The sequence below is a fragment of the Microbispora sp. H10830 genome (assembly GCF_014161375.1).
Classification (GTDB): Bacteria; Actinomycetota; Actinomycetes; order Streptosporangiales; family Streptosporangiaceae; genus Microbispora; species Microbispora catharanthi.
On sequence record NZ_JABBWX010000015.1, the window covers coordinates 172,445 to 230,115 of the forward strand.

Genomic DNA, 57,671 nt, shown 5'->3' on the forward strand with positions numbered 1-57,671 from the left:
GGGGCGGCTATCCGAGATAGGCCGCGATGGCGTCCTCCCAGGAGCGCAGGAACGCCGGGTAGCCGGCGGCGAAGGCGGCCAAATCGGCCTCGGCCGCGGCGGTGAGCGGGGTGAGGTCGTAGGTGACCGTCACGTCGCTGTGCCCGCGCTCCGCCCGGGCGAGCGTGACACCGACGGTGCCGGCGTGCACCCCCTCGCGCACACGGGCGTAGGAGACCGACCGGCCGGGCTCGCGGTGCAGGACGATCCACGTGGTGGTCGCGCCGTCGGCATGGGTCTGGAAGACCGTGCCGGGCGCCGTGTCGTCCGTGCCCCGTTCCGGGAACCGCGGCTCCCATCCCTCCACCCAGTCCCGTTCGCCGTACGGAGTGAACAGCCGGAACGCCTCGGCGGGCGCGAGCGCGACCCGGAGACTGCCGGTGAGGCGGCGGCGCCGCGGCCCGGCGCTCACCTCTCCTCCAGCCGGTGGGCGTCGGCGGCCGTGAGCGTCAGGCCGTAGACCTCCTTGAGCTGCCCGATCTTCGCGAGGGTCTCCGGCCCGAACGGCGCCTTGCCCTCGAAGGCGTGCAGGACGATTCCCTCCACGAGGTCACCGAGGGACACGTCCAGGTATTCGGCCAGGCCCTTGAGGACCTTCAACGTGTTGCGCTCGACACGAAGGCCGGTCTGCGCCCGCTGCACTGTTACCATGGTAACAAGTTACCACGCTTTTGTGGACAGGCCGGCCGCGTCGAAGACGAAGGCGCCGCCGACGACCGTGGCGAGCACGGCGACGTCCTTGATCCGCTCGGGGGCGACCGCGAACAGGTCGTCGCCCAGGACGACGAAGTCGGCCAGCTTGCCGCGCGACAGCGTGCCCTTGTGCCGCTCCTCCCCCGCGGCGTACGCCGAGCCGATCGTGTACGCGCGCAGCGCCTGCTCCACGGTGAGGGACTCGGCGGGGGTGAACGGCACGCCGCTCGCCGTACGGCGGTTGACCAGGTCGTGGATGCCGAGCAGCGGGGCGCCGTCGGCCACCGGGCAGTCGGAGCTGCCCGGGACCACGATGCCGGCCTCCAGGAACGACCTCTGCCGGTAGCAGCCGAGGGAGCGCTCGGGGCCGAGGGCGGCGAGCATGCCGTCGCCGAGCTCGGAGACGAACCGGCCCTGCGGCACCGGGATGACGCCGAGCCTGGCGATCCTCGCCACCTGGGCGTCGCTGGTCACCGCGCAGTGCTCGATGCGGTGGCGGGCGCCGGGCCGGGGATCGCGCGCCTGCGCCTCCTCGTAGGCGTCGAGGACCACGTCGACCGCGTGGTCTCCGATGGCGTGGGTGGCGATCTGCCAGCCCGCGGCGTGCGCCCGCAGGATGAAGGCACGCAGCGCCTCGGCGTCCTGCTGCAGCAGCCCCCGGTTGCCCGGCTCCCCCTCGTAGTCGCAGCACATGGCGGCGGTGCGGCCGATGAGCGAACCGTCGGAGAACAGCTTGACCGGCCCGATCCGCAGCCGCTCGTCGCCGATGCCGGTGCGGAACCCGAGGTCGAGCCCGAACCAGCCGTCGCCGATGTCGTGCAGGTTGGGCGAGCCGGGCATCAGCGTGGCGCGTTGCGGCAGCACGCCCCGCCGCACGGCCTCCTGGAAGGCCGCGAGGTCCCAGGCGCCGTTGCCGGCCAGACCGCGTCCGATGCCCGGCTCGGTGAAGCTGGTCAGGCCCTCACCGGCCGCCACCCGGCCGGCCAGCGCGATGCCCTCGACGAAGTCCTCGAACGGCACCGGGCGCAGCACGGCGTCCGCCAGGCCCTGGGCCTGCTCCGCCAGCAGCCCGTCGGGCCGGCCGTCGGCGTCCCGCCCGACGGTGCCGCCGGCGACGTCCGGCACGTCCTCGACGCGGTCGAAGCCCATGCGGGCGAACGCCGCCGTGTTCGCGACGCCCATGTGGCCGGAGACGTGCTGGAGCCAGACGGGCCGGCCCCCGGCCGCCCGGTCGAGCGCCTCGCGGCTCGGGTGCAGGCCGCCCAGCTTGTTCTGGTCGTAGCCCGCTCCCTTGACCCACGCGTCCTGCGGCAGGCCCGCGGCGCGCTCGGCGACCTTCGCGTACAGCTCCTCGATCGTCCGCACCCGGCCGTCGCGCAGGTTCAGCTCGCGCAGCCTCTGGCCCCGCATGCTCAGGTGATGGTGGGCGTCGTTGAACCCCGGCACCACCGGCGCCCCGCCCAGGTCGACGACGGCCTCGGCGGTGAGCCCGTCCAGGTCCTCGTCCAGCCCTGCGATCCGGCCGGCGAACACGCCGAGCCGGGTCGCGGCGGGCCGAGCGGGGTCCAGGGTGGCGAACCGGCCGTTGACGAACAGGACGTCCAGACGCATGGTGCTTCCCTTCGAGGTTGCTCAGGCGGCCGTGGTGACGGGCCGGGCCTTCGCCGCGACGGCGGAGCGATACCGCAGGCCGGCGACGCACGCCATCGTCAGCAGGATGATCACGATGTACTGCGCCACGACGAGCCAGATCGTCCCCGACCAGGTCAGCAGCGCCTGCGCGACGAGCGGGGTGGTGCCGCCGATCAGCGCGCCGCACAACTGGTAGGACAGCGAGATGCCGGTGTAGCGCACCCTGGCCGGGAACACCTCCGCGAGGAAGCCCGCCAGCGCCGCGTACGACGCGCCGCCGAACACGATGCTCAGGGCGAGGCCCAGCGTGGCCAGCGGCGCGGAACCGGTGCCGACCAGCAGGAACGTCACCGGCGTCATGACGATCAGCACCGTGAACGCCGCCAGCATGAACTTCGCGGCTCCCCAGCGCTGGCCGAGCACGGCCCCCACGGGCTGCGTGACGAACTGCACGACCGACACGACGAGCAGCACGTTCAGCATCGTGCCCTTCGTGATGCCGAGGTCGGTGGTGGCCCACGACAGGATGAAGGTGTTGGTGAAGTAGGCCGACGCGATGCCGACGCCGCTCGCGCCGATGCCGAGCAGCACCAGCGGCCAGGCCGTGCGGAAGACCTCGGCGACGGGGAGCTTGGCGACCTCCCGCTGCTCGCGCATCCGCACGAACTCCGGCGACTCCTCCACCCGCAGCCGGATGACCAGCCCGATCACGAGCAGGACGGCGGAGGCGAGGAACGGGATGCGCCAGCCGTACGACAGGAACGCGTCGTCGGGCAGCAGGTTGACCAGCGCGAACATGCCGGTGGCGAGGATCGAGCCCGCGGGCGAGCCCTGCTGGGCGAACGCCGCGTAGAAGACGCGCTTGGGCCCGGCGTGCTCGGCGGCGATCAGCACGGCGCCGCCCCACTCGCCGCCCACCGCGATGCCCTGCACCAGCCGGAGCACGGCCAGCAGCACGGGCGCGGCCATGCCGACGGACGCGTACGTGGGCAGCACGCCCACCAGGGTCGTCGCGCCGCCCATGAGGAGCAGCGTGGTGATGAGTGTGCCCTTGCGGCCGATGCGGTCGCCGAGGTGGCCGAAGATCACACCGCCGAGAGGACGGGCCAGAAACCCGACCCAGAACGTGGCGAAGGACGCCATGACGCCCGCCGTGGGGCTGGCCTCGGGGAAGAACAGCTTGCCGAACACCAGCGCCGAGGCGGTTCCGTAGATGTAGAAGTCGTACCACTCGATGGAGGTGCCGACGAAGGAGGCGATGCCCGCGCCGCGGGCCTTGCTCGTACTCAATTGCGTATCACCAGGGGGACTAGGCGAAGTGATGCAGTCGGGACAGGGGCACCTCGGTGGCGGGGTCCACGTGGACCTCGGCCCCGTCCACCAGGACGGGACCGGGCTCCCCGGAGACCTCGACCCGCGGGGTCGCCGTGTTGCGGCACATGTCGGCCCTGGTCAGGCCACGCGCGCGGCGGATGGCCGCGTAACGCAGGCCCGCGGGCAGGGCCTCACGGGCGTCCGCGGAGTCCAGTGCCTCGTGGGCGACGAAGATCCGCGACAGGCGGGCCGGCGCGTCGCCGAGCCCGCCGAAGTACGGGCGGTAGATGCGGGGCTGGGTCAGCCGGGTCGAGCCCGAGCCGCTGCCGGACACACCCCAGGCGACGAAGCCGGCTTTGATCACGAGTTCGGGCTTGGTGCCGAACCACGCCGGGTTCCACAGCACGATGTCGGCCAGCCGCCCCGGCTGGAGGGTGCCGACCTCGTGCGCGATCCCGTGGGCGACGGCGGGGTTGAGTGTGAGCTTGGCCAGGTAGCGCAGCACCCGGGCGTTGTCGGGCCGCGCGGTGTCCGGTCGGCCGGCCCCCGCCCGCAGTGCCTGCAGGTGGGCGAGCTGCCAGGTCCTGCGGATCGTCTCGGCGATCCGTCCCATGCCCATCGAGTCGGAGTTGACGATGCTGATGGCGCCGAGGTCGTGCAGCGCGTTCTCGGCCGCGATGGCGTGCGCCCTGATCCGGCTGCGGGTCACCTCGACGTCGCTGCCAATGTGGTGGTTCTGCCGGTGGACGGTCATCGTCATCGGGAACAGCTCGCCGACCGTGTTGGTGGTGTAGGGGATGGTCGGCGTCGTGGACGACGGCAGGATGTTCGGCTCGGAGAGGATCTGGAGCAGGTCGGGGTGGCCGCCGCCGCCCTCCACGTGGTAGGCGTGCACCGTGCGGCCCCGGGTGGCGGCGATCGTGTCGGCCAGGTAGCCCGACTCGTTCATCGAGTCGGTGTGCAGCGCCACCGGCAGATCCGCCTGCTCGGCGACCCCGAGGCAGGTGTCCACGATCCGGGGGGTCGCGCCGAAGTCCTCATGGATCTTGAAACCCCCGGCGCCGGCGAGCACGGCCTCCTCCAGCAGCCTCGTCGAGCTGGAGGAGCCGCGGGCGAGGAAGGCGACGTTCATCGGGGTGCCCCGCCACGCGCTCATCAGCGTGTGCAGGTTGTGCGCGGGGTTGCAGCCCACGTCCCAGACGCCGCCGAGGCCCATGCCCACGACGGTCGTCACGCCGGAGGCGAGCGCCGCCGGGGCGATCTCGGGCGAGGACAGGTGCACGTGGGAGTCGATGACGCCCGGCGTCGCGATGAGGCCCTCGCCGGTGACGATCGCGGTGTGCGAGTCGATCGCGAAGTCCCCGCCGCCGATGCTGACGACCCGGCCGTCCTTGACGCCGATGGCCGTCTTGCGCACACCGAGAACGGCGTCGAGCAGCACGACGTTGGTGACGACCAGGTCGAGTGCCGACTCCCGGTCGGCGCGCGGGGAGGCCAGCAGCCCGTCCCTCAGCGTCTTGCCGCATCCGCCCAGCAACTCGTCGCCGTACGGCGTGTCGTCGTGCTCGACCTCGATCCACAGGCAGGTGTCGCCGAGCCGTACGCGGTCGCCCGTGGTCGGGCCGTAGATCCTCGCGTAGGTCTCCCTCGGGATGGTCGTCACGCCTTCACCACCTCCACGGGCCGCTCCACTCCGGGAGGGAAGGCGAGCGCCGTGCCCGCCGGGATGTCCAGGCGCATGCCCTCCGCCCGCGCCCGGTCGAAGGACAGGGCGGGGTTGACCTGGTCGAGCGGGAAGTGCGAGGAGACGTAGACGGTCTGCTCGCCCTCGTTGCGCACGGTGATCCGCCCTCGGTCGCGCCCCGCGTTGAGGCGCAGCTCCCCTTCGGCGGTCTCCACCGCGCCGGGGCCGTGCCCGTCCCCCAGGCCGAAGGGGGTGTCGACGCAGACCAGGGCCGTGCCGTTGGGGAACAGCGCCTCGACCTGCACCTGCGGCACCAGGTCGGGCACGCCCTCCATCACGTCGTCCGCGGTGAGCAGCGACCGCGCCGCCGCCACGACCTCCTCCAGGGACGCGCCGTCCCAGGCCTGTTCGAGGATCTCGTCGCAGAGCAGGGCGATGGCCTCGGGGGCGTTGAGCCGCCGGCCCCGGGCCCGGCGCCGCCGCGCCAGTTCCGCGACCGTGAAGAGGGTGAGGCGCTCCTGCTCGCGAGGCGTCAGGTGCACAGTCCGCCCTCGCTTTCGTCTCCGCTCAATGACCCGTCCTTACGGGCGAGTCAACCGTAGGCGCAGGCCAGGGGCCTTCCCAACGGCATTCCGTCGCGGAAATCGGCGGCTAAATTGTGCAGATGAACACTCCCCCTCCAGCCCCGGTGACCGAGCTCGCGTTGCGCTGCCTCGACGACATCGACGAGATCGTCGAGGGGTGGCTGGCCCAGGTCGAGCTCGTCGACCCGTACGGGTCACCCGACCCGCCCGTCTGCCGGGACGAACTGCGGGGCACGGCGCTGACCGGGCTGGACATGCTGCTGCGGCACATCGCCACGGGATCGGTCTCCTCCGGCATGGCCGGGCTGTCCGAGCGCGTCGGGGAGCGCAGGGCCGGGCAGGGGGTGCCGCTCGAGTCGCTGCTGGCCGCCGCGCGGCTGGACGCCCGGGTGCTCTGGCAGGCCATGAACGCGCGGGTGACACCGGAGGCGCTGCCCGGCCTGATCGCCGGGGCCCACCTGGTATGGGAGGCGGTGGAGCAGCACGTGACCGGGCTGATGACGGGCTACCAGCGGGCGGTGCTGGAGATGGGACGGCAGCGGGAGGACCAGCGCAGGGCCTGGTTCACCCGGCTCATGGACAACCAGGGCCGCAATCCCGACGTGGTGCGCGACGCCGGCCGGGTCCTCGGGCTCGACCCGTCGCAGCCGCTCCTCGCCGTGGTCGCCCATCCCGGGGAGGGGGCGGCGCTGCGCGCGGCGGAGGCCGCGATGGCCGCGAGCACAGCCGGGAGCACGGCCGGGAGCGGGGCGGTGCACTGCTATCGGCACGAGTCGCCGACCGGCGACGTGCTGATCGTGCAGCCGCCGGCCCGGACCGCCGATCCGCCGCGGTCGGTCCTCGCCGCGCTCGCCGGGGTGCGCTGCGGCGTCTCCCCCGTCGTCAGCGGACTGTCGGAGGTTTCCCGTGCCGTACGGCTGGCCTCGGCGGCCGCGGGGGCGTCGCGGGCCGGTGCGGGGCCGCGGCGGCTGGAGGACGCCTGGCTGGACGTCTTCGTCGGCGGCAGCGGGGAGCTGGCGGCCGAGCTCGCGCACCAGGTGCTCGGCCCGCTGTCCGCCCTGAGCGGGTCGGAGGGCGAGCGGCTGCTGGAGACCGTACGGATCCACCTGAGCGGCTCGGGCTCGGTCGCCGACACGGCCGCGGCCCTGTACTGCCATCGCAACACCGTGCAGCACCGCTTCGCGCGCTTCCGCGAGCTCACCGGCCGGGACGTGCGCGTCCCCGAGGACGCCGCCGTCGTCGCCCTCGCGCTGCGCGCCGCCGGCGCCCTCCCCTAGACGCGCCGTCCTAGAGCCTGCGGTCTTCCATCTCCCAGATGTGGTCGACCACGTGCCAGATGATGCGGCGGGCGGCGTACCGGACGGGCCAGCCCTCACCACCGGGAGGAAAGGCATCCGCGGGCCGCTCGAGCACCCGCGCGATGTCCTCGCGCATGGCGGTCAGGCCGGCCTCGTCCTTGAAGGGCTTGTGCCGCACGCCGATCTTCCGGGCGTACGAGCGCTCGGCCTCCACGACGTGGGCGACCATCTTGTCCCTGTCCCTGCCACCGCCCCTGGGACCCTTGCGCAGTTCCTCCGGGGAGGCCGCGGCCGCCTCGGCGAACACCGCCCAGGCCGCCCGGGCGAGGGCGGCCGCCCGCGCGGCCTCCGGCGCCTCCACCGGCTCCCGGTCGAAGTCCGGAATGGCGGAGATCGCGCCGAAGTCCGTCGTGCTGTCGCCCTTGACCCGCTCGACGACCGCCGGGTCCCCCGGCGCGAACTCCAGCCCCGCCCGCTCGGCGATCGTCCGGAAGCGCGGCGTGTAGTCCACGAGCGTGTCGAGCGCGGCCTCCTCCGTCCTGCCGATGCGGCACCAGCCCGGCCAGTCGATCGAGCAGGCGAAGACCTTCTTCGGGCCGATTTCCAGGTAGACGCGATGGTTCATGCCGGTCAGCATGTCACCTGTACGTGACAGAACACGTCAGGTTCAGACCAGCTCGATGAGGTCGGCAACGGAGTTGACCACCTGCGTGGGCCGGAACGGATACCGGTCGATCTGGTCCTTCTGGGTGACGCCGGTGAGCACCAGGATCGCGTGCAGGCCGGCCTCGATGCCGCAGACGACGTCGGTGTCCATACGGTCGCCGATCATCGCGGTGGTCTCGCTGTGCGCGTCGATCCGGTTGAGCGCGCTGCGCATCATCATCGGGTTGGGCTTGCCGACGAAGTACGGCTCCACTCCGGTCGCCTTGGTGATCATCGCGGCCACCGCGCCACAGGCCGGCAGCGAGCCCTCGGTCGAGGGGCCGATGGGGTCGGGATTGGTCGCGATGAAGCGGGCGCCGTTGTCGATCAGCCGGATCGCCCGTGTTATCGACGTGAAGCTGTAGGTGCGGGTCTCGCCCAGCACCACGTAGTCGGGGTCGAGGTCGGTCAGCACGTAGCCGACCTCGTGCAGGGCCGTGGTCAGCCCCGCCTCGCCGATCACGTACGCCGAGCCCTCGGGCCGCTGGTCGGCGAGGAACTTGGCGGTGGCCAGCGCGGAGGTCCAGATCGCCTCGGGCGGCACCTCCAGCCCGGCCGCGCGCAACCGTACGGACAGGTCGCGGGGGGTGTAGATCGAGTTGTTCGTCAGGACGAGGAACCGCTTCCCCGACTCCTTCAGCCGCTTGATGAACTCGTCGGCACCCGGCACCGGCTGCCCCTCGTGGACCAGCACCCCGTCCATGTCGGACAGCCACGACTCGATGGGCTTTCGCTCGCTCATGTGTCCAAGCATGGCAGGTGACGGTGCAGCGAAGCACATCCCTCACCGTGTCCGGAAATATCCTGATGCGACCTCAGGTTGGGCCGAACATGAGCGAGCGAAGCAATAGCCACAGCGCGATTTGCGACCGAGTTGCCTGCGCGCCTCCGGCACGACGAAACCCCGAGCCGCTAGGCGAGGGGGTGGCATGAGCGACGACGACATCCGGGGAGTGCCGCGCGGGACGGCCGAGGCGCCACTGTCGATCCTGGAGCTCGCGACCGTCGGCGAGGGCACCACACCCTTCGAGGCGCTGCGCGACGCCACCGAACTGGCCCGCCGGGCCGAGGAGTGGGGCTACCACCGCATCTGGGTCGCCGAGCACCACGGAATGCCCGGAGTGGCCAGCTCCTCTCCGGCCGTGCTCATCGCGCACCTCGCGGCGGCGACCAGGTCGATCCGGATCGGCTCGGGCGGCGTGATGCTGCCCAACCACGCCCCGCTGGTGATCGCCGAGCAGTTCGGCACGCTGCACGCGCTGCACCCCGGCCGCATCGACCTCGGCCTCGGCCGCGCCCCCGGCACCGACATGGCAACGGCGAACGCCCTGCGCCGCTCGGCCGAGGTGGACCCCGACGAGTTCCCCCAGCAGGTGGCCGAGCTGACCGGCTTCCTCGACGGCTCCTTCCCGCCCGGCCATCCGTACGAGAAGATCCGGGCCGTGCCGGGCGGCGCCGACTCGGCGACCACGGGCCGCCCGCCGATCTGGCTGCTCGGCTCCAGCGGGTTCAGCGCCAGGCTGGCCGGGCTGCTCGGGCTGCCGTTCGCCTTCGCCCACCACTTCAGCGCCGGCAACACCGAGCCCGCGCTCGACCTCTACCGCTCCTCGTTCCGGCCCTCGGAGGTGCTCGACCGGCCGTACGCGCTGATCGGGGTGGCGGCCGTCGCGGCCGACACCGACGAGGAGGCGCTGCGCCAGGTCATGCCGGGCGCGCTGTCGTGGCTGCGCCTGCGACATGGGCGGCCCGGCCGTACGCCCACTCCCGAGGAGGCGGAGGCGTACCCGTACACCCCGATGGAGCGGGAGTTCGTCCGCGAACGGCTGTCGACGGTGGTCCACGGCGACCCCCAGACCGTGCGGGACGGGCTGGAGGAGCTGCGCAAGCGCACCGGGGCCGACGAACTGATGATCACCACGCAGGTCCACGGCGGCGCGGCGCGCCTGCGCTCCTACGAGCTGATCGCCCGCGCGTACGGCATGATCCCCTGATCCCCGGTGGAAGCGGTCGCGGGGAAAATCGCGGAGACCGCGAACCTCGGCGGCCGGCCGGCCATCCAAAGAACCGGAGCCCGGAGGGGAGGGGCCTCTCCGGGACATTCGGCGAAAGGATGGACCATGATCCAACGGGGGATCCGCAACGGCGTCCTGACCCTGTCCGCGGCGGCGCTGCTGACCGTCGCCGCCGCCGCTCAGGCCGGCACCGCGTCCGCCGCCCCGGCGTCCGCGAGCGCCGCGAGCTGCGCGCGCGTCAACCACTCGTCCGGCTACGTCACCCAGACGGTGAAGGTGACCAACAACTGCGGCTACACCGTCTCCTTCTCGGTCCGGCGCGTGGGGCCCGACAGCCCCTGCTACATCGTCCGCCCTGGTCACTACCGGACGTACAAGTGGGGCAACGGGCTGAACTACCAGGGCATCAGGTGGAACTGCTCCTGAGGCTCGCTTCGCGGACGCCCGCCTGAGCGGGCGTCCGCCCAGGACGTCAGCACCGTATGAGGTGCCCGGCCCGCCTCAGTTCTCGGCGTCGGCGTGCGCGGCCAGCAGGCCGCGCACGATCGCCCGCACGCCCGTCTCGTAGGTGTCACGGGCGGTCAGCTCTTCCCAGCGCTCGCCCAGCGCCGCCAGATTCGGCAGCTTCGCCGGATCGAGGTTCGCAAACACCGTGGCGCGATAGGTCGGCCTGTCGTTCTCCCGCCGGCGCGCCGCGGCCGCCCGCGCGGTGATCTCTCCCGCCGTGTAGTGCCAGATGATCCGGTACATGTCCACGGCGGCCTCCCTCGGCACTCCCGAGCGCACCGCCGCGTCGATGATCGTCTCCGGATACCACAGCGCGTGGACGGACATCAGATCGTCGGCTCTCAGCACCTCGACGATCCACGGCACGCCGATCAGGGCGTCCCGCATCGCGACGGCGGCGGCCACCACGCGCTCGCCCGGATCGAGGTCGCCCGAGAGTTCGGGCCTCATCACGCCCGCCGCGTAGTCGTCCAGCAGCAGCTGCAGCAACTCATCCTTGTCGCGCACGTGACGGTACAGGGCCATCGCGGTTGTGCCCACCTCTCCGGCCAGCTTCCGCATGGTCAGGCCCTGCGTGCCCGCCTCCCGCATGATCCGGTGCGCCGCGGCCACGATGTCCGCTCTGGAGATCTTGGGGGGACGCCCCGTGCGCGTCGGCATTCCGCCATGTTACTTTGTTTACATGTATACAAAGTCCCGCCCTTGGGCAGCCGTCGGCGTGCTGGCGTTCGCCGTGGCCGTGGGCACGCTGCAGATGACCGCGGTCGTGCCAGTGCTTCCCGTCCTGCAGCGGCAGCTCGCCGTCTCGTTCTCCTCCGCCTCATGGATCCTCACCGCCTCACTGCTCTCCGGAGCGGTGTCCATCCCCCTGCTGGCGCGCCTCGGCGACCTTTACGGCAGGCGGCCGGTGACCACGGCGGCGCTCGGCCTGCTGGTGGCCGGATCGGTGCTCGCGGCGTCGGCCAACACGCTCGCCGCGGTCATCGCCGGCCGGGTTCTCCAGGGCACGGCGGCGGCCCTGCTGTCCCTGGCCATGGGGATCGCGAGAGAGGAGGTCACGCGGGAGAGCCTGCCGACGGCCATGGGCGTGCTGAGCGCCATGATCGGAGTCGGCAGCGGCGGCGGGATGATCCTGGCCGGTCTCGTCGGCGGCGGCTACCGGGCGTTGTTCTGGATCCTCGCCGGGCTCGGCGCGATAAGTCTCGTCCTGGTCGTCCTCGTCGTCCGCGAGCCGGTCCGGCCCCGGGCGGGCGGCCGCCCCGATCTCGCGGGCGCGGCACTGGTGGCCTCCTGGCTGGTCTGCCTGCTGCTGGCCGTCAGCAAGGGATCCGCGTGGGGCTGGACCTCGCCGCTCATCATGGGACTGGCGGCGGCGGCCGTCGGTCTGTGCGCCGTCTGGGTGCTGACGGCCCGCCGCACCGCGTCGCCCCTGATCGAGATCCCCATGCTGCTGGACCGCAGGACGGTGGGCGCGACGGTGGCCTCGCTGCTCCTGGGATTCGCGCTGTTCGGCATCATCACCACGCTCTCATCCGTCGCCCAGGCGTCCCTGAACGCCTCGGTGCTCCAGGTCGGCCTCTACCTGCTCCCGACTGCGGTGCTGATGCTCGCGGTCTCGCTGCTCGCCGGTCCCCTGATGCGCCGGTTCGCGGCGTCGTCCCTGGTCGGCACCGGGTCCTCGCTGGTCGCCGCAGCCGCGCTGTTGCTGGGCGTCAGTCACGAGAGCCCGGCGGTCCTGTACGGCGCCGGGGTCGTGCTGGGCGTGGGGATCGGCCTCAGTTACGCGGCCCTCGGAACGATGGCGGTACGGCACGTCGAGCCCGCCAGGACGTCGGCGGCCGGAGGCGTGAACGCGTTGGTCAGGGTCGTCGGCAGCAGCCTGGCCGGGGCCGTGTCCGCGGCCGTGATGTCCGGCGCGGGAGCCGGTTGGAGCTTCGGCGCCGCCGCGCTCGCGGCGGCGGCCTCGGCGATCTCCGGCTTCGGGCACGCCGCCGTCGTCCGGATCCCGCGACTGGCCGTGGAGGAGCCCGTATGACCCGGAAGGACAACGCCATGGACCCGCGGGTGATCGCGCTGGGCGACGAGCTGGTGAAGCTGCACGACAGCTTTCGCCGCAGGCTCGCGGAACTCCGGACGCCGGGTTCGCGACCCGATCTGCGCGAGCACTGCCTGACCTTCTGCGAGGCCCTGCACGTCCATCACGCCGGCGAGGACGACGTGCTCTTCCCACACCTGGACGGCCTGCACCCCGAGCTCGCCGGGGTGCTGGCCCGGCTCCGCCGCGAACACCGGGTCGTGGGGCGGATCCTGGCGCGGATCCGCGCCCTTCTGGACGGCGGCGACCCGGAGATCGCCGCCGAGCTCGACCGTCTCGCCGGAGAGCTCGAGGCCCATCTCGACTACGAGGAGGAGCAGCTCGTGCCCCTGCTCAACCAGATGGTCGAATTCCCCGAGGGACTCTAGGCCGTGAGGCTCACCGGGGGGCGAGGGCTTCGAGTGCCTCTTCGGCCCGGCGCATGGAGTCGCGGGGGTCGGCCTCGGGGTTGCCGATCTCCGGGTCGAAGTTGAGGTCGTGGAAGACCTCGGTCACGCCCTTGGCCTCGAGCGCCTCGACGTCCCGCCGGATCTTGTCGTACGACCCGGTCAGCGGGCCCTCGTCGGACGGGCGGACGCGGGTGACGCCGCGGACGACGAACCGCAGCGCGCCGGGGTCGCGGCCCGCCCTCCGGGCCGCCTCCTTCACGACGGCGATCTGCTGGTCGATCGTGTCCAGGTCGGCGCGGCTGGAGCTGATCCAGCCGTCGGCGATCCGCCCGGCCCGCTCCAGCGCCACCCGGGCCGTGCCGCCGAGCATCACCGGCGGCGGCGTGGCCGGCTTGGGGTCCTGGTGCGAGCGCGGCACCTCGTAGAACTCGCCCTTGTGCTCGACGACGTCCTCGGTCCACAGCCGCCGCAGCAGGCCGACGTACTCCTCGCCGCGCCTGCCCCGCCGCTCCATCGGCACGCCCGACGCCGCGAACTCCTCGGGCAGCCAGCCGAGCCCCAGGCCCACGTCGAGCCGGCCGCCGGACACCTCCTGCAGGGAGGCGAGCTGCTTGGCCATCAGGACCGGGGAGACGAAGGGCAGGTTGAGCACGGCCACTCCGAGCCGTACCCGCTCCGTGACGCCTGCCAGGTACGCGAGCGCGACGACGGGGTCGTGCACGCTCCGGTAGACCGGCCCCATCGGGTTGCCGACCGGATAGAGCAGGCGCTGGAACGTCCACACCCCGTGGTAGCCGAGTTCGTCCGCGCGGCGCGCGATCCGCCTCATGTTCTCCGGCGTCGCCCACGAGCCCGACACCGGCACGGAAAACCCAATCCTCATAAGGGCACTTTAGGGTGTCCCCGTGATCGAGGAACTGGCGCGGCTGGCGCGCCGCGACGGGCCGGTGACGGTGCTCAAGCAGACCCGCGTGCTCGTGGTCCGGGCCGGCGACGTCGTCGTCAAGGCGCATCCCCCGGACACCGACGAACGCGCCCTGCGTGCCCGCCTCGACGCCGCCGGGAACCTGCCCGGCGTCATGCTGGCCCCTCTCGGCCTCGAACGGCTGGACGGCAGGCTCGTCACGATCTGGCCCGCCGGCGAGGCGCTGACCATCGCCGACGTCGACGCGGGGACCACCCCGTGGGAGGAGGGCGGCCGGCTGCTCGCCCTGCTGCACTCCCGGCAGGCACCCCCGGAGCTGCCGCCCGCCGGGGGACCGTCACGGCTGCCCAGGGCCATGGCCGAGCTGGCGGCGGCCGGTGTCCCGGACCCGGTCGCCGCGCCCGTCCGGGCGGCGTACGCGACGCTGCCGCCGGTCCGTGAGGGCGGCGCGCTGACGCACGGCGACTGGCACCTCGGCCAGATCGTCCGGCACGACGGCGCGTGGCTGCTGATCGACCCCGACGACCTGGGCGCGGGCGACCCCGCGTGGGACCTGGCCCGCCCGGCCGCGTGGTACGCCGCCGGCCTGCTCGACCCGCGGGACTGGGAGCGCTTCCTGACCGCCTATCTCGCGGCGGGCGGGACCGCCGTCTCCGCGGACGACCCGTGGCGGGAACTCGACGCGCCGGCCCGGGCGTTGACCGTCCAACTGGCCGCGACGGCGGTGGCCGCGGCGGCGCGGGCGGGGGAACCGCCCGACGACGCCGCCGAGGCCCTGGTGTCCGCCTGTGGGAGGATCGTCGCGGCCACGGAGGCCGAGACCTGACCGAGGGAGAGTTCGTCACATGGAGTGCCCCAAGTGCCGTGGACGGATGCGGACGTTCGACCGCAACGGGGTCCACATCGAGCAGTGCGACAACTGCCGGGGGATCTTCCTTGACTACGGCGAGCTGGAGACGCTGACCCGCATGGAGTCACAGTGGGCCCAGCACCAGTACGCTCCGCCGCCGCCGGCGCACGGAGGGCCCGCCTGGGGCGGTCACCACGGCGGCCACCACGGCCACCACCATCGGGGGCACAACAGCTGGATCGGCATGCTGTTCTCCAGCTGACCCCCTACGAAGGCTTCGGACGGAGGCCGCGGTCCGGATCCGGGCCGCGGCCTCCGCGTGTCCGGTCATCCCGGGAACGCGTCCGGGTCCACCTCGCTCGTGGTGGCGTTCCCGCCGAACACGGCGTCGAGGGTGAGCGTCCAGTCGCTCCACCTCACGCTGTACCCGGCGTAGACGGTCTGGAATTTCAGCGCGTCGTCGAACTTGGAGAAGCCGCAGTTCCTGGTGAAGGCACGGGTGCCCCTGTCGTAGTCCACGCCGGTGGTGAAGTAGACGCGGTAGGTGCCGTCCTTGATGTTCGCGACCTTCGCGGTCGCCCCCTTGCGCACGTAGAAGCTGACCGCCTTGCGCCCTCCGCGCACGAGGGTCACCACGCCGTCCTGCGTGCCGCCGTTCTTCACGGTCAGGCTGCCCCGGCCGCCGCGGACCGCCGAGAGCAGCGTCGCGCCGTTGCCGAGGCGGCGGGCGCGCCGGGCCGGCGGCTTGATCTGGACCACCGGGTAGTCTCCGGCCTTCGCGAGGTCGCCCGCGGAAGCCCTGAGTTCTTTGAACTCGCCCGAACGGCCGAGCCCGGCCAGCACGGCCGTCCCGCTGCACAGGACGTGCGACGTCACGTCCTCGTCCAGCGCCCCGAGCCTGCCGTTCAGGCCGCGCAGCGCCGCGACGTAGTCGGCGTGCTCGGGGGCGACGTCCGCGGGAGGCCGCAGGCCGCCGAGCCGCTCCAGCGCGGACTCCAGGGCGCTTTCCGCCCGGTCGATGCGCTGGTGGAGCGACCGGAAGGTCCGCGCCTTGGCGATGGCGGCGAGCGCCGTGCGGGCCGGGCGGCCGGCGGCGTCGAGGGCGCTCCGGTACGCCTCCGGCGTCAACGCCGGCGGGCCGGAGGCGGCGGCGGACGGCGCCGCCTCCTCGCCGGAGGCGGCTTTTCCCGATCCGCCGGGCGATCCCGTGCAGGCCGCGAGCGTGACGGACGCGGCCAGCACGGCGACGGCGCCGGCCGGGACGGTACGTGAGAAGGTCCGGGGGGAGATCACGCGAAACACTGTCAGCCGGTGAGCGGACGCTGTCAACACGAGTTCACGCCGACGACGTCGCCCCCTCCGCGCCCAGGGTGAGCCACCGGGTGATGCCGATCGACTCCAGGAACGGCAGGTCGTGGGAGACCACCACGAGCGCGCCCCGGTAGGCCGACAGCGCCTGAGCGAGCTGGCGCACGCTGGCCAGGTCGAGGTTGTTGGTCGGCTCGTCCAGCAGCAGGAGCCGCGGCGCGGGCTCGGCCAGCAGCAGCGAGGCCAGCACGGCGCGGAAGCGCTCGCCTCCCGACAGCGTGCCCGCCGGCCGTTCGGCCCGTGCGCCCCGGAACAGGAACCGGGCGAGCCCGGCCCTGACGGCGTTGACCGACGCCGCGGGCGCGACCGCCCGCACGTTGTCGACCAGGCTGAGCGCGTCGTCGAGCACGTCGAGCCGCTGCGGCAGGTAGCGCACCGGGACGTCGAGCCGGACCGAGCCCTCACGCGGCGGGATCTCCCCCAGGATCGTGCGCAGCAGGGTCGTCTTGCCCGAGCCGTTCGGCCCCAGCAGGGCGACCCGCTCCGGGCCGCGGACGACCAGGTCGCCGATCGGCCCGGCGGCCGTGCGCAGGCCGTCCAGTTCGAGCACGGTGCGCCCGGCCGGGACCTCTGTGGCGGGCAGCTCCACCCGGATCTCGGCGTCGTCGCGCACCGCCTCCTCCGCCTCGGCCAGCCGCTCGCGGGCGGCCGCCACCTTCTCCTCGTGCATCGTGCGGTGCTTGCCCGCCGAGACCTGGGCCTGGCGCTTGCGCTCCTGCATGATGATCTTCGGCTCGCGCTTCTGCTCGTACATCTTGTTGCCGTAGCGCACCCGCCGCGCCAGCTTGGTGTGCGCCTCGATCAGCTCGCGCCGCTGGCGGCGCAGGTCGCCCTCGGCCGCGCGGACCATCCGCTCGGCGGCCTCCCGCTCGACCGCGAGCACCTCCTCGTACTCGCCGAGCGTGCCGCCGAAGGTGCGGCGGGCGGGCAGGTCGGCGATCTGGTCCACCAGGTCGAGCAGTACGCGGTCGTGGCTGACGACGACCAGCGTCCTCGTCCACGACGAGACGGCGTCGTACAGGCGCCGCCGCGCGTCGAGGTCGAGGTTGTTGGTCGGCTCGTCGAGCAGCAGCACGTCGGGCTCGGCGAGAAAGCGCGCGGCGAGCCCGACCATGACGGTCTCGCCGCCCGAGAGCGTCGCGACCGTCCGGTCGAGGTCCACCCCCGCGAGCCCGAGGCGGTCGAGCTCGGCGCGGGCGCGCTCCTCGACGTCCCAGACCACCGCGTCGTAGTTCGCCTCGCTCAGGTCGCCCCGCTCGATCGCGTGCAGCGCCTGCCTCGCGGGCGTGATCCCCAGCAGGTCGGACACCGTACGGCTCGCGCCGAGCGGGAGGTTCTGCGGCAGGTAGCCCAGCCGCCCCGTGACCGACACCGAGCCGCTCGCCGGGGTCAGCTCTCCGGCGATCAGCTTGAGCAGGGTGGACTTGCCGCTGCCGTTGACGCCGATGAGCCCGGTCCGGCCGGCGCCGAACGCGAAGTCGAGCTCCTCGAAGACGGACGTCCCGTCGGGCCAGGAGAACGACAGATCCGTACAGACAATGGAATGAGACATAAGGCGGCTCCGGGTATCCCCAAGGGCGAAATGGTGAACAAACCGTGGAGACACCGCGGGCACGGGCCGCGAGGCGAGGGTCTGCCTGAGGTCGCTGCGCCGGACCACCGATGGCGGCCGTGGGCGCGGTGTCGAGACCTCAGAGCTCCAAGTGACCCTCCAGGGTGCGGCGGCAGGACGTCCGTCACCATACGCGGGACGGGGAAGGGACGCCATCGAATTAAGCGGCCGGGCGCCGGGCCGACACCCGGCGTCCTCCTTGCCGGCGAGGGCGGGCCGTAGTCTCACCCGTCCCTGAAGGTGACAAAAGACCTACCCCGCTCCACGGGTTCGGGACCTTGTCGGTAAGGTGAACCTGCCCTAAGTTAGGTTAGGCTTACCGACCGTCCGGAGGACGATGTGTTCGCGAGTTACCTCATCGGCCTTCGAGAGGGCCTTGAGGCCTCTCTTGTGGTCTCCATCCTGGTGGCCTTCCTCGTCAAGAGCGACCGCCGCGAGCGGCTGCCCATGGTCTGGGCCGGCGTCGGCGTCGCCGTCCTCCTCTCCGTCGGATTCGGCGCGCTGCTGACCTTCACCGCGGCCCACCTCGCCACGCAGCAGCAGGAGATGTTCGACGCCGTGACATCCCTGGCGGCCACCGTCTTCGTCACCTTCATGATCTTCTGGATGCGCACGGCGGCCCGCAAGATGTCGGGCGAGTTGCGGGAGAAGATGGGCGCGGCCCTGGAACTCGGGGCCACCGCCGTGGTCGTGGTGGCGTTCCTGTCCGTCGCCCGCGAGGGACTGGAGACCGCGCTGCTGTGGTTCGCCGCCGTCCAGGGCGCGACCAGCAGCGCGAGCCCGCTGATCGGCATCACGCTCGGGTTGCTCACCGCCGTCGCGCTGGGCTGGGGGCTCTACCGCAGCGCCCTGCGGATCAACCTCACGAAGTTCTTCACCTGGACGGGCCTGCTGCTGGTCCTGGTGGCCGCCGGGATCTTCAAGTACGGCGTGCACGACCTGCAGGAGTCGGGACTGGTGCCCGGTCTGAACACCCACGCCTTCGACATCAGCGGGGTGCTCGACCCCACCGCCTGGTACTCGACGCTGCTGAGCGGGATGTTCAACATCACTCCGCAGCCCAGCGTGCTGGAGGCCGTCGCCTGGGTCGTCTACCTGGTTCCCGTCCTCATCCTGTTCCTGCGGCCCGCGGCCAAGACGCCGGCGAGCCCCGCCTCCAAGTCTCCCCAGCCCGCTTCCTGACCGGAGTCCACCGAAATGCGCACCCCCACCGTCCTGGCCGCCGCCGCGCTGACCCTCGCCGGTCTCACCGCATGCTCGTCCGCGGGCTCCGGCACCACGACCCAGGCGACCGCGGCCGGCGACGGGAAGATCACCGTGGCCGCGACCGACACCGAGTGCAAGGTGGCGAAGTCCGACCTGGCCGCCGGCACCTCGACCTTCTCGATCACCAACAACGGCACGAAGGTGACCGAGTTCTACGTCTATGCGACGGGCGACCGGGTCATGGGCGAGGTCGAGAACATCGTGCCCGGCCTGACCCGCGAGGTCGTGGTGGAACTTCCGCCGGGCGTGTACGAGACCGCCTGCAAGCCCGGGATGACCGGCAAGGGCATCCGCGGCCCCCTCAAGGTCAGCGGCGAGCACAAGCCGCTGACCGGCGACGCCAAGCTCGCCGAGGCCGTGGCCAGCTACAAGCGCTACATCAAGAGCCAGTCCGACACGCTGCTCGACAAGACCAAGGAGTTCACCGAGGCCGTCAAGGCCGGCGACGTGGCCAAGGCCAAGGAGCTCTACCCGGTCGCCCGCACCTACTGGGAGCGGATCGAGCCGGTCGCCGAGGTCTTCGGCGATCTCGACCCGGCCATCGACGCGCGGGAGAACGATGTGCCCGACGGCGAGGAGTGGACCGGCTTCCACCGCATCGAGAAGGACCTGTGGGTCAAGAAGGACGTCGGCGGCGACGGCCCGATCGCCGACAAGCTGATGACCGACGTGAACACGATCGTGACGAAGGCCGCGACGGTCGACCTGTCCCCCGTGCAGCTCGCCAACGGCGCCAAGGGGCTGCTCGACGAGGTCGCCACCGGCAAGATCACCGGCGAGGAGGACCGCTACTCGCACACGGACCTGTGGGACTTCGACGCCAACGTGCAGGGCTCGAAGGCCGCCGTCCAGGCGCTGCGCCCGGTGCTGGAGGAGCGCGACGCCGAGCTGGTGAAGACGCTCGACGCGAAGTTCGCCGACGCCGAGAACGCGCTCGCCGCCCACCGCAGCGGCGACGGCTGGAAGCTGCACACGGACCTGTCAAAGGACGACCTCAGGGCGCTGTCCGACGCGATCAACGCCCTGGCCGAGCCGATCAGCAAGGTAGCCTCGGTGGTGGCCCGGTGACCCGGAAGAGCACAGCAGGCAAGGGGATCAGCCGCAGGCGGCTGTTCGGCCTCGGCGCGGCGAGCGTGGCCGCCGTCGGGGCGGGCGCCGTCGTCACCCGGTCGTTCGCGGAGGAGCCGGTCGCCCACGCGGCCTCGGCCTCCGACCCCGTGCCCTTCTACGGCCCGCACCAGGCGGGCGTCACCACTCCTGCCCAGGACCGGCTGCACTTCGTGGCGTTCGACGTGATCACGAAGAACAAGGCCGACCTGGTGGAGCTGCTCCAGGAGTGGACCGCCGCCGCGGCCCGGATGACCCAGGGCAAGGACGCCGGCACGTTCGGCGCCGTGGGCGGGGCGCCCGAGGCGCCGCCGGACGACACCGGTGAGGCGCTCGGCCTGCCGGCCTCCGGCCTGACGCTGACCGTCGGCTTCGGCCCGTCGCTGTTCGACGAGCGGTTCGGCCTCGGCGACCGCAGGCCGCCCGCGCTGGCCGACCTGCCCGCCTTCCCCGGCGAGGACCTGCAGCCCGAGATCTCCGGCGGGGACATCTGCGTGCAGGCGTGCGCGCACGACCCGCAGGTGGCGGTGCATGCCATCCGCAACCTCGCCAGGATCGGCTTCGGCAAGGTCTCCGTCCGCTACTCGCAGCTCGGGTTCGGGCGCACCTCGTCCACCTCGCGGGCGCAGGCGACGCCGCGCAATCTCATGGGCTTCAAGGACGGCACCAACAACCTCAAGCTCGAAGACACCGCCATGCTGCGCGACCACCTGTGGGCCGCGCCCGGCGACGGCCCCGCCTGGATGGACGGCGGCACCTACCTGGTCACCCGCAAGATCCGGATGCACATCGAGACCTGGGACCGCGCCCCGCTGGCCGAGCAGGAGGCCATCTTCGGCCGCGACAAGGGCAAGGGCGCGCCGCTCACCGGGCACGGGGAGTTCGACGCGCCGGACTTCGCCAAGAAGGGCCCGGACGGCACGCCCGTGATCGCCGGCAACGCCCACGTACGGCTCGCGCACCCCGACGCCCACGGCGGCGCGCGGCTGCTGCGGCGCGGTTACAACTTCGTGGACGGATCCGACGGCCTCGGGCGGCTCGACGCCGGCCTGTTCTTCATGGCCTACCAGCGCGACCCTCGCAAGCAGTTCGTCCCCATCCAGCGGATGCTGTCCCAGAAGGACGCGCTGAACGAGTACATCAAGCACGTCTCCAGCGGCCTGTTCGCCTGCCCGCCGGGGGTGACCGACGGCGGCGACTACTGGGGCCGCACGCTGTTCGCCTGACATCTCCGCCGCCTCCGCGAGAACCGGGACGTGTATAGTCCCGGTTATGCGGATGGGCGAGGGCGTCGAGTGGGGGCTGCACTGCTGCGTGACGCTGGGCTGGCTCGACGACCAGGCCCCCGTGTCGATCCGCCGGCTGGCCGCCTGGTTCGACCTGCCGCAGGAGTACCTGAAGAAGCGACTGCAGCCACTCGCCCGCGCCGGGATCCTCACCTCCACTCCCGGCGTCCGGGGCGGCTGGTCGCTCGCCCGCCCACCCGATCGGATCACGGTGATGGACGTCGTCACCGCCGTGGAGGGGCCGCTCGAAGCGTTCCGTTGCACGGAGATCCGCAAGCGCGGAGCGAGCGGGCGTGACGCCGGCGCCGAGTTCGACCGGCCCTGCGGCATCTCCAGCCTCATGCGCCAGGCCGAGCTGGCGTGGCGGCGCGAACTGGCCGGCCGTACGATCGCCGACCTGATGGGGCAGGCCCCCGCGGGCGCGGCGCGCACCCGCCGCAACTACGGCCGCATGACCGACTGATTCCCACCTGGCACGGAGCATTCTCATGGACAAAACAGGGACCTTGAATGTCCCGATTAGCTCCCGCGAGGCCACGCTGCGAGGGCTCGGCTCGACCCTCGTTCTGGCCCTCGGGACGTTCGCCGTCGGGACCGACGCGTACGTGGTGGCCGGGTTCCTGCCCGCGATGGCGCACTCGCTGCGCGTGACGGAGAGCACCGCCGGGCAGTCGGCGACGGCGTTCGCCATCGCCTACGCCGTGCTGTCGCCCGTCCTGGCCACCGCGCTGGCCCGGATGCCGCGCCGGGCCCTGCTGGTCGGCGCCCTGGCCGTGCTCGCCCTGGCCAACCTCGCCTCGGCGCTCGCGCCGAACTTCGGCGCGCTGATGGTCACGCGGGTGCTTGCCGCGTCCGGCGCCGCCGCGTTCACCCCGAACGCGGGCGCGGTGGCCGCGTCGCTGGTCGCGCCCGCGCAGCGGGCCCGGGCGCTGGCCGTGGTGGTCGGCGGCCTGACCGTCGCCACCGCCCTCGGCGTGCCCCTGGGCAACCTGGCCGGGAAGATCCTCGACTGGCGCTCGGCGCTCGGCCTGGTCGCGGCGTTGTGCGCCGTCTGCGCGCTGGGCGTGTTCGCCGCGATGCCCGCGTTGCCCGGTAACCCGCGCATCCCGCTGCGGGAACGGCTGGCGGCGCTGCGGCAGCCGGGGGTGGTCGCGGTGCTGCCGCTGACCGTGCTCGGCCTGGCCGCCAGTTATGGGCTCTACGCCTTCGCCGTTCCCGTGATGCGCGCGCTCGGGGCCGGAGCGCGGGCGGAGACCTGGCTGCTGTTCCTGTACGGCGTCGGCGCGGTCGCGGGCAACCTGGTGGCGGGCGCCATGGTGGACCGGCGCGGGCCCATCCCCGTGCAGGCCGTGGGGTTCGCCGTGCTCACCGTGACGCTGGCCGTCTCCGCGTGGGCGGCCGGGGCGGGCACACACTGGCTGCCGCTGACCGCCGTGCTGATGGCGGCCTGGGGCGCGGCGACCTGGTTCCAGACCCCGGCGCAGCAGGTCCGGCTGATCAACGCGGCGCCCCGGGAGACCGCCGTGGTCGTCGGCCTGAACTCCTCGGCCCTCTACGCCGGGATCGGTCTCGGCACGGCGCTGGCCGGCGCTCTGCTTCCGGTCGGCCCGCCCGTGGCGCTCGCCGTCTGCGCGGGATTGGCCCTGGTGTGCCTGCCCTACCTGGGCGTCACCCGCCGGTACCGCTGACGCCGCCGGGGCGACAAAAGGTGATATAGCAGTATTCTCGGCATCAAATCGTCGCTACTCCCATTTATTACCCCACAATGAACATTTCCTGAATTCTCAGCCGCACCCTTCTCCTCTCGCTCGCCCATTCCCGCTATCTCCCATAATCCGGAATACGGGGATCAGGGCCACGGGGCGAAGGAAAGCATGAATGAAGCGTTGGATCGGGGTCGGGCTGGCGCTGGCGCTGGGCGCCGCCGTCGTCCTCGCCCTCCTGCTGGGCAACGGCGGGGACGGCGGCGGTGAGCAGCGGACGCTCACCACGGTCCGCGGTGTGATCGGTTCGGAGAAGAAGCCCTTCTTCGACGATCCCGCGGTCAGGGCGGCGTTCGCCAGGCACGGACTGCGGGTCGACGTCGACACCGCGGGATCCCGCGAAATCGCGACCACGGTGGACCTGCGCCCATACGACTTCGCCTTTCCCTCCAGCGTCCCGGCCGCCGAGAAGATCAGGCAGTCGCGCAGGATCGCGCGGACGTACTCGCCGTTCTACTCGCCGATGGCGATCGCGACGTTCCAGCCGATCGTGGACGTGCTCGCGAAGGCGGGCGTGGTCCACGACTCGGGCGCGGGCTACCAGGTCCTCGACCTGCGCAGGTTCCTCGGCCTCGTCGCGAAGGGCACCCGCTGGGACACGCTGCCGGGCAACGCCTCCTATCGTGCCCGCAAGCGGGTCCTGCTCACCACCACGGACGTCCGCACGTCGAACTCGGCCGCCATGTACCTCGCGGCGACCAGCTACGTGGCCAACGGCGACGACGTCGTGACCTCGCGGGCGCAGGTCGCCGAGGTGGCGCGGACGGTCGCCCCGCTGTTCCTCGACCAGGGCTACTCGGAGTCCTCCACCGAGGCGCCGTTCGAGGACTACCTCGCGCTGGGGATCGGCAAGACGCCGATGGTGGTGATCTACGAGGCGCAGTACGCGGCGCGGCTGTTCGCGGGCGGCGGGGCGATCCGGCCCGACATGCGGCTGATCTACCCCGCGCCGACCGTGCTCAGCAAGCACACACTCGTCCCGCTCACCGACCGGGCCGCGGAGGTCGGGCGGCTGCTGCAGGAGGATCCCGAGTTCGCCCGTCTCGCCGCGAGATACGGCTTCCGCACCGCCGATCCCAAGGTCTTCGCCAATCTGGTGACCAAGACGAAGGCCCCGATCGCCGGAAGCCTGGTCGACGTCGTCGAGCCGCCCGCCTACGACCGGCTGGAAGACCTCGTCTCGACCATCGAGCGGAGCTACCTGGCCGGCGCGAAGCCGTCGTCCTGACCCCGGTTATTCAGGAAGAGTCCCAGGAAGAGAGGACACCCGTGTCCGAAGATCTGGTGCTGACTCCGCCCACCCCGGTGGCGGCGGTGCCGGCCGACAAGGCGGCCGGCATGCTGCCGCTTCCCGGCGAGCGCGGCGCCGAACTCGCCCGTAAGGCGTCCGGCTTCGCCGAGGAGCTCACCACGCTCGACCACCGGTCGCCGGAGTTCACCAGGAAGGTGCACGACATCACCTCGATGGGCGACTCGGAGATCCGCGCCTCCTCCCAGGTGGCCAACCGGATGCTCAAGCGCCCGGTCGCGGCGCTGGCCTCGGCCAAGGGCGAGGGCGAGGGCGCCGACGGCCAGGCGCGGGTCGCCGGTCAGCTCGTCGCGCTGCGCCGCACGATCGTCGACCTCGACCCCAAGCAGGCGACCGCGGGCACCCGGCGGCTGCTCGGGATCATCCCGTTCGGCGACCGGCTGCGCGACTACTTCGCCAAGTACCGCAGCGCGCAAAAGCACATCGACGACATCATCCGGGCGCTCAGGTCCGGGCAGGACGAGCTGCGTAAGGACAACGCCGCCATCGAGGGCGAGAAGGCGAACCTCTGGGAGTCGATGACGAAGCTCCAGGAGTACGCCGTGCTGGCGGCGGCGCTCGACGCGGAGCTGCAGGGACGGATCGACCAGATCGAGCTCACGGACCCCGAGAAGGCGAACGCCCTGCGGTCGGACGCGCTGTTCGGCGTGCGCCAGAAGCACCAGGACCTGCTGACCCAGCTCGCCGTGTCGGCCCAGGGCTACCTCGCGCTGGATCTGGTGCGCAAGAACAACCTGGAGCTGATCAAGGGGGTGGAGCGGGCCACCACCACGACGATCGCGGCGCTGCGCACGGCCGTCACGGTGGCCCAGGCCCTCGCCGACCAGAAGCTGGTGCTCGACCAGATCACGGCGCTGAACACCACCACCTCCGACCTGATCCTCGCGACCAGCGAGATGCTGCGCACCCAGGCGGGAGACATCCAGACCCAGGCCGCCGCCACGACGGTGAGCATGGAGGCGCTGAGCAAGGCGTTCGACAATGTCTACTCGACGATGGACATGATCGACGGCTTCAAGGCCAAGGCCGTGGAGAGCATGGCCGTCACCGTCGACAACCTGACCGCGGAACTCGACCACGCCCGCGCCTATCTGGAGCGATCCCGCCGCGGCGACGAGGCGGGGTCATGAGGAGAGCGATCACGGCCGCCGCCCTGGCGCTGCCGCTGGCCCTGGCGCTCACCGTCACCGCCGCCTGCTCGGGCGCGGGCGGGGACACCCCTCCGGAAGACGGCCCTGACGTGCTGCGCGTCCTCGCGGGCAGCGAGATCAAGGACCTGGAGCCGCTGCTCGCCAAGGCGGCCGGCGCGGCGGGCGTGAAGGTGTCGCTCTCCTACACCGGCACGCTGGACGGCGCCGAGCAGGTGGCGAACGGCGGCGCGGACGGCCGCTACGACGCGGTCTGGTTCTCCTCCAACCGCTATCTGTCCCTGATCGACGGTGCGAGCGCGCGTCTGTCCACTCAGACCAAGATCATGGTCTCGCCCGTGGTGCTCGGCCTCAGTCGCGCCAAGGCCCGCGAACTCGGCTGGGACACCGGCCAGGCGACCTGGACGGACATCGGCGAGGCCGCGAGGAAACACCGCTTCACCTTCGGCATGACGAACCCCGCGTCGTCGAACTCGGGCTTCTCCGCCCTGGTCGGTGTGGCGGCGGCGCTGTCGGACGCGGGCGAGGCGCTCGACCAGGCCCAGGTCACGGCCGTCACCCCCCGGCTCACCGGGTTCTTCTCCGCGCAGACCCTCACCGCGGGCTCCTCCGGCTGGCTCGCCGACGCCTTCCGGCGGCGTACCGACGTGGACGGGCTGATCAACTACGAGTCCGTGCTGCTCGGCCTGCGCACCGCCTCCGGCGAGCCGCTCACGCTGGTCTATCCCGGCGACGGGGTCGTCACCGCCGACTACCCGCTGACGCTGCTCGCCTCCTCCGCCAAGAAGGAGCTGTACGGCAAGCTGGCGGCCTGGCTGCGCACACCCGGGGTGCAGCGCGAGATCATGACGACCACGGCGCGGCGGCCCATCGTGCCCGAGGTGCGGCCCGACGCCAGGTTCGGCACGGCCCCGCTGCTGGAACTGCCCTTCCCCAACCGCCGCAGCGCCGCCGACGCGCTGATCAACGCGTACCTCAACCAGGTGCGCCGCCCGTCGCGCACGGTGTTCGTGCTGGACACCTCCGGGTCGATGGAGGGCGACCGCATCGACGCGCTCAAGCAGGCGCTCACCGCGCTGACCGGCGCCGACGCCTCGGCCTCCGGCCAGTTCTCCCGGTTCCGCAACAGGGAGACGGTCACGCTGCTGCCGTTCAGCACCGTGGCCGGCCCGGCGAGCACGTTCACAGTGCCGGAACACGATCCCGCGGCCGTCCTGCGTCGGATCCGTGCGTACGGCGACGTCCTGACGGCGAGAGGCGGCACCGCGATCTACGACGGCCTGCACGACGCATACGAGACGGTCAGGGGCGGGCAGGGCGGCGGGCAGGGCGGCGAGGACTTCACCTCGGTCGTGCTCATGACGGACGGCGAGAACACCGACGGCTCCTCCTACGAGGACTTCGCCGGCTTCTACCGGACCCTGGGCACCCGGATCCCCACGTTCGTGGTGCTGTTCGGCGACAGCGACGTGGCCGAGATGCGCCAGGTCGCCACGCTCACCGGCGGCGCGGTGTTCGACGCCCGGCAGGCATCGCTCGCCTCGGCGTTCAAGGAGATCCGTGGCTACCAGTGACCGGATCCTGTCCTACCTCGGCTCGACGCGGAACATCGTCGGCTCCGCCCTCGCGCTCGGTGGCCTCGGGCTGCACTTCCTCGGCCTCGCCGGTTCGCTGTGGCCGGTGGTCGTCGCCGGGCTGTACGGCGTGGGCGCGCTGCTCACCCCGCCCGACCGGGTGCGGCTGACGATCTCCCACGCCGAGGTCGAGACGCGGGCGCTGCGGGACGACCTCGACGCCCTCGTGGCCAAGGTGTCGCCGCCCCGCTTCCCCGAGGACGTCGTGGCCAAGGTCGGCGACCTCGCCGCGATCCTCCGCGGCGTGCTGGCCAGGGCCGAGGCGCTCACCTCCGCCCCCGACCACCTGCACGTCGTCTCCCAGGCCGTCCGCGACTACCTGCCTACCAGTCTTGAGGCGTACGCCAACCTGCCGAGGTCGTACGCGCTGACCCGCCGGGGATCGCGCGAGCGCAGCGCGCACGAGGAGCTGATGGCCCAGCTCGGCCTGCTGGAGTCGGGGGTGTCGGCGATCGCGGAGGCCGTCTACCAGGGGGACGAGCAGGCGCTCAGGGATCAGGGCCGGTTCCTGCGGGACCGCTTCGGCGGCTCGTCGCTCGACCTGTAGTCACAAGCGGGCTTCGTACACCGCCCTGGCCTTCTCGATCAGGTCCAGGTGGTCGCGCAGCTGGGCCCGGGTCCGCAGGCGGGCCCTGGCCCTGACCAGCTCGTCGAGCAGGTCGAGCCACCGCAGGCACCAGCGCACGTCCTCCTCTCTTGCCACATGCCGCCCCCGCACGTCGAGGTAGACCGGGCTGGTGTGGGCGTACGCGCGGCCGCGCGGGGAGCGCGGATGAGGGCCGCCGCGGACCACGGCGACCACGTAGGTGGCGTCCGCCACGGACAGCGACGCGGTGATCTCGTGGCCCGGCCCCTCGGCGAGCACGCCGGCCGCGGTCCTGATCTCGATGCGCTCCACCTCCGGCCCGACGGCCCTGGCCCGGATCGCGACCGTCTCGCCGCCCTCCAGGGCGAGCGTGTCCCCCGGCCCCAGGCCGTTCACCGTCAGCTCCAGCCAGGGGCCGGTGGTGGCGAACGTGCGGCCCCGCCGTACGGCCTCGGCGTACGACTCGGCGCTGAGCGGCCCGTCCACGCGTGCGTAGACGCGCTCCCAGCCCGGCGGGCTGGAGACCGTGTCCTGGCGGGTGAACGACAGCATGGTGTCGGTTCCGGCGAGCGCGGCGAGGCGGTTGCCCGCGCCGACCAGCCTCCGGTAGACCTCGGCGGTTCCCGGCGCGGGCGACAGGTCGCCGAAGTGCAGCACCTCCACTCCGTCGACCAGGCCGAGGGCGGCGTCGACGACCAGGGCGCGGCCGCTGCAGTTCCTGGTCCCGTTCGCGGCCACGTCCTCCGGGGAGGAGACCGGGCCGTGAAAGGGGTGGGCGTACCCCAGGACCGCGCGCGGCTCCCGCAGGTCGCCGCAGACCGTGGCATTGGGCGGCCAGTCGGCGTCGGCGCCGAAGCCCGTGTGGTAGACGGCGGGCGGCGCGGCCACCCCGAAGACGTGGACGTGCCCGAACAGGTCGTTGCGATACTCCACACCCATCCGGGCCACGTGCCCGGCGTCCGACCACGGCAGGTCGCGCCCGGCCCAGTGCTGGAGCGCCTCCCGGTCGTAGACCCGGTCCCCCGCGACGTTCCCGGCGACGAGGTTGAGCACGTGCAGGTCCTCGCCGAGCTGCGCGGCGGCCGCCTCCGCCGGGACGGCGACCAGGTCGCCCGCCCAGTTCATGTGGACGTGCAGGTCGGCGCCGTACCAGCCGCGGGCGGCGGCGTCGTACAGCCGCTGCGGCGCGAGCCCGACCAGCGTCTCCTCCCCCGTCCTGGGGACGACCGTCGTCTCGGCGATGCCGTACTCCATGCCGCGCGTGACCCGGATCGTGACCGGCTCGCAGGGCACGGCGAGCACGATGTCGTCGCCGTGGAAGAACGGCCTGTCGTCGTTGTCGCGCCGTTCCGGCGCTCCCTCCGGATACCACCCCTGGCCGTCGGCCGACGTGACGCTCCACCGGCACGGGAATCCCGCGCGCAACCGCAGCCGCGCGGCCGGTGCGGGCCGGGTCAGCCCCGACAGGTCCACCTCCTCGCCGTCCACCGTGAGCATGGTCGCGGTCGTCACGTCGAGGAGCCTGGCCCCGCCCGCCGCGATCCCGTACGGCACGCCGTCGGCCATCACCTCCGCCGGGTGCGGCAGCGCGGAGTCGACCAGCAGGATGACGGGCACCGGCCCCGGCGACAGCAGCGGCCGGGCCGGGCCGTGCTCCAGGCGGTGCTTCAGCCGGTGGCCGTCCGCGGTCAGCCGCAGCGCCACCAGGCCCCGGGGGACCTCGCCGGCCAGAGTGTCGCGGAACTCCGCGTCGAGGTCGGGCCTGATGCTCATCCGGTCGGCCTCCTCGGGAAACCGCAGGAACGGCATCATCCGGACGTAGCCCAGCGGCGGCTCTCCCCAGGTCATCCCATGTGCGGACAGTAACGCCCGATACTCCCGCAGAGCGCGTTCCACCTGCGGCGGCATCATCGGATCGTGGTTCATCGCACCTCCCCGTAATCGAAAGCGGCCACATGGTGGCACGGTTTCGGCCGGGGAAAACGTGCAACAGTGCATTCCCGGTCACACGGGTAGCGATCTTTCTCACCCGGGAGGAAAGGTGATCCCCCGGGTGTCATGAGAGGCGTCCGTGGGCAGGAAGGCCGCCAGGATGCGGTCGGCCGCCAGCGCCGGGGTGAGGGTGCCGTCGAGGACCTGTCGTTCGATCTCCGGCGCGATCTCCGCGGTGGCGTCGCGGAGCATGGCCAAAAGCCGTTCCCTGACCAGCGCCCACGTCCACTCGACCTGCTGGCGGCTGCGCCTGGCGGCGAGGTCGGCGCCCTCCTGGTGGCGCACGACGTGCGCCCACAGCTCCTCCAGCCCGGCGCCGGTGAGGCCGCTGCAGGTCAGCACGGGCGTGGCCGAGCGCAGCAGCCGCAGCGCCCCGGACAGCTCACGCGCCGCCTTGCGCGCGGCCGTCTCGTGCTCCCCGTCGGCCTTGTTGACCGCGATGACGTCGGCCAGCTCCAGCACGCCCTTCTTGATCCCCTGGAGCTGGTCCCCGGTGCGGGCGAGGGTGAGCAGGAGGAAGGTGTCGACCATGTCGGCGACCGCGGTCTCCGACTGGCCGACCCCGACCGTCTCGACGAGCACGATGTCGTAGCCCGCCGCCTCCACGACGACGATGGCCTCGCGGGTGGCCTTCGCCACGCCGCCGAGCGTCCCGGCCGTGGGGGACGGCCGGATGAAGGCGTTCGGATCGGCCGACAGCCTGGCCATCCGGGTCTTGTCCCCCAGGATGCTGCCGCCCGAGCGCCGCGACGAGGGGTCCACGGCCAGGACGGCGACCCGGTGCCCCTGCCCGGTGAGATGGGTGCCGAGCGCCTCGATGAAGGTCGACTTGCCGACCCCTGGCACCCCGGACACGCCCACCCTGCGGGCCTTGCCCGCATGCGGGGTGAGCTCGACCAGCAGCCGCTGCGCCATCTCCCGGTGATCGGCTCTGGTCGACTCCACCAGCGTGATGGCCCGGGCGGTCCACCGCCGGTCGCCCGACAGCACGCCCTTGACGTAGTCCTCGATCACCGATGCGATCACCGATGACCCAGCCGGGCGGACAGCTCGCGCAGCAGCTCCAGGGCGGCGTCGGCGATCACCGTGCCGGGCAGGAAGATCGCCGAGGCGCCCGCGGTGCGCAGCTCCTCGACGTCGCCCGGGGGGATCACCCCGCCGACCACGATCATGATGTCCTCCGCGCCGAGGTCGCCGAGCGCCTGCCGCAGCGCGGGCACCAGCGTCATGTGCCCGGCCGCCAGCGAGGAGACCCCGACCACGTGCACGTCGGCCTCGACGGCCTGCCGGGCGACCTCCTCGGGCGTCTGGAACAGCGGACCGACGTCGACGTCGAAACCGAGGTCGGCGAAGCCGCTCGCGATCACCTTCTGGCCCCGGTCGTGACCGTCCTGGCCCATCTTCGCGACGAGGATCCGGGGCCGGCGGCCCTCCGCCTTCTCGAACTGCGCGCACGCCTCCCGGACCCGGTCCGCGGCGCCGCCCACCTCCGCGCGGTACACGCCCGATATCGTACGGATCTGCGCGGCGTGCCGTCCGAAGACCTTCTCCAGCGCGTCGGAGATCTCCCCGACCGTGGCCTTGGCCCTGGCGGCGTTCACCGCGAGCTCCAGCAGGTTGTCCCCGCCGGCCGCGCCCTTCGTCAGCGCCTCCAGCGCCTCGTTGACGGCGGCGGCCGAGCGCTCCTCGCGCAGCCTGCGGAGCTTGTCGATCTGCTGGTTGCGCACCGCCGTGTTGTCGACCTTGAGCACCTCGATCGGCTCGTCGGCCTCGGGGCGGTACTTGTTGACGCCGATCACCGGCTGCCTGCCGGAGTCGATGCGGGCCTGGGTGCGAGCCGCCGCCTCCTCGATGCGCATCTTGGGCAGCCCCTGGTCGATGGCCCTGGCCATGCCGCCGGCCCGCTCGACCTCCTGGATGTGGCCCCAGGCCGCCCGCGCCAGCTCCCGGGTCAGCCGCTCGACGTAGTAGGAGCCGCCCCACGGGTCGATCACCCGGCAGGTGCCCGACTCCTGCTGGAGCAGAAGCTGGGTGTTGCGGGCGATCCGCGCCGAGAAGTCGGTCGGCAGCGCGAGCGCCTCGTCCAGGGCGTTGGTGTGCAGCGACTGGGTGTGGCCCTGGGTGGCCGCCATCGCCTCGACGCAGGTCCGTACGACGTTGTTGAACACGTCCTGCGCGGTGAGCGACCATCCGGAGGTCTGGCTGTGCGTGCGCAGCGACAGCGACTTGGGGTTGCGCGGGCCGAAGCCCTTCACCAGGCGGGCCCACAGCAGCCGGGCGGCGCGGAGCTTGGCGACCTCCATGAAGAAGTTCATGCCGATGCACCAGAAGAACGAAAGGCGCGGCGCGAACGCGTCGATGTCCAGCCCCGCCTGGACCCCGGCTCGCAGATACTCCAGCCCGTCGGCCAGCGTGTAGGCGAGCTCCAGGTCGCAGGTCGCCCCGGCCTCCTGGATGTGGTAGCCGGAGATCGAGATGGAGTTGAACTTCGGCATCTTCTTGGAGGTGTACTCGAAGATGTCGGAGATGATCCGCATCGACGGGTCCGGCGGGTAGATGTAGGTGTTGCGGACCATGAACTCCTTGAGGATGTCGTTCTGGATGGTCCCCGCCAGCTTGTCGGGCGTGACGCCCTGCTCCTCGGCCGCGACGATGTAGAGCGCCAGGATCGGCAGCACCGCGCCGTTCATCGTCATCGACACGCTCATCCGGTCGAGCGGGATCCCGTCGAACAGCTGCCGCATGTCGTAGATCGAGTCGATCGCCACGCCCGCCATGCCGACGTCGCCCGCGACGCGGGGGTGGTCGGAGTCGTAGCCCCGGTGGGTCGCGAGGTCGAAGGCGACCGACAGGCCCTTCTGCCCGGCCGCCAGGTTGCGCCGGTAGAACGCGTTGGACTCCTCGGCGGTGGAGAACCCGGCGTACTGCCGGATGGTCCACGGCTGGGTGACGTACATCGTCGGGTACGGGCCGCGCAGGAAGGGAGCGACGCCCGGGTAGGTCTCGAGGGACGGGCCGTCCTCCAGGTCGGCCGCCGTGTAGAACGGCTTGACCGCTATGCCCTCCGGCGTCTCCCACACAGGAGGCTCCCAGGCCGGGCCGTCGGGGATGTCCGCCGCCGGGGCGCCCGGCCCCAGGTCAATCTCCGAGAAATCCGGAATCATCGGTCCACTCCCAGATCGTCGAACGTCGCGCGGAGCACCCCGAGCGCGTCACAGCCGGCGTACAGGGTGGCGTCCACCCCCTCATACTCCCCCTTCCCGGCCAGCCAGACCCTGCGCGCCCCGGCCTCCCGCAGCGCCGCCGCGACCGCCGCGGCGTGCTCGCCGTACAGCCGGTCGCCGGAGCACAGGCAGGCCACGGGGGTGCCGCAGTCGCGGAAGGCCGCGGCGATCGCGGCCGGGTCGGTGCCCGGGCCGCTGGTGACGGTGGCGACGCCGCCCGCCGCGAACAGGTTGGCGGCGAACGTCGCCCTCGCGGTGTGCGCGGCGACGGGCCCGATCGTGGCGAGGAACACCGTGGGACGGCTCGGCTGGGCGTCGGCGAGGTCGCGCAGCGCCTCGAACTCCTCGGCGTAGCGCATCACCGGCAGTCCCCCACCCGGCGCCCCACCGGACACACCGGACACACCGCCGGACGTCGCGGCGAGCCCGTGGCCGGTCCGCCGGGACACCGGCCTCTCCTTCAGGTCGGGGAACTCGCTGACCCCCGTGATCGGGTCGCGGCGGTGGGCGAGGTTGTCCGCGCGCCTGGCCCTGGTCGCCGCCAGCCGCTCGGGAACCAGCCGCTCCAGCGCGGCCGCCATGCCGCCGGCCCGCTCGATCTCCTGGAACCACTCCCAGGCCCGGGCGGCGAGGTCGTCGGTGAGCCGTTCCACGTACCAGGAGCCGCCGGCCGGGTCGGCCACGTGGGCGACGTTCGCCTCCTCCACCAGCAGCGACTGGGTGTTGCGGGCGATGCGGCGGGCGAACGCGTCGGGCAGCCCGAGGCAGGCGTCGAACGGCTGCACGGTCACCGCGTCCGCCCCGCCCGCCCCGGCCGCGAAGCAGGCCACGGTCGTGCGCAGCATGTTCACCCAGGGGTCCCTGACGGTCATCATCGCCGACGAGGTGACCGCGTGCTGATGCTGCCTGCCGGGTTCCCGCGCGACCCCTGTGACCTCGGCGACCCGCGCCCACAGCCGTCGTGCGGCCCGGAGCTTGGCGATGGTGAGGAACTGGTCGGCGGTCGCGGCGTAGCGGAACTCGAGCTGCCCGAACGCCTGCTCGGCGGTCAGGCCGGCATCGGTCAGCGCCCGCAGGTAGGCGACGCCGGTCGCGACCGAGCAGCCGAGCTCCTCGGCGTCGGCGCCGCCCGCGTCGTGGTACGGCAGCGCGTCGACGGTGATCGCCCGCAGGCCGGGATGATCCGCGGCGCAGCGGCGGGCGAGCGCCACGGCGGCGCCGGTGTCCGCGGTCGCGCCGGTGCGGGCCGCCAGCCCGATCGGGTCGGCGCCCAGATTGCCCCCGGGCAGCGCCACCCCGCCGGCCACCCCGCCGGCCACCCCCTCGACCAGGCGCAGGAACGCCTCCGCCGCCTCGGCCGTACGCGGGCCGGCGTCGAGGACGACCGGGGCGAGGTCGAGCAGGACGCCGTCGAGCACGGCCGGCAGCGCGGCCGGGTCGATCGCGTTCAGATCGAGCCACAGGGACGTGACGCCGTTCTCCAGGTCGGCGTGGATCGCCTCCCGGGTCGCGGCCGGATCGGGGTCGGCGTGCCGCTGGCGCACATCCCACGGGCCCGGCGCACGCGTCGTCCGCGGCGCGGCCGGCAGGTCGGCGGCGTCGTACAGCGGGGCGACCGCCACCCCGTCGTAGGTCGCGGTGGTCAGGGCGGCCTCGGCCTCGTCCGGCGAACCGTCCCAGCCGGATCTGCGCAGCACCTCGGCCGCGAGCGTCCTCCACTGCTCCCGCGTGGCCTGCGGGAACCCCGCTGCGGGATCGGCGAGATCGTCGAGTTCAACAGGCGGCACCGTCATGAACCGGATGCTAAATGCACCGGCCCGGCCTCGGGGCTCCGGGGTCCCGGTCTGTGGACAACGCGGACGGCCCGGCCGCCGTGGCCGGGCCGTCCCCGGGTGGTCTCAGGCCGGGACCAACTGCCATTGCTGGTTGGCGCCGCCGTTGGCGGCCCACTGCACGACCTGGGCGCCGTCGGAGGTCGACGCGCCATACACGTCCGCCAACAGCCCGCTGCTGTAGCTGACGATCGTGTAATAGCCGTCGCCGGTGGGCCGCAGGTACCACAGCTGGTTGGCGCCGCCGTTGGCGGTCCACTGCTGCAGTTGCAGCCCTTGGGTCGTGCTGCTGCCGTTGACGTCGAGGACCTTGCCGGTGGGGACGTAGCGCAGGGTGTACGCACCGCCCTGACCGCTGGTGACGGTCCACGCGGCGGCGCCGGTCTGCTGCACGGCCTTGGCGCCGTCGGCCGTGGAGCCGCCGGCCACGGCGAGCGGCTTGCCGCTGTTGCGGTTGACGATGCGGTAGGCCGCGCCCGACACCGGGCCGCCCGAACCGGACCCGAGGGTGAAGTACTCGACCGCGTCGGTGAACGTCGTGGCACCCGACTTGGTGGTCGTCAGGACCAGGTACACGCGTGAGCCGCTCGCCGGTGCGGTGAAGGTGACCGGCTGCGTGGCCCGCGAGCCGAGTGGGATGTTCAGTGTGGTCTGCCCCGACGCGACGACGGGGCCGTCGGGCCGATCGAGCCGCGCCGACCAGGAGAATCCGACGGAGGTGTCGCGCAGGTCGTCGTTGAAGACGGTGATGTTGCGGGTCACGGAGGCGTTGTAGGCGTAGGCGTTCACGGCCTGCGGCAGCGGGAAGTCGCCGTTGGCGTCGGAGACCCCGGACGCCGACCAGTAGGGCAGGTCGATCGCCGCGACCGGGTTGAACGCGGCTTGGACGCGCTGGATCTGGGGGTTGTTCCAGGGATCGGACAGGTTGTCGGCACCGTAGAGCGGATGGCCGCCCTCCTCCGGCACGAAGTCCGTCGTACGCACGCCGGGCACGAAACCGGCCCACGCGGACAGCAGCGTGTACGGGCGCAGGTCGGCGGCGTCCTTGCCCCGCTTGGCGGCCGTCGCCGTGGCGAACCACATGAAGCCCTGCTTGGTGTTGCACTTGTTCCAGACGTACTCGCCCTCGCCGTCGGGGCGGCCGGTCACGGAGGCCACCCGCTCCCCGTACTGTCCGACGCCGTCGAGGTAGTGCGAGAAGATCGCGAAGTTGGCGTACCTCATGTTCGGGTACCGGCTGGGCGAGTCGGCACCGGGCGCGGCGTCAAGGCTGACCGGGCGGGTGCCGTCGTTGCCGTTCATCGCCGCGTAGAGATCCTGCTCGAACTGCTCGGAGTCGTTGCCGAAGGTCGGTTCGTTGGCCTGGCTCCAGCGGATGACTGCGGGGTGATTGCGGTCCCGCACCGTGAGTGCGCGGGCGTGCGCGACCATGTGGTCGTGCCCTGCGACGAAGTCCTGCGCGCTGCCGCGGACGCCGGTCTCGTCGGTGATCATCAGGCCCGTCTCGTCGGCCACGTCGAGCATGTACGGGCTTGCCGGCTCCTGGTGGATGCGCACCATGTTGTAGTTGAGCCGCTGGTAGTTGTCAACGGCCTGCGGCCAGCCGCCGTTGCCCGCCGAAGGCGGGAGGAAGCCGGGCAGCGTGTCGTAGGCGTCGCCCTTGCCTCCGTAGTCGACCCGGTCGTAGTCGGCACCCTGCAGGTTGTCACCGCGGAAGTTCACCCTGACGCCGTTGATGAAGTAGTACTCGCCGTTCTGGGTGGTCTCCCGGAACCCGAACCGGTACGTCGCGTCACTCGTGCGGCCGTCGTCGGTCGCCGCGTGGACCTTGAGACGGTGAAGCTGGGCTCGATAGCCCGGCCGGTAGGGGACGTTCGGCCACCAGTACGAGGCGGCGCCGAGGTTCCACGCGACGGAATCGACCGTGACCTTGGCCGTCGACCGCGCCCCCACGGTCACGGTGCGGGACGGCAGCGCCGGGTAACCGAACGTCCCGCCGCCGTCAGAGGACAGCTCGCCGGTCAGCGTCACCGATCGGGCGCTGCTCGAGGTGTTGGTCACCCACACGTCGTAGCCTAGGGTCTGATTCGCCACCGACGTGCGGATGAACGTGTCGCTGACGTACACGGCCGGATACACCCGCAGGAACGCGGAGCGGTAGATGCCCTGCGGGACCGCCTCGGACCAGTCGGCGGCCACGGGCACGATGTACTTGCCGTTCGCCGGGTTCTTCAGCGCGCCGCGGCCCTTCACGTCAACGCTGATCGTATGGGTGGTGCCCGGGGCGGCGTAGGCGCTGATGTCGAACTTCGACGGGGTGAAGGCCGTGGTCTGCGTCGCGACCACCCGGCCGTCCACCGACAAGGTCGCCTGGTGGTTCACGGCGCCGAACTCGATCCATGTCGACTGCGGCTGCCCCGAGTCCGGCACCGTCACCGTACGCGAGTACACCGCCTGGGACACATCCGTGAAGCCCTGCTTGTACCAGCCGCCTCCGGGCACCTTGATCGACGTCGTCGACCGGCCCGCCGGGGTGAAGCTCCACGTCCCGGCGAGATCGACCGAGGCGATCGCGGCATTGCCCGCGGTGACGCCGTCGATGTCCCCAGCGGCGGCGGCAACCGTCGCGGTGGACTCCGACGGCGCGGACTGCTGTGCCGCCACAGCCGGCTGAGCCCCGATCATCGCGAGCAGGAAGGCCGCCAGCACAGTCGGCCACCTGCTCGCCGGACGTCGAGGACGGGAGGAGGGATCGCTCCGCTTCAGTGGGGGCACGCTGTCTCCTGGTGATGGGGATGTCGTATCGATTCGACGAAATGTCCGGACATCACACGTAAGCCCCGGGGGCCCTCCCGTCAAGGCTCGCGGTGCAGCGGAGATGGGATCAATTCAGGCATGCGGTTCCACTACAGCCGATTCACCAGACGTGTTTCGGCTGCGATGCAACTTTCAGACCGCGTCGGATGCCTCGCACATGGGATGTGTCAGTGGTTCCATGTTTTACAGCCGCCGGCGCATGCGTCAGGAACATCCGGACTGCGCCGGGCTTGTGCCGACGACTCGATTCGATGCCATCGGACAGTCGGGCATGGTCCTCCCCGACCCTGAGCCGGGCTCCTCAGGACGTGGCGAACGCGGCGTTCCAGGTCTCGGGGCCGACGATGCCGTCCGCGTCGAGATGCCGGTCCTTCTGGAACCTGCGGCACACGTCCTGGGAGTCCGGCCCGTACGCGCCGTCCACGGCGATGTCGTAGCCGAACTCCTTCATCCGGGCCTGCCAGGCGCGCACGTCGTCGCCGCGCATCACGGGCGGGTATCTGAGCAGGCGGCCGGGCCACTGCTGCGTGGGCTCCGGTTCGGGCTCCGGCTCCGGCTGGGTGGTCCCGGGACGCGGCGCGCCCTTCTTGATCCAGGCGTACAGCGGGTCGCCGGGGCAGTCGGTGGAGTAGCCGTCGCGGTGGCCCTTGATCTCCTTGCCCGCGCCGCCCTTGGCGCGCAGATACTCCACCGCGTCCAGGATCGCGTGCAGGATGCCGTCGGTCGGCTGGATCAGGCCGGCGTTGCCGACGAGACCGAGCACGGCGTAATGGCCGGAGTTCAGGCCGGGGCCGTTGGCGGCCGGCAGGTGTCCCGGCCCGCGGCCGACGAAGACCTTCCGATGCGGGCAGGCCACCATCGAATACCCGATGTCGATCCAGCCGTTGCCGTCGATGTGGAAGTTCTGGATGGACTTCACCATGGCCACGCACTTGGCGTGGTCGGTGACGATACCCGGGTCCACCCGGCCGCCGGTGTAGTGGACCTTCACGCCGCGCGTGGAGGTCAGCGACGAGTACGAGCCCCTGGGAGGACGCGCGCCCCATTCAGCGCGGGACACGAGATCGATGGCCACAGTGCTCTCCGTTGAAAACCGTACGACTGGACACCGAGCGTAGCGGTAACGCCCCAGCAGGTACTGCCTTTTGCCCATATGAAACTGCTTAAACGGCAAGCAAACTGAATAGGCCCATAAATCCATTCGACAGAGCGAGTCGTACGTCGAGATCATCGCCGTATGTCCGTTCTCAAGGAGGTCGACTTCTCTCCTCACTCCACGCCCCCACCGCCGGTGCCGATGCGGATCTGGCTCGACGACACCGACAGCCCGGCCGACGTGATCGACGCCATGGCGCTGTCGCCGTTCGCGACCGGCGAGCAGCCCTGGTCCCGCACCACCAGCCTCGGCCGGGTCCGCGCCGACGCCCCGCTGACCGCCGAGGGCGGCCGGTTGCTGCGCGTCGCCCAGCACACCGACGGGTACGAGACCCGGCTGATCGCGGGCGAGGGATGGACGCTGCGGGTGGTCCGCGGCGCGAACCGGTCGGCGACGCTCACCGCCACGGCGGTGAGCGAGGAACTGGCCGGCTCGGTTCTGGAGCAGGCGACCAGGAACGCGGAGGAGGCGGCTCCCGACGCCGACCACGTGCGAATGGGCTTCTGGTGGAGGTCGAGCCACGGGCCGCACCGCTCCGCCAAGCCCATCACGACCTCCTCATGGCGGGAGATCAGGAGGAACTACCCCACGGCGGCCGTCGGCCGCCTGGACGCCCTCATGGCGACGACCGCGGCCGATGTGTCGGGCCGGCTGGTCCTCCTGCACGGCCCGCCCGGCACCGGCAAGACGACGCTGCTGCGCACGCTCGCGCGCGAGTGGGCGTCCTGGTGCCAGGTCGACTGCGTGCTCGACCCCGAGTTGCTGTTCAACGACCCGGGCTACCTGATGGACGTCGCCGTCGGCTGGGACGGCCCGGGTGAGGACGAGAAGCCGCGCTGGCGGCTGCTCGTCCTGGAGGACTGCGACGAACTGATCCGCGCCGAGGCCAAGCAGTCGACGGGCCAGGGCCTGTCACGCCTGCTCAACCTGACCGACGGGCTGCTCGGCCAGGGCAGGGACGTGCTCGTGGCCATCACGACCAACGAGGACCTCAGCAGGCTCCATCCGGCCGTCGTACGGCCCGGACGGTGCCTGGCGCAGATCGAGGTCGGCCGGTTCGACGCCGGGCAGGCGGCCGAGTGGCTGGGCGCCGGGTGCGCGGGCGCGGGCGGCGCGACACTGGCCGAGTTGTTCGCCCTGCGGGACGGCCGCCCGGCCGCCGCCGAACCCGCCCCCGCCACCGGCCTCTATCTCTGACCGGCCGCACGATCTGACCGGCCGCACGGAGCACGGTCGCCGATGGCGTAGCGTCCCATGTGTCGGATACGTAAACCATCCGATGTGCCAGGTCGGGGCGGTAACAACAATCGGCGAGGTGGTCACCCTGCTGTCGGCCGGACCGAGCCCCCAGGTGAGCCCCGTCGTCCTCCACCGGTGGTCCGTCGAGGCCCGGGAGGCGGGGACGGCGAAATATCTGGATCCGTTCGCTCCCGGCGGCGAGCGGGAGTGGCCCTACACCCGCTGGACGTCCCCCGAGCGGGAGATCGGCTTCGCGGCCACCGAACTGGTGCCGTCGTGGACGGCCGCCGCGCCGCCCGGCGCCTGGCTGGAGATCGAGCTCCAGGCGAGGACCGTCACCGGCGACCTGACCAAGTGGTACGTCATGGGCCGGTGGGCCGAGACCGACGCCGACATCCACCGCACGTCGCTGCCCGGCCAGGGGGACGCCGACGGGGACGTCGCCGTCGACACCTTCGTCGCCGCCCGCCCCGTGACGTCGTACCGCGTCCGCGCCACCCTGTACGGCAGCGGCGGCGGCATGCGCTCGCTCACCGTGATGGCCTCGGCGGTGGGGCAGGCGGGCAGAGGCGGCCCGCCGGGGCCGCGGGCGATCGAGCTCGACGTGCCGCGCCGTTCGCAGAAGGTCCACGTGGGGCACTATCCGCAGTGGGACGGCGGCGGGGAGTCCTGGTGCAGCCCCGCGTCCTTCACGATGGTGCTGGGCTACTGGGGGCTGGGGCCCGCACCGGCCGACCTCGCCTGGGTGACCCCCGGCGACCCGTGCCCGGCGGTCGACCACGCCGCGCGCGACATGTACGACCACAGCTACCAGGGCACCGGCAACTGGCCCTTCGGCGTCGCGTACGCCGGACGGTACGGACTGGACGGCTTCGTCACGCGGCTGCGCTCGCTGGCCGAGCTGGAGCGGTTCATCGCCGCCGGGATCCCGGTGATCACCTCTCAGGCGTTCCGCGATCACGAGCTTCCCGGTGCCGGATACTCCACGGGCGGGCACATCATGGTCGTCACCGGATTCACGGCGGAGGGCGACGTGATCGCGAACGATCCGGCCGCGCCGGACGACGGCGGCGTGCGGCGGGTATATCCCCGCGCGGCGTTCGAGAGCGTCTGGCTGCGCGCCACGAGCAGCGGGGGGATCGCGCACATCGTGCATCCGCCCGGCACTCCGCTTCCAGACTCCGGGGGGAACTGGTGACCATTCGGGCCGTCGACGTCGCGCGGGTGGACGACCGCCCGCTGTGGGTGGAGACCTCCGGAGACGAGGTCTGGTGGGACGAGCCGCGCCCGCGGGAGGGCGGCCGGCGCTGCGTGGTGCGGCGCAGGGCCGACGGTGTGATCGAGGACGTGCTCCCGCAGGGCTGGAACGCCAGGAACCGGGTCATGGAGTACGGCGGGCGGTCCTGGCGCGCGCACGAGGGCCGTCTGGTGTTCACCAACTGGGCGGACGGCCGGATCTACCTGTGCTCCCCCGGCGGGGAGCCGGTCCCGCTCACCCCCGAGGAGCCCGCCCGCTACGCCGACCTCGTCGTCCACGGCGACGAGGTGTGGTGCGTGCGCGAGCGGGGCGACGCACGCAACGGCGAGCGCGACATCGTCGCTGTGCCGCTGGACGGCTCCCCCCTGCGCAGCGTGGTGAAGACCCATCATTTCCTGATGAACCCGCGCGTCTCGCCGGACGGGCGGTCGCTCGCCTGGATCGGCTGGAACCACCCGGACATGCCCTGGGACGCCACCGAGCTCTGCGTCGGATCCGTGGACGGCGGCCCCCACCGCGTCCTGCTGTCCGGCGCGTCCACCTGCCAGGCCGAGTGGCACGACGACGAGAGCCTGTACGCCGTCACCGACCCCACCGGCTGGTGGAACATCCACCTCGTCGGCCTGGACGGCACGGCGCGCGACCTGACCCCGGTGCCGCTGGAGTTCGGCGACGCCACCTGGAAGATCGGCGCCACGTTCTTCGCCGTCGCGGACGGGCGGATCGCGACCGTGTACGGCACGGCCGACGAGCGGCGGCTCGGGGTCCTCGACGACCCGGCCAAGGCCGGTTCCGTACGCGACGTCGGCGGCGGCTACACCTACTGGGCGTCCGCCCTGTCGGCCCGGGGCTCCCATGTCGTGGGCGTCGCGGCCTCGCCCCACCGGCCGTACGAGGTGGTGCGGGTCCACCTGGAGACGGGGGCGCACGAAGTGCTGTCCCCGGGCAAGCCGGTGCCCGAGGACGTGGAGCTGCCGACGCCCGAGGCGGTGACCGTCGAGGGGGTCCACGCGCACCTGTACGCCCCGGCGGGCCGCGGGCCAGCGCCGTACGTGGTGTTCGTGCACGGCGGGCCGACGAGTTCGGCCCCGCCGGTGCTCGACCTGGAGATCGCGTACTTCACCAGCAGGGGCATCGGCGTCGCCGAGGTCAACTACGGCGGCTCCACCGGCTACGGCCGGGCCTACCGCGAGCGGCTGCGCCACAGCTGGGGCGTGGTGGACGTGCGCGACTGCGAGACGGTGGCGCGGTGGCTGCTGGACAGCGGGCGGGCGGAGAAGGTGGCGATCAGAGGCGGCAGCGCGGGCGGCTGGACGTCGATGGCCGCGCTCGTCCACAGCGACGTCTTCTGTGGCGCGGTGTCCCACTACGGCATCTCCGACCCCGAACACTGGGCGGCGGAGACGCACGACTTCGAGTCGCGCTACCTCGACGGGCTGATCGGCCCGTTGCCCGAGACCCGGCGGCGCTACGCGGACAGGTCCCCCGAACTGCATGCGGAACGGGCGTCCGGCCCGGCCCTGCTCCTGCACGGTCTGGAAGACAAGGTGGTCGATCCCGCACAGTCGGAGCGCTTCGCCGCAGCGCTGGCCCGCCACGGGCACCGGTGGGCGTACCTCACGTTCGAGGGGGAACAGCACGGGTGGCGGCGTGAGGAGACCATCGTCCGGGCCCTGGAGGCCGAGCTGGCCTTCTACGGGATCGTCTTCGGCTTTCCGACGCCCGAGGTCCCGCCCCTGAAGCTGGAAGGTGGGATGTTGTGAGTGAGGTCGCGGCGATCTGCTCGGAACTGCTGCGGATCGACACCACCAACGACGGGTCCGGCGACGGGCCGGGCGAGCGGCGGGCCGCCGAATACGTGGCGTCCCTGCTCGCCGAGGTCGGCATCGAGCCGATGGTGTTCGAGTCGGCGCCGCGCCGCACCAGCGTGGTGGCGCGCATCCCCGGCGAAAGCCCCGACGCGCTGCTCCTGCACGGGCACCTCGACGTCGTGCCCGCCGACCCGGCCGAGTGGCGTACGCACCCGTTCTCCGGGGAGATCGAGGACGGCTGCGTGCACGGCCGGGGCGCGGTCGACATGAAGGGCACGCTCGCCATGACCCTCGCCTGGGCCCGCGAGAACGCGCGCAGGGGCGTGCGCCCCAGGCGCGACCTCGTGCTGGCGTTCCTCGCCGACGAGGAGTCGACCGGCGAGTACGGCGCGGGCCACGCGGTCGAGCGGCACCGCGACCTGTTCGAGGGCTGCACGGAGGCGATCAGCGAGTCCGGCGGCTTCTCCTGGTATGAGGGCGACGTCCGCATCTACCCGGTGGCCGTCGGGGAGCGCGGCACCGCCTGGATGCGCCTCACGGCCCGCGGCGTGCCCGGTCACGGCTCCAAGCCCGCCGTGGACAACCCCGTGGCCGAGCTCGCCCGGGCTCTCGCCCGCCTCGCCGACCATTCCTGGCCCGTACGGCTGACGCCCGAGGTGGCCCGGCTGATCGACGAGCTGGCGCGGGCGCTCGGCCGGCCGATCGACGTCGACCGGCTGGAGGAGGAGATCGAGCGGATCCCCCGCGCGGCGGCCCTGTTCAAGGGCGTGCTGCGCAACTCGGCCAACCCGACCATGCTCGACGCGGGATACAAGGTCAACGTCATCCCCGGCACGGCCGAGGCCCACGTCGACGGCCGGTTCCTGCCGGGGCAGCGCGACGAGTTCCTGGAGACCGTCGACCGGCTGCTCGGGCCGAAGGTCACCCGCGAGTTCGTCAGCTTCGAGGAGGCCGTCTCCTCCCCCGCCGAGGGCCTGTTCGACGAGCTCGCCGCCGCCCTGCTCGCCGAGGACCCCGGCGGCAGGCCGGTGCCGTACGTCATGACCGGCGGCACCGACGCCAAGTGGTTCGCCAGGATCGGCATCAGGGGGTACGGCTTCGCGCCGCTGCTGCTGCCGCCGGACCTCGACTACTTCGGCATGTTCCACGGTCTCGACGAGCGCGTTCCGGTCGAGGGCCTGGAGTTCGGCGTCCGCGTCCTCGACCGGCTGCTCGTCGCGCCCTCGTGAAAGGCGAGCGCGCCGACCGACGGTGAGGGACGGCGACGCGGGGTAGAACCTCGCCGGAGGTGCCGATGGCTCCAGGGATGAGGGTGGCGGTGACGGGTCACCGCGACCTCTCCTCGTCGACGTCCGAACTCGTCGACGCCGCCTTTCGCGCGGAGCTGGCGGCGCACGCGCCCGGCCTCGTCGGCGTGTCCTGCCTGGCCCCGGGCGCCGATCAGATCTTCGCGGAGGCGGTGCTCGACCTCGGCGGCGCGATCGAGGCGATCGTGCCGGCCCACCGCTACGACCGGGTGCTCACCCCCGGGGACCGCGCCGCGTTCGACCGGTTGCTGTGCCGCGCACGCATCGTGGTCCGGCTGCCCTACGAGCACCCGACGCCCGCCAGCTACCAGGCGGCCAACGAGACGCTGCTGCGGGACGTCCACCTGCTGCTGGCGGTGTGGGACGGGGAGCCGGCGCAGGGCCGGGGCGGCACCGCGGAGGTGGTGAGCGACGCGCGGCGGCGCTCCATCGAGGTCAGGGTCCTCTGGCCCGAAGGTGCCTCCAGGACCGGCCACCCTTGACACCCCGGAAGATCCCCATTCATCTCGAATCGTGGAGACCCCGCAGGAGAACGAGCTCCCCGCGATCTACCGCGCCGCAGACCGCCGCGCCATAGACGGTCAGCGGCGCCTGATGAGGACCACGGCCCTGCGTCTGACCAGCCTGGTCCTGGCGGCCACCTTCGGCGCCTTCAGCCTGAACATGGGCAGGCTCGACGCCGCGGCCGTCGTCGCGGCGACCGCGCTCGCGTCCGCGCTCGTGGTCGAGGTGTACATCCTGTCCTCCACGCCCGACAGGGAATGGGCGCAGGCGCGGGCGGCGGCGGAGTCCGCCAAGTCGCTGGCGTGGCGCTACATGGCGGGTGGTGAGCCGTTCGGCACGAACGGGCACGACGAGCACAGCGCGGACCTGCTGCTGCTGCGGCGGCTGACCGAGATCACGCACGACCTGCACCACATCGCGCCGATCCCCCTGTCGGACGGCGACTCCCAGGTGACGCCCGCGATGCGGGCGCTGCGGGCCATGCCGCTGCCCGAGCGCAAGGATCACTACCTCCGCGGCCGGATCGACGACCAGCGCGCGTGGTACCGCGCCCGCGCGGCGGCCAACGAGCGGCGCGCCTCCCGCTGGTCGGTGACGCTCTCGGCTCTGGAGGCCCTGGGCCTGGTCGCGGCCGTCCTCAACGGCGCGATGGTGCTCGACCTGGACCTTCCGGGCATCGTCGGGGCGGTCGGCGCCGCGGGAATCGCCTGGATGCAGACCCGGCAGCACAGGCAGCTCGCCGGCGCCTACTCCGTGGCCGCCCTGGAGCTCGGCGACGTCGTGTCTCGTGCCGACTGGCCCGCGACGGAGGAGGAGTGGGCGCGCTTCGTCGACGAGGCCGAGGACGTCATCTCCCGCGAGCACGGAATGTGGCGATCGTCCCATACCTAAAAAAATCAGGCATATGTCCACAAACGGGCGTTTGTGATGCTTGTGCACCAAAGGCCCCGGGCCGGCTTCCGTCGGAAAACAGAACGACAATTTGCCTGGACAGAGCGGCACAACCGGGGGGCGCTCAGTCAGACTGGTCGCAGGATCCAGCAGGACCGGCCATACCGGCGAGATGGTTCCTGAGCCTTTTTTGGGACTAGAGTTCTCCTGGGCCGCGGCCGCGCATCGGTGCGCACGTCCGCCGCGGGCTCATTCGCGCTCACCATTTCGGAACGGTCGAACATGCTTATTGTCGATGACGAATCATCAGAAATAACGACCGAGGTCAGTGACCTGTCGGATACTTCCCTCGACGAGATGGCGGCGCGCAGGGACACGATGGACGCGACGGTGGACCGAATGCTGCCCGCCGGCCTGCCGGTCGCCGCGTTCAACTCCTCATTGTGATGGAGCGGGGCGGCGCGAGCGGGCCGATCCTGCCGTTTCGCCAGTTCGTGCTGAAGGTGCACAGCCGGTGCGATCTCGCCTGTGACCACTGCTACGTGTACGAACACGCGGACCAGAGCTGGCGGGGCCGCCCCACCACGATGTCACCGGAGACGATCGCCCTGGTCGCGGAGCGCATCGCCGAACACGTGCGCGGCCACGGCCTGGACGAGGTTCACGTCGTCCTGCACGGCGGTGAACCGCTGCTCGCCGGCCGTGATCGACTCGCCTCGACGGCCACCGAGCTGCGCCGCCGCCTCGACGGCCTGTGCCGCCTCGACCTGCGGATTCATACCAACGGCTTGATCCTCAACGACCGTTTCCTCGACGTGTTCGCCACCCACGGCATCGTCGTGGGGGTGTCGCTCGACGGGGACCGGGCCGCCAACGACCGGCACCGGCGCTACGCCGACGGCCGCAGCAGCCACGCCAGGGCCGTGCGGGCGGTCGAGCTGCTCCGGCGGCGGCCCGAGCTGTACGGCGGGCTGCTGTGCACGATCGACGTCGCCAACGATCCGATCGCCGTCTACGAGGCTCTGGTCGCGCTGCGGCCGCCTCGTGTCGACTTCCTGCTCCCCCACGCGACTTGGGACGCGCCCCCGGCACGTCCCGGCCCGACGGCGTACGCGGACTGGCTCGTCAAGATCTACGACCGCTGGGAGGCCGACGGGCGGCCCATCGGCGTCCGCCTGTTCGAGTCGATCCTCAGGACCGCGCACGGCGGCCTCAGCCTGACGGAGGCGATCGGGCTCCAGCCCAGCACGTTGATCGTGATCGAGACCGACGGCTCCTACGAACTGGTCGACTCGCTGAAGGTCGCCCACGAGGGCGCCCCGGCCACGGGCCACCACGTCGCCACCGCGTCGCTCGACGAGGTCGCGGCCCACCCGGGGGTGCGGGCGCGGCAGCAGGGCCTTCGCGGCCTGTGCGCCACCTGCAGGAGTTGTCCCGTCGTACGCAGCTGTGGCGGGGGCCTGTACCCGCACCGGTACCGATCCGGCTCGTTCGACAACCCCAGCGTCTACTGCGCGGACCTGTTCGCGCTGATCGGACACGTCAGGGAGACGACCTTGCGCGCCCACACCCTGCGTGCCCACACCCTGCCCGCGGCCGCCCTGGACACGCTCGCCTCCGGGCTCGGCGGGTCCGAGGAGGTGGAGCGCCTCGCGACGGCCCAGCTCAGCCTGCGCCGGGCCCTGGTCGCGGCGGTTCACACGAGAGCGGGCGAACCCGCGGCGTGGGACCTGCTGACGCGGATCGACCGCGATCACGGGGCGGCGCTCGCCACGGTGCTGGCCCATCCCTACGTCCGGGCCTGGGCGGTCGCCTGCCTTCGGGGGAACGCCCCGGCGGCCCGCCTGTCGAACATCGCGGCGGCGGCGGCCGTCCACGCGCGGATCGACGCGCGGATCGACGTGGAGGCCGTGGGCGGCGAGGTGCACCTGCCGACGATCGGCGTGCTGGAGGGCGCTCCGGAGGGCCGGGCCGCCCTCGTGATCGAGGAGGGGCGGGCGCGGCTGCGGGACGGCGGCCCGGAGTCGCTGTCACCCGTGCGAAGGCTCGTCGCGGGACGTTTCTCGGTCCTGCTGGAGGACGCCGACCCCTACCGTGACTGCCACCGATGGCAGCCGGCCGGCCGGCTGACCGTCGAAGAGGCGGCACGGTGGCAGGAGTCCTTCGAGCAGGCGTGGCAGCTCATCGAGAAGGACTACCCGGCGTACGTCCCGGCGATCGAGACGGGACTGACGGCGATCGTCCCGCTCGCCCCCGCGGACGCGGGCCGCGAGGTGAGCTCGGCCGCCCGCGACGCCTTCGGCGCCGTCGCCGCGGCGCTGCCCGCCGACCCCGCGACGCTCGCGCTGCTGATCCTGCACGAGTTCCAGCACGTGAAGCTCGGCGCCGTGCTCGACCTGCTCGATCTGTTCGACGCGTCCGACCGGCGGCTCTTCCACGCCCCCTGGCGGGAGGACCCCCGGCCGCTCGAGGGGCTGCTGCAGGGGACCTACGCCCATCTCGCCGTCACCGACTTCTGGCGCGTCCGCAGGCACGGCGAGCCCGAACCGGCGCGCCGTCACTTCGCCCACTGGCGGGCCCGGACCGCGGAGGCGATCGAGACCCTCACCGGCTCGCAGGCCCTGACTCCGCTGGGCGAGCGCTTCGTCGCCGGGATGCGCCGCTCGATCGTCCCGTGGCTGTCGGAGGAGGTCGCCGAGACGGCCGGAACGTCCGGGAGGTGACGTTCGGACACCTCACGCGTCTATCTGCGGGCGGTGGCCGGGATGACCGAGGCCGAGGAGCCCCGGTACCGGGCGCTATGCCCGCCTTCGGCCCGCTGACCACGCCGTCGGCCGGCACCGCCGTCCGCCTCGGCCGGATCGGAAACGCGGAATGCCGCCTTTTTCCCATAACCGGGGCTGTCCGATTCGCCGCCGAGTGGCTGGCAGAACACCGTGATCCGGACGATTTCCCCCCATCACAAGGTCACTTGACTTACGCTGCGTTCCCATAGTGAATGAATCTGGGGGAAGGAGGCGAATGCCCCTACAACCGGGCGCGCATGGGCAGGTGCCATATTTTTTCCTGAGCTACGCTCATATCCCCATGCACGACCCGAATAGCAGGAAAGACCCGAACAAGTGGGTGGCGAAGCTCTTCGCCGACTTGTGCGACCACATCATCAACATGACCAACCTGTCGCAGGGGCAGGCCGGGTTCATGGACGTGGAGCTGCGCTCGGGCCACCATTGGCCGGACCGGCTGTCGGACGCCCTGTCGACGTGCCGGGTGTTCGTTCCCCTCTACTCCGCCCGCTATTTCGAAAGCGAGCAGTGCGGTAAGGAATGGGCCGCGTTCCTCCAGCGCGTCCGAAACCACGAGGGACCGGACGGGCAGATGCCGGAGGCCATCGTTCCGGCGCTGTGGACGCCGTTACCGCCCGACCACCTGCCCCAGGTGGCCCGGTCGATCCAGTTCACCCACCACGATCTCGGCGAGCGGTACGGCGAGGAGGGCTTCTACGGGCTCGCAAAGCTCGCGGGGATGCGCGGTCACTACCAGAAGGCGACCCTGGAGCTCGCCAAGCGGATCGTCCACGTCGCGCAGCGCACCCGGGTCGGCGCCCTCGATCCCCCGCCCAGATACGACGAACTGCGCAGCGTCTTCCACGACTATTCGCCGCAGCGGCCCCTCCGGGTGACGGTGGTCGCCCCGGACCTGGACCATCTGCCGTCCGAACGCAGCCCCTATTTCTACGGGCAGACGCCGCAGGAGTGGAACCCCTTCCGCCGGGGCGGCAACACCCGGACCCTCGTGTCCCACGCCGAGGAGATCGCCACGGCCCACGGCTTCCTGCCGGAGGTGGGGTCGCTGGAGGAGCACACCGAGATCCTCGCCTCCGACGCCCCGGAGGAGCAGCCGTCCGTCATGCTGGTCGACCCGTGGGCCACGACCACCGCCGACTGCCGCCGGCGGCTGCGCGGCTTCGACCGGCGCGAACGGAGCCGGACCAGCGTGATGGTGCCGTGGAACCTCGACGACCGGGAGACGGTGGCGGCCCGGGCCAGGCTGCAGCGCTCGCTCGAATCCGCCCTGCGCAACAATCCGCCCGACTCCAGCCCGGAGATCAACTCGATCACGGCGTTCCGCGGCGCGCTGTCCGACGCGCTCGGCAAGGCCGCCAACCAGTTGTTCAAGACCGCCACCGCCTACCCGCCGGCCGGCGCGCCCACCAGACGACCCAGGCTGATGCAGCCGGAGGATCCCCGATGAATGACGTCCACGACGGCCGCGTCGTCACGTTCTACTCCTACAAGGGCGGGACGGGCCGCACGATGGCGCTGGCGAACACGGCGTGGGTGCTCGCCAGCAGCGGCCTGCGCGTCCTGGTGGTCGACTGGGACCTCGAGTCCCCCGGGCTGCACAAGTTCTTCCATCCGTTCCTCGACAGCAGCGTCATCACGGCGACCCCCGGCGTCATCGACATCATCAGCAACTACATGTGGGCCGCCGTGCGCCCGCGGGAGCGCACCCCCGACTGGCACCTCGAGTACGCCCGCGTCGTGCCACACGCCGTGTCGCTGGACTGGGAGTTCCCGGGAGACGGAACGCTGGACTACGTCTCTGCCGGGCAGCAGAACCGCGACTACTCCTCGCTGGTGTCCACGTTCGACTGGGACAACTTCTACGAACGGCTCGGCGGCGGGAAGTTCCTCGACGCGCTGCGCGCCGACATGAAGCGGAACTACGACTACGCCCTCATCGACAGCCGCACCGGGCTGAGCGACATCGCCGACATCTGCACCATCCAGCTCCCGGACATCCTCGTCGACTGCTTCACGATGAGCGACCAGAGCATCGAGGGCGCCGCGAAGGTGGCCCGGTACATCGACGACCTGTACCACGAGCGGAACATCCGGATCCTCCCCGTTCCGATGCGCATCGACGACGGGGAGAAGGAGAAGCTCGACGCGGGGCGGCTGCTGGCGCGCACGATGTTCGACCGCTTCCCTCAGGGGCTCACCACGGAGCAGGTCAACCAGTACTGGGGCGCGGTGGAGATCCCCTACAAGCGGTTCTACGCCTTCGAGGAGACGCTGGCGGCCTTCGGCGACACTCCCGGCTCCCCCACCTCGCTCCTGGCGGCCTACGAGCGCCTGACCGCCGCGGTCAGCGACGGACGGGTCACGTCGTTCCCGCCCCTTGACGAGCACGTCCGGGCCCGGTGGCTCGAGGCGTTCACCCGCCGACAGCCATCCCGGCCGGCCGACGTCTTCCTGAGCTACGCCCCGGAGGACCGCATGTGGGCCGACTGGATCGGCGGCGTGCTGGAACGCGCGGGGTGCCGGGTCACGCCGCGCGCCCTGGGCTCCGCTCCGCACGCCGACGTCGGCGAACCGAGCCGCGCGATGGTGGTGCTGTCGCCCGCCTACACCCGCTCACCGCAGGGCAGGGAGGTCGTGGAGCGGCTGTCGGCCGTCGACCCCGTCGCGAGCAGCGGCGGTCTCTCCCTGGTCCGCGTGTCCGAGGTCCGGCTCGTTCCGCCCTTCGCCGACGTGCCGCTCGTCGACCTCGTACGGCTCGGCGCGGAGCCGGCCGCCGAGGCCGTCCTGCGGGCTGTCGGGCGGCAGGACGCGGACCAGCTCGCCGGCCCGTCGCAGGCGGGGGCGCGCTTCCCCGGCAGCGTGCCCCCGGTGTGGAACGTGCAGGCGCGCAACGCCGCGTTCACCGGGCGCGGGATGGCCCTGGAGACGTTGCGGGACCAGCTCGTCGGGGGTAACCAGGCGGTGGTGCTGCCACAGGCGCTGTACGGCCTGGGCGGCGTCGGCAAGACGCAGATCGCCCTGGAGTACGCCCACCGCTTCATGGCCGACTACGACCTGGTGTGGTGGATTCCCGCCGAGCAGCCCGAGCTCATCAACCCCGCGCTGGCCGAGCTCGCCGTACGGCTTGGCATCCGGGTGGGGGACAACGTCGTAGGGGCGGCGGAGGCGGCGCGCGAGGCGCTGCGGCGCGGCGAGCCGTACTCCCGGTGGCTGCTCATCTTCGACAACGCGGGCGACCCCGAGGAGGTGCGCGGCTACCTGCCGGGCGGGCCGGGCCACGTCGTGGTGACCTCGCGGAACCAGTCGTGGTCCACGTTGGCCGCCCCGCTGGAGGTCGACGTCTTCAGCCGGGAGGAGAGCCTGGAGCACCTGCTGCGCCGCGTCCCGAAGCTCAAGCCGCAGGACGCGCTCGGCGTGGCCGAGGCCCTCGGCTACCTGCCGCTGGCGGTGGAGCAGGCGGCCGCCTGGCTGGGCGAGACCGGGATGTCGGCGGCCGAGTACGTCGAGCAGGTGCAGACCCAGGCGGCCGAGCTCCTGGCGACCAACCCGCCCCCCGGGTACCCGCAGCCGGTGGCCGCCACCTGGAACATCTCGCTGGGGCAGCTCCGGGAACGGGCCCCCGCCGCGGTGCGGATGCTGCAACTGTGCGCCTTCTTCTCGCCCGACCCCATCTCCATGACGCTGCTCTACAGCGACGAGATGATGCGTTCCCTGCTGCCGCACGACAACTCGCTGCGGGGCGAGAAGCTCATGCTGCACCGCCTCATCCGGGAGATCAGCAGATTCGCGCTGGCGAAGGTCGACCCCGGCAGCAACACGATTCAGGTGCACCGCCTGGTCCAAGCGGTGATCAAGAGTCAGATGACCGCCGAGGAGGTGGACTCCACCTCGCACGAGGTGCACCACATCCTCGTCGGCGCCCGGCCCCGGCTGGGCGAGGTGGACGATCCCGAGAACTGGCCGGCCTACGACCTCATCTGGCCCCATCTGCTGCCCTCGAACGCGGAGAACTGCGTGGAGGAGGAGACCCGGCAGCTGCTCACGGAACGGGTCCGGTACCTGTGGAAACGCGGCGAGTTCGCCGGCGCGCTGCAGCTCGGCCAGCGCCTCGCCGACTACTGGGAGGTGGAGTTCGGGCGAGACGAGCGGCAGCGGCTGCACCTGCTGTTCAACATCGCGAACGTGCTGCGCTCCGAGGGAAAGTCGCGCGAGGCGCGCGAACTCGACGAATGGGTCTGGGCCCGGCAGAGCGACCTCCTCGGCCCCAGCCACCCCCACACGCTCATGACGACGGGCGGCCTCGCCGCCGACCTGCGCGCCCTCGGGGAGTTCGACCGGGCGCTGGAGATGGACAAGCAGACCTACGAACGATGGCAGGAGCTGTACGGCGAGGACAATCCGAGGACGCTGGCGGCCGCCAACAACCTCGCGGTCTCCTATCGCCTGGTCGGCGACTGCTACAGCGCGCTCGACCTCGACAAGGAGACGCTCGAGCGGCGGATCACCGTGCTCGGCACGGCGCATCCGTACACGCTGTTCTCCCAGGCGAACCTCGCCAGGGACCTGCGCGAGGCGGGGCGGTTCCGCGAGTCGGTCGACCTGCTGCGCGCGACCGTCGAGCTCTACCGCGACAGCCTGGGCGACGACTTCCTCGACACCCTGCGGACGGCCAAGAGCCTCGCCGTGTCGCTGCGCAAGGCCGGGCAGCAGCACGACGCCTGGCTGATCGCCCAGCAGACGCACGAGCGCTACCAGCAGCTCTACCCCTCCTCGCCGGACGCCACGGCCGCGGCCCTCGAACTCGCCTGCTGCCTGTCCGCCCTGGACGACAAGCCGGGCGCGCGCGACCTGGCCAGTAACATCCTCGAGTCCTACAAGGCGAGCCTCGGTGAGGAGCACCCGTTCACGCTGGCGACCGCGAACAATCTGATGACCTACCTGCGCGGCACGCGCGAGGTCGCCGAGGCGTACGCGCTGGGCGGCAGAACGCTGGACGCCCTGCGCGGCGAGCTCGGGCCCGCGCATCCCTTCACGCTGTCGTGCATGCTGAACGTCGCCAACTGCGCCGCCGACATGGGGCGGCCGCGGGAGGCGCAGTCCCTTGAGCAGGAGGCGCTCGGCGTCCTGCGCCGGACGCTGGGGCCGGAGCATCCCGACACCCTCGCCGCCCAGGCGAACCTCTCGATCAGCCTGCGCGGCACGGAGCAGGCCGCCGAGGCGGAGCGGCTCACGCAGGACACCGTGGACGTGATGCGGCGGGTGCTCGGCGAGAACCATCCGAACGTCACGGTGGTGCTGTCGGGGCGGAGGCTGAACCGGGACCTCGAGCCCCAGCCCACCTGATCACGCCCGCACCAGCCACAGGAGGACCCTGGGCAGCACGCCGAATGCGCCGAAGTGCGCCGTGCCCCGCTGGATCCTGACGGTGGCGTCGGGGATCCGCCGGCCGAGCCAGCGGGAGTGGCCGGCCGGCGAGAAGACGTCGTTCTCCCCGTGCCACAACAGGGTCGGCACCCGGATGTCGGCCGGGTCGAATCCCCACGGCCCGGCGAAGGCCAGCACGTCGTCGACCCAGCCGTCCGTGGAGTCCCGCAGACCCTCGGCGAAGTTGCGTACGAGCAGCCGGCGGATGCCGTGGTCGGCGACCACCCGGCGGTCGGACTCGGGCACCTCCCGGAACAGGCCCACGACCTTGCTCGCGGGATCGGCCCTGATCTGGTCGGCCGCCCGCGCCAGCCGCGCCGCGACGGCGCGCCGGCCGGCCAGCGCGAGCCGATACGCCACCACGTTCGACTCCGTCATGCCGGCGAACCAGTCGAGCCCCTCGGCCTCCCGGGGGGCGAGCGCGACGAGCGCGGCGGCCCTGGTCAGCCGGTCGGGCAGCAGCGCGGCGCAGGCGAGCGCGTGCGGGGCGCCACCCGATCTCCCGACGACGGCGAACGTGCCGACGCCGAGCGCGTCCGCGATGGTGACCACGTCGGCCGCGACGTCGGCGACCGTCCTGCCCTGCAGGCGGTCGGAGCGCCCGTAACCCGGTCGGTCGAAGGTGATGAGCCGGATACCCAGCCGGTAGAGCACGGTCGCCCGGGGTGAAGGACCCACCCTGCTGCCGGGCGTGCCGTGCAGCAGGAAGACGGGATGCCCGTCCGGCTCCCCCTGCTGCTCGACCGCGAGCCTTCTGCCGTCCGGCGCCACCATCAGTTCGGTCAAGGCGATCTCCCCGCGACGCACCCTCCTCCCAAGAGTCACCCCAGGTGTCGGGTTTGTCCACGCCGTTTCATGCGTGGAGTCTCCCGCGTCAGCGCAGGCGGGGGTCGAGGGCGTCGCGGACGACGTCGCCGAGCATGAGGAAGCTCAGCACGGTCGCGGTGAGGAACAGCGCGGGGAAGACCAGCAGGTGGGGGTGCTCGGCGAAGAACGTCTGGGCGATGTTCAGCTGCAGGCCCCACGACACGTCGGGATACTGCAGGCCGACGCCGAGGTAGTCGAGGGTCGCCTCCCCCGCGATGACGTTCCCGACGTTCAGCATGGCCACGACGATGACCGGCGCGACGGAGTTGGGCAGGATGTGCCGCACCATGAGCCTGCGGTCGCTCGCGCCCAGCATGCGGGCCGCGGCGACGAAGTCCATGTCCTTGACGGCGATGACCTGGCCGCGCATCAGCCGGGTCATGGTCGTCCAGCCGAGCAGCACGAGGACCAGCGTCATCGCCCATATCCCGTGGTCGGGGAAGGCGACGAGCACGACGGTCGCGCCCAGCACGAACGGGATGCCGAAGAACACGTCGGTGAGGCGGGAGATGACCGCGTCGGCGACGCCCCCGTAGTAGCCGCCCACCAGCCCCAGCAGGATGGAGATCAGCATGGCGAAGACGGTGACCGAGACGCCGACCACGATGGACGCCCGGGTGCCGTGCACGACCTGCGACCAGTAGTCGCAGCCCTGCAGGTCGTACCCGAACAGCGCGCCGCTCGCCGGGCCGCGCTTCGACATGCGCAGGTCGCAGGCCTCGTTGGGGCCGAGATGGGCGAACAGCCCGGGGAAGGCCGCCATCGCCACGGCCACCAGCAGGACGGCCGCGGAGAACCAGAACACCACCCGGCCGCGCAGTTCCAGCCAGGCGTCACGCGCGAGCACGGCGGATCCTCGGGTCGAGTACGCCGTACAGCAGGTCGACGGCCAGGTTGGCGAGAATGAAGATCATGACGAGCAGGGTGACGACGCCGACGACGACGGGACCCTCCTGGAGCTGGATGGACTGGAACACCTGCTGGCCGATGCCGGGCAGGTTGAAGATGCCCTCGGTCACGACCGCCCCGGCCATGAGGTTGCCGAAGTCGACACCGAGGTAGGTCACGACCGGGATGAGCGAGTTGCGCAGCGCGTGCAGCCCCACCACCCGCCGCCGGGACAATCCCTTCGCGGTCGCCGTGCGGACGTAGTCGGCGCGCAGGTTCTCCACGAGGGAGGTGCGGGTGAGCCTGGCCACGTACGCCAGGCCGAACGAGCCGAGGACCATGCCGGGCAGCAGGTAACTGCCCGGCCAGCCCTCCTCGGTCCCCGCGGTCGGGAACAGCCCCAGATTGAGGCCCAGCACGATCTGGGCGGTGTAGCCGACGACGAACACCGGGACCGCGATGACGAACGTGGTGCCGGCGAGGACCGCCGTGTCGGCGACCCCGCCGCGGCGCAGCCCGGCCAGGACGCCGAGGCCGATGCCGACGACGAGCTCGAAGACCCAGGCGGTCAGCGCGAGCTGCGCGGTGACCGCCCACCGGTCCTGGAGGAGCTCGCTCACCGGCTGGCCGGTGAAGGTCTCCCCCAGGTCGCCCTGGAACACCCCGAGCATGTAGCGGCCGTACTGGACGAGCAGGGGGTCGTCCAGGTGGTAGCGCGCCCGCATGACCGCGAGCACCTGCGCGGGCACCGGCTTGTCGCCCGCGAGCGCCAGGATCGGGTCGCCCGGCAGCGCGAACACCATCGTGTAGATCAGGAAGGTGGTCGCGAAGAACACCGGGATCGCCTGGGCCAGGCGCTGCGCGGCGTACCTCACCCTTGTGTCACCCCTGCTTCACGGTGATCGTGTACAGGTTCTTGCCGTACGGGGTCACGTCGACGCCGCTGAGCCGGCTGGTGAAGCCGATCTGGTTCTGCCAGTTCCACAACGGGATCATCGGCATCTCGGCCAGCGCGACGTCCTCGGCCTTCTGGTAGAGCGGCAGGCTCGCGTCCAGGCTGGGCGCCGAGTTCGCCTGCTTGATCAGGTCGTCGAACTCCTTGTTCTCCCAGCCCATCCGGTTGCCCGCACCCCACATGTACTCGAGGTAGTCCTGCGGGCTCGGGTAGTCCATGACCCAGTTGTTGCGGTACGGACCGTCCTCCTTGCGCTGGCGCAGTGTCGACAGGTAGTCGGCGGCCGGGATCTTGCGGAACTTGATGTCCGAGATGCCGAGGTTCTGCTTCAGCTGGTTGGCGACGGCGGTCATCCACTGCTCGTAGCTCGGGTCGGCGTTGGAGAACCACAGGTTCAGTGTGCCGCTGAAGCCGCCGGCCTGGTCGAACAGCGCCTTGGCCTTGGCCGGGTCGTACGTGCACGCCTCGCCGCAGGCGTTCTCCCGGTAGCCGGGCACCAGCGGCGCCAGCAGCGACGCCATCGGCTTGAACGCGCCGTCGTAGACCGCGTCCACGATGGCCTGCCGGTCGATGGCCATGGAGAACGCCTTGCGCAGGTCGGGGTTGGCGAACCGCTTGTCGAAGGTCGGGAAGCCCAGGTAGTCCATCGTGCCGTCGGGGGTCTGCACGAAGCGGTCGCCGAGCAGCTTCTTCGCCTCGCCCGTGCTGGCCGGCGGAACCGTCGTCATCAGGTCCACCCGGCCGGCCCGCAGGTCGGTCCACGCCGTGTCGCGGCTGGCGTAGATCTTGAAGGTGACGCCGTCCGCCTTGGGCTTGCGCTCGCCCGCGTACGAGGGAGACCGCTTGATCGTGATCTGCTTGTTGTGCTCCCACTCGCCGTCGAGCACGAACGG

General features: G+C 71.9%; 48 protein-coding genes (1 of these 48 cut by a window edge). 26 read left to right on the forward strand and 22 right to left on the reverse strand.

The features are described from left to right. Positions 1-7 precede the first annotated feature (7 nt). The 6 genes from HHX35_RS32605 to HHX35_RS32630 are packed head-to-tail and all read right to left on the reverse strand — an operon-like array spanning position 8 to position 5,904. The gene (locus HHX35_RS32605) at positions 8-451 is read right to left on the reverse strand and encodes an SRPBCC family protein (protein WP_182902496.1); all 444 of its coding nucleotides are present in this window, start codon (positions 449-451) and stop codon (positions 8-10) included. Beyond that, entirely contained in the window at positions 448-690 is a 243-nt protein-coding gene (locus HHX35_RS32610) for a hypothetical protein (protein ID WP_182902497.1), read from the reverse strand. Before HHX35_RS32610 ends, HHX35_RS32605 begins: the two co-directional genes overlap by 4 nt. A 9-nt stretch (positions 691-699) precedes the next feature. Next, positions 700-2,343, reverse strand: a complete 1,644-nt coding sequence (locus tag HHX35_RS32615) for an amidohydrolase (protein ID WP_182902498.1) — start codon at positions 2,341-2,343, stop codon at positions 700-702. Positions 2,344-2,364: 21 nt separating this feature from the next. Further along, positions 2,365-3,654 (reverse strand): MFS transporter, encoded by a 1,290-nt coding sequence (locus tag HHX35_RS32620; RefSeq protein WP_182902499.1) that lies wholly within the window; start codon positions 3,652-3,654, stop codon positions 2,365-2,367. A 19-nt stretch (positions 3,655-3,673) separates the two neighbouring features. Next, a complete protein-coding gene (locus tag HHX35_RS32625) occupies positions 3,674-5,341 on the reverse strand; it encodes an urease subunit alpha (RefSeq protein WP_182902500.1) in 1,668 nt (555 codons plus the stop codon). Beyond that, on the reverse strand, positions 5,338-5,904 hold the full coding sequence (locus tag HHX35_RS32630) for an urease subunit gamma (RefSeq protein ID WP_182902501.1): 567 nt from the start codon (positions 5,902-5,904) through the stop codon (positions 5,338-5,340). The genes HHX35_RS32625 and HHX35_RS32630 overlap by 4 nt, the downstream gene beginning before the upstream one ends. Positions 5,905-6,026: 122 nt before the next feature. Here HHX35_RS32630 and HHX35_RS32635 point away from each other — a divergent pair, with 122 nt between their 5' ends. Continuing rightward, entirely contained in the window at positions 6,027-7,223 is a 1,197-nt protein-coding gene (locus HHX35_RS32635) for a CdaR family transcriptional regulator (RefSeq protein ID WP_182902502.1), read from the forward strand. 10 nt (positions 7,224-7,233) lie between these two features. Here HHX35_RS32635 and HHX35_RS32640 read toward each other — a convergent pair whose 3' ends face one another. Together HHX35_RS32640 and HHX35_RS32645 are read right to left on the reverse strand one after the other, a co-directional pair. Continuing rightward, on the reverse strand, positions 7,234-7,869 hold the full coding sequence (locus HHX35_RS32640; RefSeq protein ID WP_182902503.1) for a hypothetical protein: 636 nt from the start codon (positions 7,867-7,869) through the stop codon (positions 7,234-7,236). 42 nt (positions 7,870-7,911) lie between these two features. Then, the gene (locus HHX35_RS32645) at positions 7,912-8,691 is read right to left on the reverse strand and encodes an HAD-IIA family hydrolase (RefSeq protein WP_182902504.1); all 780 of its coding nucleotides are present in this window, start codon (positions 8,689-8,691) and stop codon (positions 7,912-7,914) included. Positions 8,692-8,878: 187 nt separating this feature from the next. Here HHX35_RS32645 and HHX35_RS32650 point away from each other — a divergent pair, with 187 nt between their 5' ends. Both HHX35_RS32650 and HHX35_RS32655 read left to right on the forward strand, forming a co-directional pair. Beyond that, the gene (locus HHX35_RS32650; protein WP_182902505.1) at positions 8,879-9,940 is read left to right on the forward strand and encodes an LLM class flavin-dependent oxidoreductase; all 1,062 of its coding nucleotides are present in this window, start codon (positions 8,879-8,881) and stop codon (positions 9,938-9,940) included. 126 nt (positions 9,941-10,066) lie between these two features. Continuing rightward, positions 10,067-10,387 (forward strand): hypothetical protein, encoded by a 321-nt coding sequence (locus HHX35_RS32655; RefSeq protein ID WP_182902506.1) that lies wholly within the window; start codon positions 10,067-10,069, stop codon positions 10,385-10,387. Positions 10,388-10,462: 75 nt separating this feature from the next. On the opposite strand, the gene HHX35_RS32660 is transcribed toward HHX35_RS32655, so the two are convergent. Next, positions 10,463-11,128, reverse strand: coding sequence for a TetR family transcriptional regulator (locus tag HHX35_RS32660; RefSeq protein ID WP_182902507.1), 666 nt, complete (start codon positions 11,126-11,128; stop codon positions 10,463-10,465). A gap of 22 nt (positions 11,129-11,150) precedes the next feature. On the opposite strand from HHX35_RS32660, the gene HHX35_RS32665 reads away from it, so the two are divergent. Further along, entirely contained in the window at positions 11,151-12,503 is a 1,353-nt protein-coding gene (locus HHX35_RS32665; RefSeq protein ID WP_182902508.1) for an MFS transporter, read from the forward strand. Continuing rightward, the gene (locus HHX35_RS32670; protein ID WP_182902509.1) at positions 12,500-12,931 is read left to right on the forward strand and encodes a hemerythrin domain-containing protein; all 432 of its coding nucleotides are present in this window, start codon (positions 12,500-12,502) and stop codon (positions 12,929-12,931) included. The genes HHX35_RS32665 and HHX35_RS32670 overlap by 4 nt, the downstream gene beginning before the upstream one ends. Positions 12,932-12,941: 10 nt before the next feature. On the opposite strand, the gene HHX35_RS32675 is transcribed toward HHX35_RS32670, so the two are convergent. After that, positions 12,942-13,835: an LLM class flavin-dependent oxidoreductase gene (locus HHX35_RS32675; protein WP_182902510.1), complete on the reverse strand. Its 894-nt coding sequence runs from the start codon at positions 13,833-13,835 to the stop codon at positions 12,942-12,944. 22 nt (positions 13,836-13,857) lie between these two features. Between HHX35_RS32675 and HHX35_RS32680 the strand changes: the two genes are divergently transcribed. Both HHX35_RS32680 and HHX35_RS32685 read left to right on the forward strand, forming a co-directional pair. After that, on the forward strand, positions 13,858-14,703 hold the full coding sequence (locus HHX35_RS32680; RefSeq protein ID WP_182902511.1) for a phosphotransferase: 846 nt from the start codon (positions 13,858-13,860) through the stop codon (positions 14,701-14,703). A 19-nt stretch (positions 14,704-14,722) separates the two neighbouring features. Next, positions 14,723-14,989 carry a zf-TFIIB domain-containing protein gene (locus HHX35_RS32685; RefSeq protein WP_182902512.1) on the forward strand — a complete coding sequence of 89 codons (267 nt, stop codon included), beginning with the start codon at positions 14,723-14,725 and terminating at the stop codon, positions 14,987-14,989. Positions 14,990-15,054: 65 nt separating this feature from the next. On the opposite strand, the gene HHX35_RS32690 is transcribed toward HHX35_RS32685, so the two are convergent. Next, a complete protein-coding gene (locus HHX35_RS32690; RefSeq protein ID WP_182902513.1) occupies positions 15,055-16,020 on the reverse strand; it encodes a hypothetical protein in 966 nt (321 codons plus the stop codon). Positions 16,021-16,063: 43 nt separating this feature from the next. Beyond that, the gene (locus HHX35_RS32695; protein ID WP_182902514.1) at positions 16,064-17,647 is read right to left on the reverse strand and encodes an ABC-F family ATP-binding cassette domain-containing protein; all 1,584 of its coding nucleotides are present in this window, start codon (positions 17,645-17,647) and stop codon (positions 16,064-16,066) included. 399 nt (positions 17,648-18,046) lie between these two features. Here HHX35_RS32695 and efeU point away from each other — a divergent pair, with 399 nt between their 5' ends. From efeU to HHX35_RS32740, 9 genes are all read left to right on the forward strand, one after another. Then, the gene (gene efeU, locus HHX35_RS32700) at positions 18,047-18,889 is read left to right on the forward strand and encodes an iron uptake transporter permease EfeU (RefSeq protein WP_182902515.1); all 843 of its coding nucleotides are present in this window, start codon (positions 18,047-18,049) and stop codon (positions 18,887-18,889) included. 15 nt (positions 18,890-18,904) lie between these two features. Continuing rightward, positions 18,905-20,041: an iron uptake system protein EfeO gene (efeO, locus tag HHX35_RS32705; RefSeq protein WP_182902516.1), complete on the forward strand. Its 1,137-nt coding sequence runs from the start codon at positions 18,905-18,907 to the stop codon at positions 20,039-20,041. Then, positions 20,038-21,306, forward strand: a complete 1,269-nt coding sequence (gene efeB / locus HHX35_RS32710; protein WP_310739464.1) for an iron uptake transporter deferrochelatase/peroxidase subunit — start codon at positions 20,038-20,040, stop codon at positions 21,304-21,306. Before efeO ends, efeB begins: the two co-directional genes overlap by 4 nt. A gap of 46 nt (positions 21,307-21,352) precedes the next feature. After that, positions 21,353-21,829, forward strand: a complete 477-nt coding sequence (locus HHX35_RS32715; RefSeq protein WP_182902517.1) for an Rrf2 family transcriptional regulator — start codon at positions 21,353-21,355, stop codon at positions 21,827-21,829. 43 nt (positions 21,830-21,872) lie between these two features. Beyond that, complete coding sequence (locus HHX35_RS32720; protein WP_220506156.1) at positions 21,873-23,054, forward strand: MFS transporter; 1,182 nt, start codon at positions 21,873-21,875, stop codon at positions 23,052-23,054. Positions 23,055-23,244: 190 nt separating this feature from the next. Beyond that, a complete protein-coding gene (locus HHX35_RS32725; RefSeq protein ID WP_182902519.1) occupies positions 23,245-24,357 on the forward strand; it encodes a hypothetical protein in 1,113 nt (370 codons plus the stop codon). 41 nt (positions 24,358-24,398) lie between these two features. Further along, positions 24,399-25,568: a toxic anion resistance protein gene (locus tag HHX35_RS32730; protein ID WP_310739465.1), complete on the forward strand. Its 1,170-nt coding sequence runs from the start codon at positions 24,399-24,401 to the stop codon at positions 25,566-25,568. Further along, entirely contained in the window at positions 25,565-27,160 is a 1,596-nt protein-coding gene (locus HHX35_RS32735; RefSeq protein WP_182902520.1) for a VWA domain-containing protein, read from the forward strand. The genes HHX35_RS32730 and HHX35_RS32735 overlap by 4 nt, the downstream gene beginning before the upstream one ends. After that, complete coding sequence (locus HHX35_RS32740; protein WP_182902521.1) at positions 27,147-27,767, forward strand: hypothetical protein; 621 nt, start codon at positions 27,147-27,149, stop codon at positions 27,765-27,767. Before HHX35_RS32735 ends, HHX35_RS32740 begins: the two co-directional genes overlap by 14 nt. On the opposite strand, the gene HHX35_RS32745 is transcribed toward HHX35_RS32740, so the two are convergent. The 6 genes from HHX35_RS32745 to HHX35_RS44835 form a co-directional block, all read right to left on the reverse strand. Beyond that, entirely contained in the window at positions 27,768-29,732 is a 1,965-nt protein-coding gene (locus HHX35_RS32745) for a CehA/McbA family metallohydrolase (protein WP_182902522.1), read from the reverse strand. Between the two features lie 99 nt (positions 29,733-29,831). Continuing rightward, positions 29,832-30,824 carry a methylmalonyl Co-A mutase-associated GTPase MeaB gene (gene meaB / locus HHX35_RS32750; RefSeq protein ID WP_396781273.1) on the reverse strand — a complete coding sequence of 331 codons (993 nt, stop codon included), beginning with the start codon at positions 30,822-30,824 and terminating at the stop codon, positions 29,832-29,834. Then, positions 30,821-32,962, reverse strand: coding sequence for a methylmalonyl-CoA mutase (scpA, locus tag HHX35_RS32755; protein WP_182902523.1), 2,142 nt, complete (start codon positions 32,960-32,962; stop codon positions 30,821-30,823). Before scpA ends, meaB begins: the two co-directional genes overlap by 4 nt. Then, entirely contained in the window at positions 32,959-34,815 is a 1,857-nt protein-coding gene (locus tag HHX35_RS32760) for a methylmalonyl-CoA mutase family protein (RefSeq protein ID WP_182902524.1), read from the reverse strand. Before HHX35_RS32760 ends, scpA begins: the two co-directional genes overlap by 4 nt. 105 nt (positions 34,816-34,920) lie before the next feature. Continuing rightward, positions 34,921-37,563, reverse strand: coding sequence for an RICIN domain-containing protein (locus HHX35_RS32765; protein WP_220506157.1), 2,643 nt, complete (start codon positions 37,561-37,563; stop codon positions 34,921-34,923). 409 nt (positions 37,564-37,972) lie between these two features. Beyond that, complete coding sequence (locus HHX35_RS44835; protein WP_182902525.1) at positions 37,973-38,746, reverse strand: N-acetylmuramoyl-L-alanine amidase; 774 nt, start codon at positions 38,744-38,746, stop codon at positions 37,973-37,975. A 162-nt stretch (positions 38,747-38,908) separates the two neighbouring features. Here HHX35_RS44835 and HHX35_RS32775 point away from each other — a divergent pair, with 162 nt between their 5' ends. From HHX35_RS32775 to fxsT, 10 genes are all read left to right on the forward strand, one after another. Next, a complete protein-coding gene (locus HHX35_RS32775) occupies positions 38,909-40,024 on the forward strand; it encodes a DUF5925 domain-containing protein (RefSeq protein WP_182902526.1) in 1,116 nt (371 codons plus the stop codon). Positions 40,025-40,142: 118 nt separating this feature from the next. After that, the gene (locus HHX35_RS32780) at positions 40,143-41,264 is read left to right on the forward strand and encodes a C39 family peptidase (RefSeq protein ID WP_310739467.1); all 1,122 of its coding nucleotides are present in this window, start codon (positions 40,143-40,145) and stop codon (positions 41,262-41,264) included. Continuing rightward, positions 41,261-43,087 (forward strand): prolyl oligopeptidase family serine peptidase, encoded by a 1,827-nt coding sequence (locus HHX35_RS32785; RefSeq protein ID WP_310739468.1) that lies wholly within the window; start codon positions 41,261-41,263, stop codon positions 43,085-43,087. The genes HHX35_RS32780 and HHX35_RS32785 overlap by 4 nt, the downstream gene beginning before the upstream one ends. Next, positions 43,084-44,364: a M20/M25/M40 family metallo-hydrolase gene (locus HHX35_RS32790; protein WP_182902528.1), complete on the forward strand. Its 1,281-nt coding sequence runs from the start codon at positions 43,084-43,086 to the stop codon at positions 44,362-44,364. Before HHX35_RS32785 ends, HHX35_RS32790 begins: the two co-directional genes overlap by 4 nt. A gap of 65 nt (positions 44,365-44,429) precedes the next feature. Continuing rightward, positions 44,430-44,924 carry a hypothetical protein gene (locus HHX35_RS32795; RefSeq protein ID WP_220506159.1) on the forward strand — a complete coding sequence of 165 codons (495 nt, stop codon included), beginning with the start codon at positions 44,430-44,432 and terminating at the stop codon, positions 44,922-44,924. Between the two features lie 31 nt (positions 44,925-44,955). Continuing rightward, positions 44,956-45,837 carry a DUF4231 domain-containing protein gene (locus HHX35_RS32800; RefSeq protein WP_182902529.1) on the forward strand — a complete coding sequence of 294 codons (882 nt, stop codon included), beginning with the start codon at positions 44,956-44,958 and terminating at the stop codon, positions 45,835-45,837. Positions 45,838-46,119: 282 nt separating this feature from the next. Next, the gene (locus tag HHX35_RS32805; protein ID WP_182902530.1) at positions 46,120-46,284 is read left to right on the forward strand and encodes a hypothetical protein; all 165 of its coding nucleotides are present in this window, start codon (positions 46,120-46,122) and stop codon (positions 46,282-46,284) included. Beyond that, a complete protein-coding gene (locus HHX35_RS32810; RefSeq protein ID WP_182902563.1) occupies positions 46,284-48,560 on the forward strand; it encodes an FxsB family cyclophane-forming radical SAM/SPASM peptide maturase in 2,277 nt (758 codons plus the stop codon). Before HHX35_RS32805 ends, HHX35_RS32810 begins: the two co-directional genes overlap by 1 nt. Positions 48,561-48,858: 298 nt before the next feature. Beyond that, complete coding sequence (locus HHX35_RS32815; protein WP_259405605.1) at positions 48,859-50,091, forward strand: TIR-like protein FxsC; 1,233 nt, start codon at positions 48,859-48,861, stop codon at positions 50,089-50,091. Next, a complete protein-coding gene (gene fxsT / locus HHX35_RS32820) occupies positions 50,088-53,987 on the forward strand; it encodes an FxSxx-COOH system tetratricopeptide repeat protein (RefSeq protein WP_182902532.1) in 3,900 nt (1,299 codons plus the stop codon). Before HHX35_RS32815 ends, fxsT begins: the two co-directional genes overlap by 4 nt. Here fxsT and HHX35_RS32825 read toward each other — a convergent pair whose 3' ends face one another. From HHX35_RS32825 to HHX35_RS32840, 4 genes are all read right to left on the reverse strand, one after another. Then, positions 53,988-54,854 (reverse strand): alpha/beta fold hydrolase, encoded by an 867-nt coding sequence (locus HHX35_RS32825; RefSeq protein ID WP_220506161.1) that lies wholly within the window; start codon positions 54,852-54,854, stop codon positions 53,988-53,990. Between the two features lie 88 nt (positions 54,855-54,942). Further along, complete coding sequence (locus HHX35_RS32830) at positions 54,943-55,782, reverse strand: ABC transporter permease (RefSeq protein WP_182902533.1); 840 nt, start codon at positions 55,780-55,782, stop codon at positions 54,943-54,945. Then, on the reverse strand, positions 55,769-56,698 hold the full coding sequence (locus HHX35_RS32835) for an ABC transporter permease (RefSeq protein WP_182902534.1): 930 nt from the start codon (positions 56,696-56,698) through the stop codon (positions 55,769-55,771). Before HHX35_RS32835 ends, HHX35_RS32830 begins: the two co-directional genes overlap by 14 nt. 7 nt (positions 56,699-56,705) lie before the next feature. Further along, positions 56,706-57,671, reverse strand: the 3' portion of a protein-coding gene (locus HHX35_RS32840; protein ID WP_182902535.1) for an ABC transporter substrate-binding protein. 630 nt of this gene lie beyond the right edge of the window; only the last 966 of its 1,596 coding nucleotides appear in the window; its start codon lies beyond the right edge, outside the window; it ends in the stop codon at positions 56,706-56,708.

Bases quoted from the DNA above. Each gene is read 5' to 3' on its own strand.
- fxsT (WP_182902532.1), top strand. From the start codon at position 50,088: ATGAATGACGTCCACGACGGCCGCGTCGTCACGTTCTACTCCTACAAG.
- HHX35_RS32645 (WP_182902504.1), bottom strand. From the start codon at position 8,691: ATGAGCGAGCGAAAGCCCATCGAGTCGTGGCTGTCCGACATGGACGGG.
- scpA (WP_182902523.1), bottom strand. From the start codon at position 32,962: ATGATTCCGGATTTCTCGGAGATTGACCTGGGGCCGGGCGCCCCGGCG.
- efeO (WP_182902516.1), top strand. From the start codon at position 18,905: ATGCGCACCCCCACCGTCCTGGCCGCCGCCGCGCTGACCCTCGCCGGT.
- HHX35_RS32760 (WP_182902524.1), bottom strand. From the start codon at position 34,815: ATGACGGTGCCGCCTGTTGAACTCGACGATCTCGCCGATCCCGCAGCG.
- HHX35_RS32650 (WP_182902505.1), top strand. From the start codon at position 8,879: ATGAGCGACGACGACATCCGGGGAGTGCCGCGCGGGACGGCCGAGGCG.
- HHX35_RS32655 (WP_182902506.1), top strand. From the start codon at position 10,067: ATGATCCAACGGGGGATCCGCAACGGCGTCCTGACCCTGTCCGCGGCG.
- HHX35_RS32735 (WP_182902520.1), top strand. From the start codon at position 25,565: ATGAGGAGAGCGATCACGGCCGCCGCCCTGGCGCTGCCGCTGGCCCTG.
- HHX35_RS32715 (WP_182902517.1), top strand. From the start codon at position 21,353: ATGCGGATGGGCGAGGGCGTCGAGTGGGGGCTGCACTGCTGCGTGACG.
- HHX35_RS32635 (WP_182902502.1), top strand. From the start codon at position 6,027: ATGAACACTCCCCCTCCAGCCCCGGTGACCGAGCTCGCGTTGCGCTGC.
- HHX35_RS32815 (WP_259405605.1), top strand. From the start codon at position 48,859: ATGCCCCTACAACCGGGCGCGCATGGGCAGGTGCCATATTTTTTCCTG.
- HHX35_RS32805 (WP_182902530.1), top strand. From the start codon at position 46,120: ATGCTTATTGTCGATGACGAATCATCAGAAATAACGACCGAGGTCAGT.
- HHX35_RS32725 (WP_182902519.1), top strand. From the start codon at position 23,245: ATGAAGCGTTGGATCGGGGTCGGGCTGGCGCTGGCGCTGGGCGCCGCC.
- HHX35_RS32745 (WP_182902522.1), bottom strand. From the start codon at position 29,732: ATGAACCACGATCCGATGATGCCGCCGCAGGTGGAACGCGCTCTGCGG.
- HHX35_RS32670 (WP_182902509.1), top strand. From the start codon at position 12,500: ATGACCCGGAAGGACAACGCCATGGACCCGCGGGTGATCGCGCTGGGC.
- HHX35_RS32685 (WP_182902512.1), top strand. From the start codon at position 14,723: ATGGAGTGCCCCAAGTGCCGTGGACGGATGCGGACGTTCGACCGCAAC.
- HHX35_RS32665 (WP_182902508.1), top strand. From the start codon at position 11,151: ATGTATACAAAGTCCCGCCCTTGGGCAGCCGTCGGCGTGCTGGCGTTC.
- HHX35_RS32795 (WP_220506159.1), top strand. From the start codon at position 44,430: ATGGCTCCAGGGATGAGGGTGGCGGTGACGGGTCACCGCGACCTCTCC.
- HHX35_RS32675 (WP_182902510.1), bottom strand. From the start codon at position 13,835: ATGAGGATTGGGTTTTCCGTGCCGGTGTCGGGCTCGTGGGCGACGCCG.
- HHX35_RS32640 (WP_182902503.1), bottom strand. From the start codon at position 7,869: ATGAACCATCGCGTCTACCTGGAAATCGGCCCGAAGAAGGTCTTCGCC.
- HHX35_RS32615 (WP_182902498.1), bottom strand. From the start codon at position 2,343: ATGCGTCTGGACGTCCTGTTCGTCAACGGCCGGTTCGCCACCCTGGAC.
- HHX35_RS32660 (WP_182902507.1), bottom strand. From the start codon at position 11,128: ATGCCGACGCGCACGGGGCGTCCCCCCAAGATCTCCAGAGCGGACATC.
- HHX35_RS32775 (WP_182902526.1), top strand. From the start codon at position 38,909: ATGTCCGTTCTCAAGGAGGTCGACTTCTCTCCTCACTCCACGCCCCCA.
- HHX35_RS32610 (WP_182902497.1), bottom strand. From the start codon at position 690: ATGGTAACAGTGCAGCGGGCGCAGACCGGCCTTCGTGTCGAGCGCAAC.
- HHX35_RS32695 (WP_182902514.1), bottom strand. From the start codon at position 17,647: ATGTCTCATTCCATTGTCTGTACGGATCTGTCGTTCTCCTGGCCCGAC.
- HHX35_RS32810 (WP_182902563.1), top strand. From the start codon at position 46,284: ATGGAGCGGGGCGGCGCGAGCGGGCCGATCCTGCCGTTTCGCCAGTTC.